The sequence below is a fragment of the Vibrio profundi genome, assembly GCF_043642225.1.
GTDB classification, from domain to species: domain Bacteria; phylum Pseudomonadota; class Gammaproteobacteria; order Enterobacterales; family Vibrionaceae; genus Vibrio; species Vibrio profundi_A.
In genome coordinates this window covers 1-46,892 of record NZ_JBHZSF010000022.1, presented here as the reverse complement: position 1 = coordinate 46,892, position 46,892 = coordinate 1, and the positions used below count along the sequence as shown (strand labels likewise).

The 46,892-nt window shown below is 44.5% G+C and carries 38 protein-coding genes and 1 pseudogene; 4 read left to right on the top strand and 35 right to left on the bottom strand.

Annotated elements, in window-relative coordinates:
• From ACHUFI_RS21405 to ACHUFI_RS21395, 3 genes are all read right to left on the bottom strand, one after another.
• Positions 1-709: FAD/NAD(P)-binding protein (locus tag ACHUFI_RS21405; protein ID WP_394252882.1), on the bottom strand; the 709-nt coding region annotated here is incomplete at its 3' end.
• A 7-nt stretch (positions 710-716) separates the two neighbouring features.
• A complete protein-coding gene (locus tag ACHUFI_RS21400; RefSeq protein WP_394252880.1) occupies positions 717-1,970 on the bottom strand; it encodes an ATP-grasp domain-containing protein in 1,254 nt (417 codons plus the stop codon).
• Entirely contained in the window at positions 1,971-2,657 is a 687-nt protein-coding gene (locus tag ACHUFI_RS21395) for a 2OG-Fe dioxygenase family protein (protein WP_394252878.1), read from the bottom strand.
• An 891-nt stretch (positions 2,658-3,548) separates the two neighbouring features.
• On the opposite strand from ACHUFI_RS21395, the gene ACHUFI_RS21390 reads away from it, so the two are divergent.
• Positions 3,549-3,908: a hypothetical protein gene (locus tag ACHUFI_RS21390; protein WP_394252890.1), complete on the top strand. Its 360-nt coding sequence runs from the start codon at positions 3,549-3,551 to the stop codon at positions 3,906-3,908.
• A 17-nt stretch (positions 3,909-3,925) separates the two neighbouring features.
• Here ACHUFI_RS21390 and traI read toward each other — a convergent pair whose 3' ends face one another.
• The 6 genes from traI to ACHUFI_RS21360 form a co-directional block, all read right to left on the bottom strand.
• Positions 3,926-9,709, bottom strand: coding sequence for a conjugative transfer relaxase/helicase TraI (gene traI / locus ACHUFI_RS21385; RefSeq protein ID WP_394252876.1), 5,784 nt, complete (start codon positions 9,707-9,709; stop codon positions 3,926-3,928).
• A gap of 317 nt (positions 9,710-10,026) precedes the next feature.
• Complete coding sequence (traD, locus tag ACHUFI_RS21380) at positions 10,027-12,108, bottom strand: type IV conjugative transfer system coupling protein TraD (protein WP_394252874.1); 2,082 nt, start codon at positions 12,106-12,108, stop codon at positions 10,027-10,029.
• A 251-nt stretch (positions 12,109-12,359) separates the two neighbouring features.
• A complete protein-coding gene (locus ACHUFI_RS21375) occupies positions 12,360-12,821 on the bottom strand; it encodes an RES family NAD+ phosphorylase (RefSeq protein WP_394252872.1) in 462 nt (153 codons plus the stop codon).
• A complete protein-coding gene (gene parS, locus ACHUFI_RS21370) occupies positions 12,818-13,261 on the bottom strand; it encodes a type II RES/Xre toxin-antitoxin system antitoxin (protein WP_394252870.1) in 444 nt (147 codons plus the stop codon). The genes ACHUFI_RS21375 and parS overlap by 4 nt, the downstream gene beginning before the upstream one ends.
• A 307-nt stretch (positions 13,262-13,568) precedes the next feature.
• Positions 13,569-14,396, bottom strand: coding sequence for an MBL fold metallo-hydrolase (locus ACHUFI_RS21365; RefSeq protein WP_394252868.1), 828 nt, complete (start codon positions 14,394-14,396; stop codon positions 13,569-13,571).
• Positions 14,397-14,924: 528 nt separating this feature from the next.
• Positions 14,925-15,584, bottom strand: coding sequence for a helix-turn-helix domain-containing protein (locus ACHUFI_RS21360; RefSeq protein ID WP_394252866.1), 660 nt, complete (start codon positions 15,582-15,584; stop codon positions 14,925-14,927).
• Positions 15,585-15,846: 262 nt separating this feature from the next.
• On the opposite strand from ACHUFI_RS21360, the gene ACHUFI_RS21355 reads away from it, so the two are divergent.
• Entirely contained in the window at positions 15,847-17,382 is a 1,536-nt protein-coding gene (locus ACHUFI_RS21355; RefSeq protein WP_337834434.1) for an ATP-binding response regulator, read from the top strand.
• A 55-nt stretch (positions 17,383-17,437) separates the two neighbouring features.
• Here the strand turns inward: ACHUFI_RS21355 and ACHUFI_RS21350 are convergent, their stop codons facing one another.
• A complete protein-coding gene (locus tag ACHUFI_RS21350; protein ID WP_274877231.1) occupies positions 17,438-17,734 on the bottom strand; it encodes a hypothetical protein in 297 nt (98 codons plus the stop codon).
• 651 nt (positions 17,735-18,385) lie between these two features.
• The gene (locus ACHUFI_RS21345; RefSeq protein ID WP_394252863.1) at positions 18,386-19,642 is read right to left on the bottom strand and encodes a hypothetical protein; all 1,257 of its coding nucleotides are present in this window, start codon (positions 19,640-19,642) and stop codon (positions 18,386-18,388) included.
• 1,228 nt (positions 19,643-20,870) lie between these two features.
• On the opposite strand from ACHUFI_RS21345, the gene ACHUFI_RS21340 reads away from it, so the two are divergent.
• Complete coding sequence (locus ACHUFI_RS21340; protein WP_394252861.1) at positions 20,871-21,584, top strand: KilA-N domain-containing protein; 714 nt, start codon at positions 20,871-20,873, stop codon at positions 21,582-21,584.
• Positions 21,585-21,653: 69 nt separating this feature from the next.
• Here the strand turns inward: ACHUFI_RS21340 and ACHUFI_RS21335 are convergent, their stop codons facing one another.
• The 23 genes from ACHUFI_RS21335 to ACHUFI_RS21225 all read right to left on the bottom strand — a co-directional run bounded on the left by ACHUFI_RS21335 (position 21,654) and on the right by ACHUFI_RS21225 (position 44,689).
• Complete coding sequence (locus ACHUFI_RS21335; protein WP_394252859.1) at positions 21,654-22,208, bottom strand: hypothetical protein; 555 nt, start codon at positions 22,206-22,208, stop codon at positions 21,654-21,656.
• Positions 22,209-22,294: 86 nt separating this feature from the next.
• A complete protein-coding gene (locus ACHUFI_RS21330) occupies positions 22,295-25,096 on the bottom strand; it encodes a conjugal transfer protein TraG N-terminal domain-containing protein (protein WP_394252857.1) in 2,802 nt (933 codons plus the stop codon).
• A 3-nt stretch (positions 25,097-25,099) separates the two neighbouring features.
• Entirely contained in the window at positions 25,100-26,509 is a 1,410-nt protein-coding gene (locus ACHUFI_RS21325) for a conjugal transfer protein TraH (protein WP_394252855.1), read from the bottom strand.
• Between the two features lie 231 nt (positions 26,510-26,740).
• Positions 26,741-27,154: a type-F conjugative transfer system pilin assembly thiol-disulfide isomerase TrbB gene (gene trbB / locus ACHUFI_RS21320; protein WP_394252853.1), complete on the bottom strand. Its 414-nt coding sequence runs from the start codon at positions 27,152-27,154 to the stop codon at positions 26,741-26,743.
• A 30-nt stretch (positions 27,155-27,184) separates the two neighbouring features.
• Positions 27,185-27,979: a type-F conjugative transfer system pilin assembly protein TraF gene (traF, locus tag ACHUFI_RS21315; RefSeq protein WP_394252851.1), complete on the bottom strand. Its 795-nt coding sequence runs from the start codon at positions 27,977-27,979 to the stop codon at positions 27,185-27,187.
• A 19-nt stretch (positions 27,980-27,998) separates the two neighbouring features.
• Complete coding sequence (traN, locus tag ACHUFI_RS21310; protein WP_394252849.1) at positions 27,999-29,744, bottom strand: type-F conjugative transfer system mating-pair stabilization protein TraN; 1,746 nt, start codon at positions 29,742-29,744, stop codon at positions 27,999-28,001.
• Positions 29,741-30,445, bottom strand: coding sequence for a type-F conjugative transfer system pilin assembly protein TrbC (gene trbC, locus ACHUFI_RS21305; RefSeq protein WP_394252847.1), 705 nt, complete (start codon positions 30,443-30,445; stop codon positions 29,741-29,743). Before trbC ends, traN begins: the two co-directional genes overlap by 4 nt.
• 524 nt (positions 30,446-30,969) lie before the next feature.
• Positions 30,970-31,110, bottom strand: a complete 141-nt coding sequence (locus tag ACHUFI_RS21300) for a hypothetical protein (protein ID WP_394252845.1) — start codon at positions 31,108-31,110, stop codon at positions 30,970-30,972.
• 13 nt (positions 31,111-31,123) lie between these two features.
• Complete coding sequence (gene traU / locus ACHUFI_RS21295; RefSeq protein WP_394252888.1) at positions 31,124-32,098, bottom strand: conjugal transfer pilus assembly protein TraU; 975 nt, start codon at positions 32,096-32,098, stop codon at positions 31,124-31,126.
• A 29-nt stretch (positions 32,099-32,127) separates the two neighbouring features.
• Positions 32,128-32,802, bottom strand: a complete 675-nt coding sequence (traW, locus tag ACHUFI_RS21290; protein WP_394252843.1) for a type-F conjugative transfer system protein TraW — start codon at positions 32,800-32,802, stop codon at positions 32,128-32,130.
• Positions 32,803-32,804: 2 nt separating this feature from the next.
• Complete coding sequence (gene trbI / locus ACHUFI_RS21285; RefSeq protein WP_394252841.1) at positions 32,805-33,149, bottom strand: type-F conjugative transfer system protein TrbI; 345 nt, start codon at positions 33,147-33,149, stop codon at positions 32,805-32,807.
• Entirely contained in the window at positions 33,146-35,734 is a 2,589-nt protein-coding gene (gene traC / locus ACHUFI_RS21280) for a type IV secretion system protein TraC (RefSeq protein WP_394252886.1), read from the bottom strand. The genes trbI and traC overlap by 4 nt, the downstream gene beginning before the upstream one ends.
• 8 nt (positions 35,735-35,742) lie before the next feature.
• Entirely contained in the window at positions 35,743-36,135 is a 393-nt protein-coding gene (traV, locus tag ACHUFI_RS21275) for a type IV conjugative transfer system lipoprotein TraV (RefSeq protein WP_394252839.1), read from the bottom strand.
• A gap of 6 nt (positions 36,136-36,141) precedes the next feature.
• A complete protein-coding gene (locus ACHUFI_RS21270) occupies positions 36,142-37,623 on the bottom strand; it encodes a TraB/TrbI/VirB10 family type IV secretion system protein (RefSeq protein ID WP_394252837.1) in 1,482 nt (493 codons plus the stop codon).
• A complete protein-coding gene (traK, locus tag ACHUFI_RS21265; protein WP_394252835.1) occupies positions 37,613-38,356 on the bottom strand; it encodes a type-F conjugative transfer system secretin TraK in 744 nt (247 codons plus the stop codon). The genes ACHUFI_RS21270 and traK overlap by 11 nt, the downstream gene beginning before the upstream one ends.
• On the bottom strand, positions 38,353-38,922 hold the full coding sequence (gene traE, locus ACHUFI_RS21260) for a type IV conjugative transfer system protein TraE (protein WP_394252833.1): 570 nt from the start codon (positions 38,920-38,922) through the stop codon (positions 38,353-38,355). Before traE ends, traK begins: the two co-directional genes overlap by 4 nt.
• A gap of 12 nt (positions 38,923-38,934) precedes the next feature.
• On the bottom strand, positions 38,935-39,237 hold the full coding sequence (gene traL / locus ACHUFI_RS21255) for a type IV conjugative transfer system protein TraL (protein ID WP_394252831.1): 303 nt from the start codon (positions 39,235-39,237) through the stop codon (positions 38,935-38,937).
• Positions 39,238-39,254: 17 nt separating this feature from the next.
• Positions 39,255-39,623, bottom strand: coding sequence for a type IV conjugative transfer system pilin TraA (traA, locus tag ACHUFI_RS21250; RefSeq protein WP_394252884.1), 369 nt, complete (start codon positions 39,621-39,623; stop codon positions 39,255-39,257).
• Between the two features lie 15 nt (positions 39,624-39,638).
• Complete coding sequence (locus ACHUFI_RS21245) at positions 39,639-40,016, bottom strand: hypothetical protein (protein WP_394252829.1); 378 nt, start codon at positions 40,014-40,016, stop codon at positions 39,639-39,641.
• 585 nt (positions 40,017-40,601) lie between these two features.
• The gene (gene hflC, locus ACHUFI_RS21240) at positions 40,602-41,591 is read right to left on the bottom strand and encodes a protease modulator HflC (protein ID WP_394252827.1); all 990 of its coding nucleotides are present in this window, start codon (positions 41,589-41,591) and stop codon (positions 40,602-40,604) included.
• The gene (gene hflK / locus ACHUFI_RS21235; RefSeq protein ID WP_394252825.1) at positions 41,588-42,646 is read right to left on the bottom strand and encodes an FtsH protease activity modulator HflK; all 1,059 of its coding nucleotides are present in this window, start codon (positions 42,644-42,646) and stop codon (positions 41,588-41,590) included. The genes hflC and hflK overlap by 4 nt, the downstream gene beginning before the upstream one ends.
• Positions 42,647-43,186: 540 nt before the next feature.
• On the bottom strand, positions 43,187-43,705 hold the full coding sequence (locus ACHUFI_RS21230) for a hypothetical protein (RefSeq protein WP_394252823.1): 519 nt from the start codon (positions 43,703-43,705) through the stop codon (positions 43,187-43,189).
• A gap of 24 nt (positions 43,706-43,729) precedes the next feature.
• Positions 43,730-44,689, bottom strand: a complete 960-nt coding sequence (locus ACHUFI_RS21225) for a phosphotransferase (RefSeq protein ID WP_394252822.1) — start codon at positions 44,687-44,689, stop codon at positions 43,730-43,732.
• A gap of 97 nt (positions 44,690-44,786) precedes the next feature.
• On the opposite strand from ACHUFI_RS21225, the pseudogene ACHUFI_RS21220 reads away from it, so the two are divergent.
• Positions 44,787-45,774, top strand: a pseudogene (locus ACHUFI_RS21220) (IS110 family RNA-guided transposase).
• 427 nt (positions 45,775-46,201) lie between these two features.
• On the opposite strand, the gene ACHUFI_RS21215 reads toward ACHUFI_RS21220, so the two are convergent.
• Positions 46,202-46,798, bottom strand: a complete 597-nt coding sequence (locus ACHUFI_RS21215; RefSeq protein WP_394252820.1) for a DJ-1/PfpI family protein — start codon at positions 46,796-46,798, stop codon at positions 46,202-46,204.
• Positions 46,799-46,892: the final 94 nt, after the last annotated feature.

Below are 46,892 nucleotides of genomic sequence, written 5' to 3'. Positions count from 1 at the left end.
GTGAGAGGTACTTAAGTTCAATGTCATGATAACGGGTTACAGGTCTAGGTCTATCTGAGACTCGTGAAAGCATTTTCGCATGGGTCACCTTAGAATAATTAAGTCCTAAAGCTACATCATAAGCAGTAAGCCTACTTCCTAAGATTCCTACTCTTCCTGTCAATGAACCCAAGCGATTAATTGGGTAAGGATTAGAGAGGTATCCTAAAGTTCCTTTAAGTTGGTAAGGGTCAGCCTCTACGCTAGTTCCTGTACAGAGAAAGACCGCATCATAAACCTTTTTGTTGTTTTTTGTGACGACGTACCAGCCGGATTCAGCCTTACGAATATCTTCAACTTGAAGAGCTATTGTTGTGATTCGGCAACCTAAAGCTCTATAGCGTTCAATATTCTCAAGCAACTTTTCTTTTAAAAAGTTACCAAATAAAGAACGTTGTAAGAAGGACTCTGGGGTTATTTCTAGACTATTTGGATACGAAGACATTGCCCAACGAAGAAAGTCATTTTTGTTATTCATGTACATGGCTTTTGCTGGTCGATTCAAAATGTTAGAGCTGATATCTTTCTGATAGGCTAGGCCTGTACCAGCTTCATTGGCTCTATCGTACATATCGATGTCAATGCACGAATGATTTGAGGTGAAAATGGTTTCGAGCATTGAGAAAAGTGAGGTCCCAGTATAACCACTTCCAATAATTGCTAGCTTCATGATAATTCTATCTCGTTGCTGGTTTTATAGAGTTGATTTTACTTTCCCATTCGGATTGCTCGTTGAACCACTGATTAAGTGATGATAGGTTTTCTTTGACCTCGTTTTCTGTTTTCCCTTTTATAATTGCACTCATAATCTCGCCATTGGTGAATGACATCGTTGTATGATTTTGGGAAACAGAACCTGAAAGTTTGTACTTAAGAACATAATCTAAATCACAGGTCTCCGGAGCTGCCAACAAGACGCCTTCTTGGGGCGGAACAAGCAGCTGGCCAACCAATTTTTTATGGGTATCGATTGTTGGGACATCTTGTTTTGGATTTCTTAGAGCTGATAGGTATGACATTCTCAAATCTAATCCCCACGCTTCCTTCAATTCTTCATTGACGAAACAACCTCCGAGACGAGCAGCAATTTCTCCAAGAATAATTTGGCCATCTTTGGTTACAAATATTTCTAGGTGAAACAAAAAAGTTTTCTCAGAAGGTAATACATCAAATATTAGCCATTCAGTATAGGCTTTGATTTTTTTTGCCAAAGATGAGTTTGGATCAACCATCTGTAATCCAAATACTGCTCCAGACAAAAAATCTAAACAAGAAACCAAGGCTTTACTGGTCGAGATAACAACGGGATTAGCATTAATGATAAGTCCATTAACCTGATAGTGTTCTCCCTGGACGAATTGCTCTACCATTAGATTGAAAAACTTCGTCGTTTTGGCCCTTAACAGATACGCTTTGAGTTGTCCCTCATTGCTTAAAATTTCAACGCCATTAGAACCGCGCCCATCACAAGGCTTTATAACAACAGGGTAACCATATTGTTCTATGAAGATAGCGAGTTCTATTGCGTTATGTACTCGCGACATGGCTGGGATCAAAGCTCCATTGTCTTGAGCAAGTGATTTCATCTTATACTTATCTCTGAAATAGATTATTCTCTGCGAACAGCCCTGCGTTACCCCAAGTTTGTCATTTAATCTAGCAGCTCTCTCAAGATCAATTTCAGCAAGTGCAGCTACTCTAGGGGTCGATAACTTTAAGGCTCTATGATAAACATCAAGTTCGACTAAAGAATTGTTACTAAAGTCTTGATATAAATGGATCTCGATTTCGTTTTGAAAATGGTTTTCTAATTCCTTCTTTTTATTAGCACAAGAATAGATAATTGCATTACGGCCAATACTTTTTATCCAAGATTTAACAGAGTGTTGCAGCAATATTTTCGGTGGGGCTAACAAGATGAGTTGCTTCATTTAATTTCCCTTACAGTTGATCGTAAAAATGAACATGTCTCTGTGTGCCTCGCCGGGAAGAAGAGGAACTATTGGAGAAACATAATGGTAAAAATGTTTATCATCAATAATCAGCAGATCACCAATGTTTAGCTGTTTGTTCACAACTATGTCACCCTCACTTAGGACTATTGAGTTACCACCTGCAATATTTCGTTTGTCGATACAAAGGGTACAGACGAAGTCGAACCCATCTTGATGAGGACCTTCAGGTGCGGGAAGGCCGTTATAGTCATCATTAGCAGTGATTCGAATTTGATGAACGCCAATATGTGCCTCATTCTTAGATAAATATTTCATCAATATTGGGACAATTGTTTTTTCACTGAAAATTTTTGCTTGACTGCTTATGCTTTTAAATTTTCTTTTTATACCTCCAGCATATGAGTTAATAAATTTAGCCTGATGAAATTCTGGAGGAGAGTCGACCCAATGGAACTGTCCATTAATAAATTTACAGGTCGAGTAACGTCGCTTTCTAAATCTCGCCACTGTCTGTAAATAGGGGTCGTCTACTAAGCACTCAAACGTTTCTTTGAGCGATAAGTAATTAGGGGAGGATTCGATAATCTTAGCTATATTACATTGATAGAACTCTTTGTTTTTGGAGTTGCTATGAGGTATTTCTATTTCTTCGAGGAACGCCATTTAAATACACCTTGTATCTAAAAATTAATCTATATTTGTACTTCTATGTTAAATTTTAATTCTATTATTTCAATATCAGGTAAGCATCAATAACCAGAACCCTTCATTTCTATGAAAAGAATATAAATCTTATTGGATTTTAAAAGAATTAAATTAATATAATTAATTTTTAGGGAGGTGCGTCCAGTACATCAAATCCAATAACAGATCAAAACTTTCGATTGCGGTCAAGATAGTGTCGTTTTTTACTGATAAATGAACGCTGGATAATACTATTTAATTATTAAATTGAGGACGGACTGACGGATATAATATCGCCTTTCTAAAGTCAGATTTCACGGTTATTTCCTTTTACGAATGGCCCTGAATTCCTAAACGGTTTTGTGATTTTTTAGTAGTGTGATCCATTTTTCACCCCAACCCCTTTTAATATGGGCGATTTTACCTAATAATATAAAGCCTTAGAGAAAGCACAAACTATGCAAGCGTTTGACGAAGTGGCCCTGTTTCTCTCAATCCAATCCCACACCCCACGGCGGATTGATTTTCAATCCGAATGGTTGTCTGTGGTAAAGATAAAGACTTTAAAAACAATGAAATAGTACGATTCAGTGCTTAATCTAGAATGATGAAAAAATTTTCAAATTCTTCACTAAAATTTGGAATGAATGTTAATTGAAAATAATATAATTGTATTGCATTGTTATTTAGCCCTTTACTGGTAAGGGCTATCGGCCAGTTAAATACAGAATTATTGTTAGTGTATTTAAAGTGTATTTAACCTTTGCCTACCAAGGCGTCAAAGATAATTCTGAACTTGTGTGTATTAAGATATTATTTGATAGTTATTGTAATATATTATCCACTTATAACAGGCAAGGAGAGTGGATGATGGCGAGAAGTCGAGTGTTACAAGCCTCCGTTAAGGGAAAATTGGAGACCGATTTTGATACCTACCTGCAAAGAGAAAATCTTACAGATGCGGAAGCGGTGCGCGATCTTTTGAGTTTTGCTTTACGGATCAAGTTGAATGATAGCGATGATGATCGTCCTTCGAACAGAGAGCTGCTGGAAGAAATGTATCGTCGTATTAGACAGACGCAAGGCACGGTCAATTTGGATTATACGCAAGGTTTCGATGGTGAAGCTTTTTATCGAAATAAGCCTGAAGCAAATGAAATGCGTAATGCAGTAACAGCGGATGTTAATAATAAAGTCGATGAGTATCTTGAAGGCCAAAAAAAAGGGTAGCCAATGGCTACCCTTGTTTATCGTTCTAACTCCCAACCCTTATCAATGTTAGGTTCTTTATTTAAATCAAGTTCTCTTTGAGGAGAGTGCTCTTTATGATCAAAGTGCTCCAGTTCTTTACTTGCTTGATCTTGATGACAAGAAGAAATAATTTCATTAGGATGATTATCCGATTTTATCGGTAACTCCTCATGGTTGCTTATATCAATGTGAGCGTTCTTTTCCTTCCCTTCAAATAACTGCACACAATCTGTTATTTGCTTGATCATATCTTCTTCTGTAACAAAGTGAATGTTAGGGGAGGAGAACTGTTCAATGATCTTCTCCATGTTATTTGAATTGATTTCTAAGTTTTGGTTCGTTAATACAATAATGATATTTTGTCTTACCTCATCAGGGGATATGTTCTGTATATCATTTTTTTGGTTAACATTGATGATGTCATATTGGCCTTGAGTATGTTCATTAATAATGAATGATTGCTCTATTCCTGTGCTGATAATAGTGGTGTTTAAATCCTGTCCTTGGTTAAAGAAGGTCATTTGCTTCGATTTAGTCCCTAATACTCTTGGGTTAACGTCCATAGCAATATCTTTATTGGCATCATGGTCAAGATAGGTAATTTCAATCGCTCGTGTTTCTCCTTTCTGGTTATGAATGTTTACGATCATAGCAGGGTGAAACGCTTTATCTTCTGACGAGTAAACCGCGGGATGGAAACGAACGTTATCGTTCTCAACGTCTTTAACGCCTAACTTATTGAGGTACTGTTCGGCTAATTTTCCTTTTAGCTCTTGGCTCTCTTGTAAATAATCTTTCGCTCGTTGTTCAAATTGAGCAACGTGTTTTGGTATTGTATTCATAAGCTTTTCGTGGTCCTTGTTAATCGCAACTTGATAGTGGTCAGGATTATTTAATAGGTGATGAGCCTCGTTCATCGCCTCTTTATAGCTGAGGTCTTGATGGCTCATCATTAGATTAATCAGCGAGCCTTTTTCTCCTGTTGTGTAATCTTTGAAATAACCGCGATAGTCCCCCGTTAAACTGACTTTAATGGCGGACTTACCCGTACCAAACGTTAAATAGTCTCGCTCAGATTTCGATTTGTTCGGTGCTCCTAATAGGTGTGTCGCTAGGCTTTCTGTGTATTTAGGTAACTCAGAGTTAATGTGTTCTCTGAATTTGTTGTGATCAAAATATCCACTCTTGTTTTGATAACGAACGTCTTCATGAGGAAGTGCGTTGTCATTAAAATACGTGGTGGATTGAGGGGCTATTTGCTTAACGGTTTCAATCGCACTGGCTTTGTTGACCTCTTTGGATAACCAGCTTTTCATCATCTGTTTTGGGTTATCGGTGTAGAGTCTGACGTGTTCGCTTGCCCTTGTTAAATCGATGTAAGCACGTCTTAGGTTGGTCAGAGCGCCTTTCCCTTTGATAGAGGTAATGACGTTTTGGTACGTGGCACCTTGCGCCATATCTGCGGTTCGGGTGTAGGCGTAATCCCAATGACCATCCTTAAGTTTGTCTGGATCGATCGTTAATGATTGTCCATTTTTGGATTGGGCAATCACGGCGTTATTGTCAGCTTGAACAATGTGGTGTACGACGTTGGCCTTAATGCCGCGAGTTTTGTCTGTAAAGCGGGTGATGATCTTATCGCCTGTCGATAGCGGTTTATGTGAGGCCGAAAACAGGGCAGTAAACCTATGATCGCGATGCCTTGGTAAAAACGCGCTTTCTTTCCCTGTCTCGTGGCTCTTTACCATGACCACACCATGTTCAGGATCGACTTTGGTGATGGTTCCGTATTGCCCTGGCTTGGTACTGAGCACCAGTCCTTTTTGGTACGGCATCATGGTTTTGAGCTCTTCGCCACTGGCGCCGGTAGAGCGAAGTCTTGGCACAATGACATTTTCTTTGCCCAACTCGCCCTGTTTCATTAAACCGTGGCGAATGTGTTCAGTGATGGCATCTCGCTCACTGTTCGTGTAAGCGATGATAAGCGTATTTTCGCGCGTTTCTTGAGTACGTAATAGGTAATCTTGCGCCACTTCATAAGGAAGCTTCTCAGTCGCGATTTGCTGCGCTTTTCGAGGGTCTTGAGGGTTATCGGTGAGTGTTGAAATGACATGTTGCGTTTTTCCTTGTCTATCAGCGCCTTGTTGACTGAGTTTGTCGAGCGCACTGTCAGGTTGTTTATCGAGCATGTTATGCACGGCACCTAACGTCGCGTTATTGCGCTGACGAATGATGTCGGTCATTTGCTCTGAGTCGATGATCTGCGCGGTATCGATGATGCCTTTTGTCATGGCTAGCTCGAACGGCTTACCTGCATTAAGAGACAGTAATTGCTCTTTATCACCTAATAACACCGCTTTAGATTGGCTTTGTAGTACCAAGTCAGTGAGCTCCTTCGCTTGCTTATTGCTGACCATCGAACTCTCATCCAGAAAGAATAAGGTGTTTTGATAGTCTTCTGGTGAGGCTCGGCCCTGGCGAAGGTCGCTGAGTAAGCTCTCCAGTGTTTGCGCTTTGACGCCTTTACTTTCCAATTCCCCCACAGCTGAGTGAGTTGGGGCAAGACCAATAATCTGATCAGGTTGGTTTTTCCCCGCTTGGGTGGCGTGCTCGATGAGTTCGATGTTGGTGTCGAGCATCGTGGACTTACCCGTACCGGCTAAACCTTGAATACCGACAAAGCTATCTGGTGTCGTTGAAATCAAATGAATGGCATTACCTTGGCCATGAGTAAGGCGAGGGTGGTTTTCAAGGTATTGATGAACGTGTTTAGAGGTGCTGAAAGGCTGATGCTGTCCTTTTCCTTTCTCGATGTTTCCGAGGATATGCTTCTCGGTTTCGATTGCCGCCTCTGTCGTCCAACGTGTACCGTCACTGTATTCGGCTGAAAGGGCGTCACTGCGTTTCGCCAATTCGGCTTCAATGTGCGCTTTGGTGATCGGACTATTGGTTTCCTCAAAGGCATAACGTACCGCTTCAATCACTAGTTCTTTTTGAGTAAATCCGGCCTCTTTTTCTGACAGGTGGTTTAGGGCGAAATTAACCGCTTTCTCTGACACGTGCGCTTGTTGCTCTTTCGCGAGTGCACCGATAGCGTGTTCAATGTCGTGTCTGAGGGTTGGGTGCGTGGCTTCAGATAGATAGCGGTCATTGATGTTCTGAGTATGCAGAACTCGCTCGATAGATGATGGCCTCATTTCGCCTTTCTCCAACGCGTGCTGCGCTTTTTCTGGATGATCGGTGAAGATATCTAAACGACGACTGTTTTCTGTTAGGTCATTGAGCAACTCTTTTGAGAGCGTAAAGGCTTTTCCCGACAGTAAGGTATGTGTTCTAGGCTCAAAGTGATTGGCTGAATGAGCGTAGTCATACGTGAGTGGCGCGTCTTTCAATTTATCTAAAGGGCGCGTACTTGATTGCCCTTGTTGATTGGTTAGCGTTATTGCGTTTTTAGAGATGGACGTGACAAGGTAATGTTGCCCAGCTTCGAGTTGAGAAGGAACGTGCTTATTTGTGGCTAGAATACGTTCACCTCGTGAGATCTCAAGGGCGTCTGGTTTGTACAATTGCATATTCATAGATTGAAACGCTTTAGACGAAGGGTCAAAAGTGCTTGCTTTGCCGTCCGTTTTGCTCAACACCTCTAGGGTGTTAGAGGCTTTATCGACACTGGCGATCACAAAATCGCGAGGTTTTCCCTTATCCCATTGTCTGAGAGTCATACCGGATTGGTAATGCTTCGCAAATGCTTGTTGTGGCTTTGAAAGGTAATGAGGTTGCTGGGTGAAAACAGTGACACTGGTGCGTGAGAGTTGGCCATCGTTTTTCAAAGCGTCACGTATCTCATTGGTTAATCGCCGTTGTTCGACGCCAGAGGTGGCTAATACTTGTGCATTGGTTTTGTCGGGCAAGTCGGCGTAAGTGAGGGCAATGTTGTGCTCCTCTCGATTATGCAGTCGCACAACACTATCTGCTTGTTTGCTGTTGACCCAGGTGTGCGTCGTGACATTCCCTTTACTGTAAAGGTCGATAGCGCTGTGCGCTTTCATGCCTTGGCGGTTTGAGACACGGTTAAGTAAGATGACTTTACTGTGGCTGTTACCGGCTTTTTCACTGAGTGAGAGCAGTTCATTTGCACTCATTTTGTTTGCGTTATCGACTAAAATAATGTCCTTGTTGGTCAGTGGGTGCTCGGCGTCAAGTAGACCTTGTAAGGTATGGCGCTGATCATCTTGAAATAAATGCTTAACCCAAGTGGCAAAGGTGTGGCTTTCTCGGGGGATGTTTTGTTGATTATGGCGGTGGTGTTGGGTGTTTTGAGAGACAAGCTGTACTCGCTTACCACTGTGGTTGCCTGCGTTAAGTAGGTTTTGCGCGATTTGCTCGGAAGAACCAAACACGTTGACCACGTGAAACTGTTTGGTTGAGCCATAAATGTCGGCCACTTTTTGGCGATTATCTTGGGCAATGTTGAGACGGTTTAGGGTCGGTTCATCGATATTGGTGCGCATGTTATGAGTCCGTCCCTTAGTGATGTCCATGAGCGCTTTTTCGTTTTTCAGCATCGCTTGGGAGGTGTAGTGTCCCTTCTCAGCCAGTGGTACAAGCTGGCCGTTTTTTATCCATTCATCGGCGACTTGCTTTAAATCAATCACGTTGGCTTGCTGTGTTCCTTTAGTAAAGTCTGAGGCCGCGACCTCAATCACTTTCTCAAGACGTAATGAGGTTGAGTACTGTCCCAAGTGCGTCATTGCATGTGAAAACGCGTCATGGGCTTGTTGCATGGCATGGCCGCCTTTTTGAGGTAATGCTTGGCTTTGTTTGACCAAAAGGGCAGGTTCAAAACCTTCACCTTTTACGGTTTGTTGCCATTTGTGGTTTAAGGTCGCATCGCTGTGGTAAGTTTTTCTTTGTCGGGTATCAAGGGCTGCGGTGTCTCGACTTGCTTGGGTGTCATGGCCAAACTCCATGACTTGCTGGTCAATTTGTTGTTTGCGTGTTGAGAACGCTTTATGTAATGACTCCGGGACACCATCGATATCAAATTGAGCGTTACCGAGTCCCTTTGTTTGAAAACCCAATTCTTCGGATCCTCTGGCAAACTCGCTTTGGTAAAGGGCAGTGTAATACTTCTGAAAGTTATAGATGCGTTCGCCACTGCCATTAATGACGCCGCCTTTCTGTTTTAAGTTAGACGCGAGTGTACGTAAGTTGCCTTCCTGATCTCGGGTCATATTGGCAGCAAGGGCATGGGAGTGAACTTGTGGATCGTTGTTGCGACTGGTTTTATGACGAACGACCGCAAAAATCATGGACTGAGTATTGTGAAACTCGCGTTCGCCAGCTTCGTTGGTGTGCGTCGCCTGAGCTACGTCCTTCTCTAACTCTGAGAGGGCAAATTTCACCGCGTTGTTGTGCGCTTCAATCAGACGTGGATCACCTCCGACCAATGCCAGTATACTGGCGTTTTTAGGGGCAGAAAAAGTGAGGTCAAATCCGCTTTTATGGTCTTCTCGCTTGCCCTTAATGGTTTCATCATTGAGTGTGCCAGAGAGGATAGTCTCTAAGGCTTTTTGTTCTACCGGTTTACCGAGCAATCCCGCTTCTTGTGCTAATTTTCCATGCCAAAAGGTGTTTTCACCTTGTTGTTTTTCCTTGAGGTAATAGTTCTCGTTGCTGTCTTTTTCGAGAGAGGTGTCCGGTAGGTTTTGGGTATTTTCTTCGTTTAAGTAGTATTGAGCTGCGTTAGAGGGCGATCTTAAAGGGCTGATGGACATCATAGTGGTGTTTCCTTTATGGGAACCACCAAGAGTAGGGGCGCTTAGAAACCAAGTTCACAAAGAGGCTACTATCAAGTTGCTTATACATGATTGAGGCCTCGCTTGAATTTATCGTTCATTCGGGGCTTTTTCATATCCATGTTTTGGCTAACGCGTCGACATGGTTATGTCTAAGCGCCCAGGAGCATTGTAACAAAATGCAGGGGATGGCTACTCTGGTGATTTTTGTAGGGGGAGAGGGTTAATCACAACGCTTGGCAAGGATAGGCTTTGAGTGTCTTTCATCGTCTTATCCTCATGGTTGGGTACGAACTTCATCAATCGCACATATCACTCACCTCAACCTCTTGAGTCATTGCGGCTTCGTCGATATTACGTTGAGCCTCCTCTTGATAGGCTTGCGCTTGTTTGAGCTTGGCCAGCTCGCTCACTGTCTCGCTTTTTATCGCCTGTTGAATCTGATCGGTTTCTGCTTTCATCTGCTCTTCGTTTTCAAAGTTCGCCTCTTGAGCGTCCGTTAGCTTACGGCGATCTTCTTCGTTCAGATACAGTCCTGGCGCCACGCATTCATGGTAAATCGCCTGCTCATATACTTTGCTCATGGCGGATGAAAGCACAATGGAGCGTTTATCAAATGATGAACAAACATCACGCATTTTGTCGAATTCCAGATCGAGCCGAGTAATGAGATCAATGCCAGGGGAACGTAAATAGCACTGTAGATCATCCAAGGCTTGGATTTCGCTAGCAGACACGACAGGGCGTGTAATGGTTTGATGGCCAAGAGAGACACCGTCACGCAAGGTATTTGCACCGTAGGAAACATTTTCTTTGGACACATCGACTTCTTGTTCACCCAAATCTTTAGCAGAGATACGCGCCATAGGCGCAGAAGGCGCTCGAAAGAAGAAGCGCGTGTTAAGTAAATCGAACATCTCTTCAGCGGCATTTTTTCCGTAGGTTTTGACGAGCTGCGCATACGACTGAATACCAATTAGATAGCATCCCCCAAACTTACGAACCTCGGCAATGATAGAGCCAAGTTCAGGTAATTTATGCAAGCTAGGCATTTCATCCATAATGACCCAGATACGGTGATCGTCGTCTTCTTTAAGCCCTAAAATTGCATTAGAGGCAATGGCTAACCACATCGATATCAGTGGTCTTAGTGAAGCATGTTGCTGAGCATTACTGGAGAGAAACAAAAAGCCTTTTTGGTTATCATCTTGTACCCAGTTTGTAATTGAGAACTTTTGTTTGAGCTTATCGGGGCGATCTGCGTTATTCAGACCATCCAAAAAGCGCAAGCTTTTGATGTAGGTGGCCAACACCGATTTGATGGAAATCGCGGTTTTCTTAATATCCTTTGAGACAAGGGAAGCGGACTCAGTACCTTCTAAGAAGTTTCCAAGAGTTTCCAGTTCAGAGGTTAAGATCAAACTCAACAATCGCTCAGTGGTACAAGGTTTGTCATCTTGACTCATGCGATAAGCGGTGGATGAGAAGATGGTGCGCGCTGAATCGACCCAGAACGGGTCGCCTTCACCGTGTTGAGGAATTAATGCGGCGGCCATGTTTTCAAAGTCAGGCGCCTCAGTGGCATCACTCCATACATCCCAGTTAGCGCAGCGTTTATCAAACGGGTTGAGGAGAACGTCGGTCGCTGGGTTGTAGAATTTTCCTGTAAAGGTACACCCCTTATCGTAGATGATGGCTTTATCGCCTCGGGTGCGTATCCAACGAACCAGCTTGCGGATCATGATGGATTTCCCCGCCCCTGTGGTGCCATCAATGAGTAAGTGCTGAACTTCGAAGTACTGCTTTAAAAGCGCATGACCATCGATTTTAAAACTCGATATTGACCCGTCCCCATAGCCTCGCTTCTTCTTGGCTTTTGCTCGTGCTTTGAGCTCTTTGGTGATGGCTTCTGGCGGGGCTAAGCGAAAGCCTCGGATATGAAAATCTTCACTCTGTTTTTCGCCTTGCTCTTTAAAAAAGCGTAGGGCGATCATGAAGATGATCATGCCTATCACTAAAGTAATCAGAAAGTAGATTTGAACGTTGTGCCAAATGGTGGCGTGAATATCGAGGAGGACAGAATTTTGCAGTTGAGAGGTGAGGGTATCGGTGTAGCGCTCACCTTCCCAAATGGTGGTGACGGTGCTATCGAGAGGTTTACCTAGCTTTGCGTAGAGAACATTACGCAAGTAATAAAACTCCCCCCAAAAGGCATTAGGTGGCGAATTTAGGTAAGTCAGTAATAAAGTGAGTGCAACGACCCCCCAACCTATGAATTTCACAAGTTTATTGTTCACTTGGAAGAACATGGTGATGGCGTGAAAGGTCACTTGTCCGCCACGGGTAAAGTGGTTGCTTTTCTTGCGGGTAGGCGTGTGCATACATGCTCCTTTTTAGTAAAAAGAGAATAAGGTGGAGTAGGCTAAATTCAGATTAATAAGATAGATCTAACAGGGTAAGGGAGCACTTTCGAGCTAGAAAGTGCAGGGGTAATTCAGTCTATGAAGGTTCTGGACAAAAAGTGCTTTAACTTATCTTCGCCGTCTAACTTGATATAGCCAAAAATAGATCAAACCATATTGGAACTGACAAGCGTTAATGTTTTCGGACGTTTACAGCGGGGATCGCTGATTTATAGAAGTCGGGTATCGAAAGAAATTGTGTGCTTTTTGGCCGTTTTGATGAGCTTTGGATACCCTGGATGTTTTGTGTTGAGCACATAGTTTTGTTCGCGAGGCACAATCACCGATGGGATCGCCAGCGCCAAGCTTGAACAGCTCGATAACCATTGATCACCGATTTCGGCTGTCTGAAGCGGGGCTGGCTCTTCATTCCAGTTTTCCGGTAAGTCGTCCTTTTCAAGGGTCAAAGCATCGGCTTCATCCAGTTCCAACGTAAATAAGACATAACTTGCAAGTACTTTGGTATTTTTGAGATGAACCAAGATTTCTAAAATGGCAAGTGACTCTGACGCCGCAACATAAACCGCAGAGCGTCCAATAGAATTCCAACGTCCTCCGTACAGTCTGGAGCCTTCGCCATCGAAAGCTGACTCTTCCCACTTTTCCTTTACGATTCGGTACAAAGTGATCAAGAAAATACCCCATGCTCTAATCGTCCAATTAGGTTTAGAACACCTTCTGATTCAGCAGTAGTGGAAACCATATCGATAGGGCGGCGGTTACCCAAACCAACCACAGGGGATTTGAGCCATTCACACGCGGCCAAAATATCACCTTCAAATAAGTTGATTGTTTGGTTGAATATCTCAGCAAAACGATACAGACGATCACTTTCGTCTTTGTTAAAACGTCCTGCTTTCGATCTGCGGTTTAGTGTGGCTGGTGGAATTGTAACAGCGGTAGCCAACTCTTTTTTTTCCAATTTAGAGTGTTTGGCTAGCTTGTCAAAAACATCAAAATCCAGACCTTTATGAACAGACTCATAAAGGGTTACCCCTCGTGATGGAATACCTACTAGCTGCCAAAAGCTAGCGGGCTGTTTAACAGGCTTGAATGCTTGCATTTGTGACATAACCACAACTCCTTATCAGGTGATAGTGTCATTATGTATCAGATGATTGGGATAGGCAAATTTACAAGTTCATAGCTTGGACAATTGGAGATTGACAAGTAAGTTTAGAGCCTTATCTGGTTTTTTTGATCAAAGAAGGAAACGCTCAATTCCAACTGTCGCGAGACAATAAAGTCTGAGCAGTTTCTAGCATGTTTTTGGACAGAAGCTTTTCAGTGGCTTTGCTAATTTAGCATTTAACGGATTATCTTGAGTATCGCTAAACTTTTAATCCAGCAGCGAAAGCTACACATTATCTGAAGAACTGTTATAACCCTTTTATTTTATTCTTAGCTAAGTTTTCTTGTTGCTTAAGGAACATGAAAAAGTTTGTCTCACTAATAAATGGGTTCCCATTTGCACCTAGTTTCTCCCTATTCTCAAATAGGTAATTTTTATGTGGGTGGTTCGAAAGGTTAACGCTCACTACAGGCGGCTGGAGTGCAATCTTCCGAATTTTATCCATACTACTCAAGAACTGTTCAATCATTTTTGGATCGTTTCCACTTACACTATGGCCACCAACGATAAAAGCACGATGTTCAGCGCCTTTATCTTTGACTGTAAAATCTAGGGAAAAATCACCTTCGGTGTGACCAGGTGTGAGATAGAACTTAAACTCATGACCACCAATAACCATAGAAGTATCGCTTTTTATCTTTATGTCTAAGGTTGGTGGAAGGAACTTATTCTCATCTTTGCTTTTGTTTGATTGTTGTATAGATAGCTCATGAGCACTTTTAGTCATTACAACTTTAGAACCATACATCTTCTGAAGTAACTGAGCGCCCCCAACATGGTCAGAATGCCCATGCGTTACTAATATGTGCGTTATTGGCTCATCTTCTAACCCTAGCTTCTTAAGATTGATCGGAATCCACTTAGAATAAGGGAAATCAAGTGTATCAATTATCACCAGTCCGTTATCTGTATCAATTGCATATGATGAAACCCATTTGTCCCCAACATAATAAACATTATCAAACATCTGAAACGGTTCTACATAACCGTTTTTATCATTCATTGTTGGAACGTCTTTGCTTGAGGAAGCAAAAACCGATGCACTGAAAAGGACACCTAATATAATTTTTTTCACAAAATCACCTGCAAACACTTACTGCTTAGTTTGAGCTCTGACTTACCAAGACACTTCTTAAGCGCTGATTCAATCCAAAAGGGAGCTACGATTTTGATAGCAATTTATTGCATAATCAAGACAAAAGGTATTCTATATACTTTATGGCCTAGCGATAGAACTACAGCATTCGGAGAGGGATACAACTCTTTTTAGAAATGAGAGTTATTGAATTGACTCCGTTGACTAAATTAATCTTATGAAATTTTGGGGCTATCTAAACAAACTTTGGGGCATTTTTGATTCAGAATGATTTGTGCAGCAGCCTGTTGCACAAATTGTGAAACAGCCTGTTTCACAAATAAATCTCATGATGGTTTCATGCGTTCTAAACACGTCTTGGGGCATTTTCGAGCTAGAAAATGCCACGGGTAAAAATTCAACCTGTGAAGGTTTTGGACAAAAGCGAGTTGGAGTAATAACTCTAACTCACTAAGCCTGGATTAGAAAAAGTATCTTGAGGTCATAAACGTTGTTGGCAGTTTTCTATCATAGTGGTAAAGGCCGAAGTTCAGCGTAATCAGTGGTAATTTTAATGCCTTTGTCGACTTTGATTATCACACCGTCACCTACTATTAATGTAGATTCGTCTAGCACTACCTTTACACTCCCTGTTACAACTGAAGCTGTATTTGTCCCCCAAAGTTCATCAGATTCGACTTCGAAAGCAACCCCTTCTGGCACAAATATTTCAACATTGCCGCTAAATAGTTGATAGTTGTTTTCATCAGAGCTTTCTATCTGGTCCGCACTAATATCCAAAGCCATAGTGGGTTGCACAAAAAACATTATAGCGCTGACAAAAATGACGATAATTGAAGAACACATTGCAGCCAGCTTCGTTTTAATATTCATCTCGAATGAATTTGTCCTAGCCTCTTCTCGGGCAAGCAGTTCATCAACATCTAATTCCAAACAAGACGCTAGTGCTTTCACTGTTTCAGGTGAGCCCGTACCTTGTTTCTCAACTCTTTGAATCGTTCTTAAACTTAAAGCACTTACATCAGCCAAATGTTGTTGACTCCATGCTCTTAATTTACGTTCATTTAATATTTTTTTAGTATTAACCTTCATCACATATCCAACGTCTAATTTTGAGACAACAGCATATAATAATTCATAATTTGATTTACGACAGTTTAACGCCAATGTTGTGCCATAAGGGCGACAAACTCAGGTTCACAAGGCATGCATAAATTAAAAGTCTAACGCATAAAGGGGTATTAACTAGCTCGAAGATGACAGAAACGTTTTAGCTTATCTACGCAACCTCACTAGCTACTCACTATATTTGAAGATCAAGCAAACTAAACCGTTTCAGACGAGATATGGAGAAGGCAAAACTGGCTATAGGGCGTTGTTGACTATACTCAGATGAAGCGATAGTGGGGAAACAGGGTTAGCGTTCAGCATGAAAAAAATAGTACTTAATACTGAAAACACCACCGAGAGATTAAAATTGGTTTTGGATAGTACTCGACTTGGTATGTGGGATTGGTCTCCTGTGACCAATCAAGTCGTGTTTGACTCCAACTGGGCTAACATGTTGGGTTTAAAAATGAGCGATCTCTCCATGACTTTGGATGACTGGTCCTCCCGCGTTCATCCAGACGATATGGATTCCTGCCTTGCCGACATCCAAGCTCATCTTGAAGGCAAAACCGAGTTCTATGAGAATATGCATCGAATGAGGCATGCTGATGGAAGCTGGGTGTATATATTGGATCGCGGCAGAGTGGTAGAGCGAGACAGTGAAGGAAACGCGCTACGTTTCACAGGCACCCACGCGGATATGACTGCGCTAAAAAGCGCCGAGTTTGATGCATTATTAGCTACCAAAGCAAAAGAGCGATTTTTCTCGACTATGTCACATGAATTACGCGCCCCTCTCCATGCAATGCTTGGGTTATTGGAAGTCGTGCAAAACGAACCTAACGCCAATGATATTCAGGACAAACTGAAGATCATCAGTGATGCTGGTTTTCACCTATTGAACATGGTGAATAACATACTCGACGCGAGCCGTTTACAACATACCTCGTTGAACATTAAGTCCAGTGAGTATGACTTGGTTACCTTATTAAACGATGCATACGATTTGTTCTCTCACAGAGCAGAACAAAAAGGACTGAAGTTTGATGTCATCAATCGATTGGATTCAACGCAATATTACCTTTTATCTGACCGCTCCCGAATGTTTCAAGTACTGATTAATCTTATTTCTAACGCCATCAAATTCACTGCTATGGGTTCGATATCAGTTGTGTTGGAAAAACACGTTCAAGGAGTACGGGTTGATGTGTGTGACTCTGGGCAAGGTATAGATGACCTCTCAGCCATCTACAAACCTTTTTTCTCAAAAGATGTCACTGAAAAGTACGATGATGCAACTTCCACCGGGCTCGGTCTGAGCATCTCAAAAGAAATCGTCGAAACATTGGGTTGTAAGCTTGAAGTCCAGTCAAGTTTTGGGGTGGGGTCCAAGTTCTCCATAGTGATCCCAACCTCCTTAGCGACAAAAACTGAGGCTAATAAACGCCATTCATCGCCGGATATACTTTGCTTAATAAACAGCTTGGCGGAGAAAACCATACTCGCTGTAGATGATACACCGATGAACCTTGTTTTACTCAAGGCAATGTTGTCTCCGACATCCGTTGAGTTAATCACCGTAAAGAGTGCGCAGCAAGCTATGGATGTATTGATACACACGAAAGTCGATGTGATTCTTACAGATTTACATATGCCTATACAAGGAGGTCTAGAGTTAACGAAGCAAGTCCGGGCTTCTTCCGTTAATCATGACCGGCCCATAATTGTCTTATCGGCCGATAACAAACACGAGGCTTGGCCCAAATGTGAAGCAGTGGGTGTGAATGCCTATTTGGAAAAACCGTTTTCATCCAAACAACTAGTGGCTGCAATCTGTGAGCTTACGGTTACGTAGTTTGATCTGTACGTTTGAGCATCTGCCCTAAACAGTTTTGGGGCATTAACGTTCTTCAAAGCTTGGCTCTGAGCTCCTTCAGTTTTGTCTCTGCATGTCGGTAGCCTTGCTGGTAATCAGCCGCTGCTTTCCGACACGCTTCTGCGAAGCTATCCCCTAAGCCTTTATTGTTATCGTACTTAGTGAACTCATCACGATAACGCTCAACGAAGAGCTCATAATCTTTTTGATGGATTGCTATTTCATTAATGATGTTTGCTCGTTTGGACTCTCTCCATGTTTTGTAGGCAAACCACGCTGAACACAATGCAATAAATACTGCTAATAACGCTATCCAATCAGAACTTTCCATCCTTGCCTCAATTATTGGGTAGATATAAATTTCAACTGCTTACACACTGTACTAGCTTGAGAAAAACTAAGTCAAATTTAGCCAATCAAAGTGAGTTGTAATCTATGTGAAACACGTTTTGGGGCATTTTTGATTCAGAATGATTTGTGAAACAGCCTGTTTCACAAATAAATCTCATGATGGTTTCATGCGTTCTAAACACGTCTTGGGGCATTTTCGAGCTAGAAAATGCCACGGGTAAAAATTCAACCTGTGAAGGTTTTGGACATTTCCGTGTTTGGTCATGTACTAATTTAGCTTCACACAGATAACTTTTCGTATTGAAAAATGACTTAGTGAGTTGTCCAGTATTGCTGGAGCAGATTACTTTATTTCGCGTACCTCTTCACTTGTCCCTCCCTCAATCGGTGGCTGCGTTGAATGTCGTGCTTGCCGAGAATGGCGAGAAGATCGTGACAAGAGAGGACTTTGAGCGGTTTTTAGGGCAGGTTGAGGGGGGGAATGAAAAAAGGCGTCATCGTGACGCCTTTCTCATGATACGTTTATGCTATTTAGCGATACTCGTTCTCATATCTTATCCTTTAGAGGAACACCTACACATTTGCTTAGATAAAGGTAAATGTGGGCTATTAACCTTCATGGTTATACTTACTAATCGAGTTCTGAGCGAGAGTAAGCTCTTTTTTGGAATAATGTATTCCGCTTATTTGTGTCAATATTGAAGTATGATATCGCTACACCGAAATTGAAACGAGAACCTAAGCTTTCAACATCAACGTACCTGTCTGAATTATAATTATAATGATTTTTGTAAACATCAAATTGCTTGCTGAGGCTTTTCGAACTTGCTGATTGGGGAGGGATAGACAACTCCAAGTCCTTGATCGTATCAGCATTTTCACCCCAATAAATAGTAAAAGACTCTATGTTAATGAAGTTGTTAGTTTTATTTGTAACTTTAAGAGTACCATCATCAATTACTGCATGAATATTTTGATCTTTTGCTTTATACACAAACGGTAACATGTCGTACACGGCTGACTGAACTTGAACATCAACTTGATATTCGTCTCCGACAGTTAGGCGAGAAGGTGAGTAATCGTACTTAATGTTTTGAACTCGTTGGTAGCTACGTGGCAATTGAATGGACACCTTAATATAAGGGTCAACAAGCTCAAGTCCTGCGCGCTTTGAGTATTTGAGCTCACCAGGAACCATAGTCAGTCGAAGCCCGCTCTTGATTTTCTCATTTAGCTGTGCTGGATAAACTGATGAAGCATGTACATTGATATTTGTGCGCTCAAGTGCAGACGTTAACTCTGCCTCCATGATTTTTTTTTGTTGGACTAATGAATTAGGCTGGGTAAGGGCTTCGTTATAAACTTTCACTGACGCTGCCAGGACCTCATCTACATATTCATTAAAACCATTATCCAAGCATAGTAAACAGTCTCTGACCCTCTCTTGCTGGCCATGCCATTCTCTACTCATAATTTCACGAACGACCTGATTAGCCTCGTTGATAGTGAAATCATATTCATAATCCATATTTGTACCCCCTCGGTAAACAATGCTGCTCCCCGAATTATGGGATGATCGCTCTCGAGGACGCTGTGGATGAGGGCTTGCCACAAATGGAGATGAATCATGAACCGTTTCGAAAATTATAGAAAACAGCTCATTTTTCTCTTCCAGATTTAAAGTTGTTTCTGCAAGTGTTATTTTTTCTATGTCTTTAAAGTCTTCTTTATTAGTACTGCCAGAATTTGATGAACAACCTAGTAGTACAGTGGACAGCAACAATAAAATTGTGATTTTTCCCATGAGAATTTTTATACTCCTATCGTTATTTTCTCGCACACGAGCATGAATCGTTTCATACCCTGTTGAATTAATCTGGAACTTCAAATTTGTAAGCTTTTCCTTCAACTGAACCAAAAAGTATGGTGACTGATTGTAAGTTGCGGTTTTGTATTGAACTGCCCAATCATGAACTTATCTTTTATCGGTAAATTAAAACAGGCCCGAATCGCCTTTCCAAAACCAATTTTTTCTTGAATTGAAAGTCGCAAGGTCGGAAAGTTTTTCTATATCATATGTCGAGATGGAATGAACATCGTGAGTTATCCGCATCGGGCTGCTGAGGTAACTGGGTTGGTTGACTCTCAAACCAAAAATTAAGCCAGCCGGTAGGCTCGCATTTAGTATATTTTCAATTTTTTTATATTGGAAATGTCCAGCGATGCAATCTTATGCTGCCGCCCTGATCATACAATTAAAGTTGTTAAAAATAGTGACATAAGGTGCAAAAAAACTATGTTTTGAGTGTGAATCATCCAAAAAACTTAGTATTTAGTTAATCGATATAGCTTTGTAGCGTAACTTGATGGAACTAAATCAAGGTATCACGAACTGAGCTGCTACGCTCACTATGATCAAGCCTAAGAAATTATAACGCTTAGTTGATAAAACCTACGTTATGGCGAGATGCTGTACAAGCTGACAGGGCTTGGTATATCTGCCTTAAACAGTACGATCAATCTGTATGGAAGATATGCGAAAGAAAAGGCTCGTAATATAGTTAGTTCGCAAAACATAACCCGTGTTTCATGAACTAGTTTAGTTGATAATGATATCTAATCCATTCGTGTAGTCCCTCCATTCGGATAACTTCTAGTAGGGCAAGTCAATATTAACAGACTGTGAATGAGCTTTAGCTCTAGCACATAATGGGGCAGAAATGATTTAGGGTGCTCCCGGCCTTGCTGCACTGCCTCCAGCAATAGCCTTGAACGAATACCAACGATATAGAACATTGACACCCATTCTAACACCCCCCATAATCCCGTTAAATCACTGGCAAAATCCAGTGTCGGGCGTAGGAACCCGTTTTGTTTTCTCTCGGCGCATAGACGCCAGCTTTTTGCTGGTTTTTTTATGTGCAGCTTTGGCACACCTAAACATGGTGGCTTTGCTTATCTATTAGGCAAAATGCAACTGAATTATGGTGGGCTGGGCAGGGCAGCTTCGGCTGGCCGTGTTCCGAGAGAGCGGTATTCCTACCCCTGTTCAGTTCACCACCCAAAGCGTAGGAACTCTGAGTGGTGACTTAATCAAATTACTCTCGGAGGCCATCATGGCTAATCTAACAATCCTTTCCAAAGACATTCGTTTACTTGATAACTTGTGCTCGTTAAATGACCTGCATAAAGCGAGTGGCGGAGCACCCAAGCACCAACCAGCTCTCTTTATGCAGAACCAACAAACAAAAGCACTCATCTACGAAATTGAAGGTGATCTAGGAATTCCTAGAACAGTATTAACGCAGCGCGGTGGAGCAAATCGAGGCACCTGGGTATGCAAAGAACTGGTCTACTCATACGCAATGTGGATTAGTCCCAAGTTCCACCTCAAGGTGATTCGTGCTTTTGAGAGCATAAGTACCAATCAAACACTGCCACTACCATCTCCAATTCCCCAATCTGACTTATCACTGAACGACCTCATCTACGAACTCGCTAAAGCCAAAAACGTCAACACGCAGAATATCCACATCCATTACAACTCGGTCTTCAACTCCAACGCTTGGGCACAAGAGCAAGGCTTCGAGCATGCGTTAGCAAAAAGAATATTAAAGCAGGACTTAGCCAACGCACTGCGCACTCAGTCACCTCAATTACAGCAAATTAAACAACAAGCCAAACAACATGGCTTATCATTGGTAGACGAGCGAGAGTACCAAGCCCTTCAAGGCCGGATGCGGATGCAACAGCAGCAGATTGATAAGCTAGTCGATGAGGTTATGGCTTTAAGCCGAAACCACAACGCTTTGATGAGTCAGGTGTTGTGAAGCGCGGAAAGAAATCACTGCGTGACACAGCAAGTGTCACGCAGTAAGCAGGGGCTGTTGGTATAATGATTAGTAAGCCCAGGTCCCAACTCGGTGCGCTAGAGGGACTTGATCGTAACAAGGGTACTTTATTTGTAAGCCATACCGGATAAGCCCTGACATCGGTTTAAACATGCCTTTCCCCTTAGGTAAGTTATTTGGGCGGCGTTGTATATCTATTTCCAATGTTTCCCAAATCAAGTTCTCAATAAATTGAGTAGGGTTGTCTGCATTACGACTGAAAGCAGGCAAGGGCCCACCTTTCGGGCAGAACCAAGGTACAACATTAGTTTGGATTTGCTGATAATTACTATCAATGTGTGTTTGTTGTACCCCCCATAAATACGCCTTAAGCAGTTTGTACTCAGGCGTATCAGGTTTATCAATGTACTGAATAAAAAAGGACAGGTTATCGACTTGAGTCATGCTTCGTTTGTCGATAGCGAATAAGTCATCAGAAGCATAGTGCTGTTTTAATTCAATAATCAGAGCGTCAAGCTCTGGGCTTTTGCTCCAAGTGCTAGTCTGTGCCCATACGGGAGCGATGAGCAACACACTTAATAGAGCCGCAAATGTCTTTTTCATAAACCGTTCTCCGTAAATATCCCTTCATTCAGTGGGTATAATAACACTGGTTGCACTCTGTATAAATAAACAGTGTCAATTATCCGCTATTTTTTAGAATTGGAATCGTATAATTGATAGCCAGTATGAGGGGGCCTGTCCGTATCCATCTTTGGTGGCGTAATAAGTTGGTCTTGGACGGTTTTGGCGACATCCGAGTTTGGGTCAGTCGTGGGCGTAACAGGCTGCTCCGCTTCGTTTTGCATGTGTCCTCCGGCCACTAACACATTGCCTTTCACGTTACGGTAAACATCATTGTCATACAGCTCGTCAATGCCTGGGTAATTGATCATATCGATTGTGACTTCGTTGATTTTATTCTTGGCATTGGCTGCGCCGCTGTTGACTTCAGTTTGTTGCTCTGGGGATAGCGTCGGTGTCTCGCTTAAGTTGTTGGGTTGATACAGCTTGCCTAAGTCCTCGATGTCACTGTTTGAGGTCGAGACCCCAAATGCATGTTGAAACGCATCACTGCGAGAATACTTATCGAATCGCTCACTCACTTCCATTAAATCCTCTGGCTTGGTGGCGTTCATGAGGCGCGTGATTTCTCTTTTATCATCAAACTCCGACTCCAGGTATGCTTGGAAACCTGTTACCGCACTGGCGCTAAAGTTGACCGAGTTGGTATCAAGGCGGGATTGAATGTTTTGTAAGTTGTCGACTTCCGCATTCGATTCACTGACGGAGGCGGCGCTGCTTTGCAGACGTTGATGGTTAAGCGCAAAGTCATGGGCGTATTGCTCCACCGCGCTGCGGTTATCTTTGGTATCCATGGTTCGACCTGCTCGCTCCATTGAGGTTGAGCCTTCACTGTATTGCTGCGTCGCTTGTTCAAGTGCTTGTTTCTGCTCAGCGCTCATGTTGCTGTACGCCTCACGTTGGTCGGTGCTCCACTGAACGCCCGCACTTGCACCGCTGCCAAGCACACTTTGACCGGGCGTTCCTATGCTAACGCCTGCATTGGCTGAAATGGCATAGGCTCTGGCTTGGTCATGTGTCCAGCCCATCGTTTGTGAGATGTTATCGATGGCCGATTCCATCGTCGTGTAAGATTGACTGATTTGACCTTCGGTAGAGGCACTATGGCTATCCCCATACGAGAGACTGCGTGACCAGTTATCATTCCAGCGGTCGCTTTGCTGCATGCTGTTTGAGTAGTTATCTGTGAAGGTGTTCATACTCTGTTTTTGCGCCGTTAGGGCACTGGTGTATTGGTCACTGACGCTGTTTTGCAACATGGTCGAGGCTTGCGCTTGCCAAATCGGTTTAGATTCAGCTTCTTGCGCGTTATAGAGTCTGCGTCCTCCATCATTGTTGAGGGTAATAATTGAGGCGCCATCTTGTTGTTGAATCGTGGCCATACCCGTTCTCACTAGTACGTTGTCATCAAGCTTATTGGCACTGGTGTTATTGAAACTGTGGTTTTGCATCTGCAAATTACCAAAGTCCATATTACCGGTTGAGCTAGCCGCGGAGACCCGGGCGTTGGTGCTGTTAATCATTCCTGCTAACTGGTAGTTCATGGCTTGCGCCGCTGCAACGCCCCCTTGCAAGATTTTTCCCGCGAGGACAGGTATGGTCATCATGAGAAAGCCTGCCATGTAGCCAAAGCGTGTATGGAGCTCATCAAGGGCATTGGCGTTCGAAAGGGAGAGGCCATTCATGGGGTCAGCGGTGGCGGTTGACGTTGATTCTAATGACCAGAGCATAAGGGCGTTCAAGATAGCAAACAGCGGAGGCCAAGTAGCCAAGTAAGCAAAGGTCTTTATGTAATTCGTGAGCACCATCTTTGTCAGAGAGGGAATGAGTGCGGCGGCGGCCACCAGAAAACTTAAGCAACTGAACAAGAAAAACAGCATAGTGTGCATCATGGGAATGAACTCACGCGCTTGCATGCCAAGTGTTGCCCACATCGAGGTCTGCTGCATTTTGTTGGAGGTATAGGCATAGTTCATAGCACTGGCATTCGGGTTGAGCATATGAATGCTGCGGCGCATCGCATTTATCGTCATATTTTGTCTAAGCACGTCCACGGCGTTATTGCTGATGCCAATAAAGTCCTGATAACTGTTTTGCAGCGCATTGCGAACGTGAGGGGCGTAGGTTGCCGCTTTTGAGCCGTGAAGATACGTACCAAGCAGGTCAAGCTCGTCTGCAGACGCGACGCCGAATTGGCTTTTTAAGTCCGGGTAAATTTCACGGCAGGTTTTAAAGTCCTGATTCATGCCGTTTATCATGACGCCGCGAAGAGGGCTCATCGATTGCCCATCTAGAAAACCAAAAATATCAGGGGCGCTCAGTAGGGCTTGCCAGGTGTATTTACGATTGATTTCGATGTCACCAATGATGCAGTTTTTGAAAAAGTCATTCCAAGTTCGACGGACTTCAATATCTCTTAAATCCGCTTGTCTGGATAACTGATACAACTCTGAGCCAAACATCATGCCTGTCCGACCGTAACGTTTATCGTCGGTGGTCATAAAGATGGTTTCAACGGCTTCCGTCACACCCACCATCATGGTGCTGAAAAACCAAGTGGGGACGGCGACAAGATAAGGCACATTGTCCACCGAATAGACGCCGCTTGGTTCGGTTTTATCGATGATTTGGACGCGCGCGGTTTGTTGCAGCAGCATTGATGGAACAAGAGTAAAGACAATCGCCCAAACAAAAATGTGTTTGATGTTGCGGGTGGTAAAGAAAAGCACCATGGTCATGATGGCCCCAATCATTAAGGCGATGGAGGTCATGGAGGCAAAACTGGCCGATTGAAAGAAGGCTGCGATGGCATTAAGGGCGCGTTGCAGCGTCGCGCCTTGGGTATAAACGTAGTATTCGAGTGTCATGGGTTATTCTCCGAAAGTTAAGTTTTGTTGGAGTTGTTCGTTGAGTTTTTGCCAGGCTTTTTGGTCATTGCTTTTATGCGCTTGGATAAGCTGCTCTTGCTCAAGCAGTTGTTTGGTGGCCTTGTCGGCCAACCCATCGGTGAAGCGTTTTGCTCTGTCGATGTCACGAGTAATAAGTGCAATGTCTTTATGGCTGACTTGCGTGTTCGCCAGCGAGCTCTGCACAACGTTCAGCATGTTCGCTAAGTAGCGGTTGAGTAATTCAATAGAAATGAGTCGCGAATAAGCCGCAAAGTTGGGATAACGGTTAGCACGTGTCGCACTGATGAAAATGGCTTGTATTGGGGTCTCGGTGTACTCAAGAAACGACTGTTGAGTGCTTGTTAACGCGCTGTCGTTAGCAATCGCCGTATAAAGCTGCTCCAAAAGGGTTCGAAGGCGCTCTTGAAGTCCTTTTGATGAGGCTAACGTTAAGGTTGCTTGCCTTGGGTTTAGACACTGTTTGCGGTCTGTGTTATCACATCGGTAATAAGACACTTCGCCACCTTCAAGCAACGCTTGAACCAAGTTATTGTTGTCGGTCAGCAAGCTTGCGTAATAACGAGGCTTACCATTGGCGTCATAGATGTACGTACCCGATAAGCTCATCAGAAATTCCGCGAGCGCGGTATCACTGGAGAGAAAGCGGTTTTTTAACGTGGCTGACCAAACGATGTTGTGATTGATCTGGGTTAAGTCTTCCAGTGCTGCGTTATTTCGCGCATTGGCCAATTGGGCATTCGCTTGACCGCCGACACCACACTCTTGCTGTGCGGCGACCCAATCCGAGAAGGCGTTGTTGTGCGTACCCATAGTCGCGCAAATGTGCTTTTTCGTTTGAGGGTTATCAAACGCGCCAGCAAGACCGCTGACCGCCGCTTGCGCGGTTTCACATGAATTGATGGATTGATTGAGCCACTTATCGGCAATGTTTTGTAGATTATCTCGGATTTGCTTGATTTGAGGCGCCCAGGTTTGCAGCGCTAAATCGACCGCAAACGGCACCGCATTCGAGACGACCGCTTGGCCAAACTGAACCAGTTGGTCTGAATTGATGTGACTGAATCCCCCCATAAAGGCATCGATACCGCCACACCCCATACTGACGGATGGGACGGTCGCAGAGACCAATTGAGCGTTTTTCATTGGGGAACGTACATACAAAGAGCCGCCATTATAGTAGTTGGCGGCTTGGCCTTTGTATGCGTTTGGGTTAGACACGTTAGTGTGATAGCCCAAATCGTTAAAAAAACTATCCAGTGAGCCACTGACGCCAGCGGCTTGGACTTGACAGGTGAGCATCAAGTACAAGAGAAGATATTTCAATCGTTTGAGTGTTTTTTCCACAGTTACTGTGGATAAATAGGCGTTCATATTTCGACTTCCTTATGGAAATGGTCGTCAAATAACCTTGTTCACGTTTCACATATGAGACTGATAAGGTAATAAATTAAGGTTCAATATTTCTGTTAGTCGTCAGGGCAAAATGGAGTGGATGAGAGAGGTCGGGACGGACATTGGGTATCGGTTTACTGTGTGCCCTTGGTTATGGCTGCTTGTTATCGCGATGATCTTACTCAGTGCTTTTTACTCGAAGTCACTGGTTCACTGCATCGCCTCCAATAGGGCTTTATCACTCAATATGCCCTTGACGCTTTGTTCTAGCTCGTCGTAAGTCACATCGCCAACAGATACTTTGACAAACTTTTGGCTGTTGACGTTGAGTAAAAACGTCGCTGGAACCGTGATGTTTCTTGGGTTCTCAAAGAACCGTTGACTGATCTCGGGTGTGGCCGGAATAGGCACGGGGTATTGTGCTATCGGTCGGTTATCGAGTGAGAAGACGTAAGTTTGTAACTGCGCTTGCTGAGTAAAGGCTTTGAACTTAGGGGCAAACTTGTGGCAGTAAGGGCAGTCACTGCGATAGAAAAAGACCATCGCATACTGATCTTGCATGACGGCATAACTTGACGAGGCAATGGTTATGAATAAAAGGAAAAAGAGTGCACGTTTGAGCATAGTTTTTCTTCCTATGTGTGTCGTTGATGGTTAAAAATCAGGGGATTGGTAATTGGTTGCGACGTTATAGAAGCGCCCCAATAAGTCGTTTTGTGAAATAAACCCGTAAGCGAGTGGCTTAAACTCTGAGGTGGTTGGGTTGACCAAGATCAGGGCAGGGGTAAATGGCACGACAACTTTGTCATTATTGAGGCGGTTTTGACGGATATTGTCGATGAACACGCCGTCGTTACTCACGCCGAGCAGTTCAATGTTGTACGTATCGGCAAATTGCTGCATTGAAGGAGCCAGACTCTGAGTGAGCGGATCGTCCCCTTCATAAACAAAGAAAAAGCCCCAACCCTCGTTTTTCATCTGCTCCACCATATCGATCTTCTTTTGGCGCTCTTGTTGGTGATAGGGACTTCTTGCGGCTTGCTCCACAGGACGATCTTTGACGTAAGAGTACTCTGGATATTTGAGTAGCAGCTTTTTAAACGTCATGCCTGTTTGGGCCGTCTTCTCACCAATGAAGTGATTGAGCTGCATCAGTTTGAGATACTTCTCTTCATCACCGGAGTGAAGGGTGGCGTCAGCCTTTACCTCCTCATAAGTCTGATGAAACCACTGCATCTGCTCACTGGCGCTCATTACGGTGGTCTTCGTATTTGAGGGCAGGGGTGTGGGCGTAGGCTTTGGTGTCACTGGGTGGGTTTTCGGTTCGTTATACCATTTCCAGCCTTTCGGGGTGGTAGGGTTGGCAGAACTTATCTGGGCAGGACTTAACGCCCAGATAAACAGTGTCAATAGCCAAGCTAATTTTGTCTTAAGTAGGTATTTCATCATCGCTTCCTTTACGTATGGACTATTGCCCATACGCATTTTGTAGGCGGTCTTGGATTTCGGTGGCGGAAGGAAGGTTCGTGTTCTCGTGCATATCCTCATAGAAATCAGAAAAGTCGATGTGTTTGAAGTTGATTTGCTGAAGCTGCTCAGGGGTGATGGGCTTGCATAACGGGTATTCGGCAGAGCCCTGACTGATGCCAAGCTGGCCTTTCACGCCTTGCTCTTGAACGATGCGAGCGAGCTTACTGTTGTAGACGCAATAACTCTTCTTTTTGCGCGTGCAAACCCCTAAGACTTTACTGGCACAATATTCCCCTAATGCAATCGTGATACCTTGCTCTTTGGCTTGTCCGAGGGCTTTCTCTTCTTCACTGCATTCAGCCAGACCAACCCCCGTTCCCCAGCCCCCATCTTTGCAGCAGTCGGCAAATCCAAAGGCTTTGTCAGTACACTGCATGCCTTTTCCGGTAAAGATTAAAGGTGGATCGCCTAATCCCTCTGCGGCTTCTGCGATAGCCGCCAGTCCCGCCGCGGATCGGTTAAAGTCCTGAGATTGAGTGGGTGTGCCGTCATAACAATCGCCATCGAGACAAAAGGTGGTGTCGAGACAGTGCAAATGGGTGGTGCTGCATTTTTTTTCAGGGCATGACTTTTGAAGCTCTTGCTCAACACACACGCCATTTTGCATCAGACTGCAACGGCTTGAGATCGTCTCACAATCGCGAGCAAGAGTTGAGCAGGTGTCCGGTCGGTCGCATTGGTGGTTAACTTGGTATTTCCAGCAATCGAGCGTGGTCGGAATGCCATTAATTATGCGAGTTTCTCGTCCTTCAATGCATTGTTGACTGGTGATCTTGCACGAGTTCATTAGGGTGCATTGTGTTCGCCAGATCATGGTGTTCTTGATGCAGTTACCACCGGAGAGGGTGAATCCATTTGAGCAGCGTAATGTGGCTTTGATGGTCTGTTGGACAGGGCCGCAAATTTCGTACCTTTTTGTCCAGTTGCTTCCTTGACACGATCCCCAGTTTGAAGCGCTTTTTAGTGCTCCCATGCGATAGCCCTGGCTAGGAAGAACGCGTTGGCCATTCCATGTATAGCTGGTTACTCGAGAAGCGCAGTTACTATTGCCGCCACTTTGAGACACCCTATTGTTACCATCGTAACGGCACTGCTCAATGGTGCGTACACAGTTGACCCCTTGTCTTGTCCAGCCCGCAGGGCAACTGTAGCTGACATTGCCAGTCACAACGGTGGCCACGGGTACTTTTGTGCAAGGGACGTTGTTGTTCGTTGGGCGATTACACTGCTTAGAAATGTGTTCGATGATGCACTGGGAGCCACTCTCGCAATCCACATAGGTATTAGAGATGCCATGGGTAATTTCAGACGCATTTTCCTGACCCAATAGTGCATACTGGTAAGTGGGGTCGGATTTTACGTTAGGTCGGCCTTTATCAAAGTTGTCTTGCATGGCGCCAGCGGTGTCGTTGGAATAGAATTTCGCGGTTTTTTGGCTATTAATGGCGCTGTCATTGAGCCCTTTTTGTGGCGGATCATTCACTTGGCTGACACACTCTGCATCATCACAATAATCCGCGATATTAAGATTGCCATTGGCTTTATTGGGAATACCTTGTTGAGCACTTTTTGCCCAACCCAAGTTGTCTTGATACTGTTTCTCTTGCTCTGTAATAGTGAGGTTGGAGGCAAAGGTATGAGCGGTGAGCAACCACGACAAACACACGACTATGACGACTTTCATTGTTTTCTCCTTTGCAGTACTTGGCGAACAACATCAGGATTTTCCCCCTTCGCAAGGTGCTCCAATGCGTCTGGAAGAGACACGTTGCCTTTGACGATGTCGTGATCACTTTCACTGCAAGGCTGCTTGGGTAAGCAGCGTCCTGGTTTTACCGCAACGAACGTGGGCACTTCTTGAATGTTGAAGGTCTGAAACCATTCTGGACTGATGGCGAACCCGCTGTTGATGGGTGTCTTTTCGTTTGTTTGCAACAGGGATTGAATGTGATTGGCGGTAGACATAAAGCCGTCAGGTAAAACCCCTCGAATAACCAAAGGCACTTGCCAAGTCTCGCTTTGCTTCAATAAGGCTTTGAGGCTGCTTTCGGGCATGGTCAGAGAGACAAACACCATCACACCCGTGGGGGCTGCATTTGGGTTTTCTGTTGGTGTGGGGATATCGACCATGCCTTGTAACGAATTGGGGTCAAGTTTCTCCTGCCATTGCCGAGCTTGTTGTCTTGCATAGTGAATAAATTGATGGCTGGCTTGTTGTGTCTCAATGGCCGGTAGGGTTTGTTGAGAGGGCTGTTGCGAAGAGGTTGGTTGTTCTAGCTTAGCGAGCGCTTTGAGCTCGTCTTGTGTATAGCCGATGTTCGCCAGAGCAACATGACTATAAAACAGGGTCAGTGATCCGATGAAACATGATCGAATGAATATCATGGGGTTTCCTTAAATTTGCGTTCCCCCTATAGGCATATCGCTTAAATAAGCAAGAACCGTTGTGTCTTCCCATTGAGGGGGGAAATTGTTGATGCACTTGCCATCAATCGTAAGGTGTCCAACCTTGGCGCGAGGGAGGGAAGCGAGCAAGTTGATGGCCGTCAGGGTGCTGAAGTTTCAGTAGGCCAAATTTATGTCGAAGGAGGGGGTTTCGGACTTGTTCGGGAACAGTATCAGTGATGTGGTCCACGCTGAACGTGGTACTCCTTTTGTCTCAACAAGCGCTTCGCTCGTTATTGCAGCCAAAAGCGAGCGTTATTCAATAAGAGATAATGGCCAGGCTAGCGTGCTTAATTGGCTATCGATGCACTGCATTTCTTGCATAAGATCATGAGCACTAATGGCTTTTCCACAGTCATAGATACGGATGGGGTGTTGAGTTCTTTAAATTCTTGGGGGTTTCCGTTGAGGCAGACGGAACCCTATTTCTCTACCAGTTCGCTTTGCTCAGGGTGTGTGAGCTTTCAGTGAGTGATTGCCGCAAAGCGAAGCTCTTTTGATGAAGTGATGTACTGTGCCGCTTGGCCAGCGGCGACCAACGCTAAAATGATCACGGTAAACACTAACGCTTTTAAGAGTGCTTTTATCGAGCTTGGTAACGTCATGAGATATTCCTTGTTATAAAAAGACACAGTTGCGTTTACGCCATTGGACATAACCAAAGTTATCGCCAGTGGTGGGGTTATCGTGTCCCATTTCCCATATTGCGGTTGTGGTGGTGTAAGGGTGGCACCATCCTGCATCAGGGAGCGGGGCGCTCATCTGATAGCGGTAACGAGATTTGGGTAAAATAGGCGTTGGGTATTGATAACAAATTGCGCCACTTTTACCACTCGTTTCCCAGACAATGCCTTGCCTGTGCAGTTTGTAATTCAACCTTTCCATGATGAGTGTGCCCGCTTGGACTGGCGTATCTCGGTAGTTGGTATTGCCCGTTAACGGATAGGCGCTGCCTTGAGAGCCTAAACACCAAAACAAAGCATCAAAAGGCAATACTGAGTTCGTAGTGGTCGCAATGGCTTCGGGGACACAGGCGAGTTGCGCGATGGGGTTGCCAAATAAAATGGCTTCAGGGTTTAAGATGAAAGAAAGTTCATCGTCATCCCAAAGGGGATCGAGCTCTGTCAGGTAGGCAACGTCAAAGGCATCGGTGGCCATGCAGGCGGTCGATTGCATTAACTGGAGCCAGTAAATGATAGGGTACTTGTACCAGTGAGCATGATAAAACCCGCCGTCACTGCTGCCAGACTCTCTCGCGGTTGTGCGTCCTCCTATTCGTTGCATGTTAGCGCCGCCTAGCTCCATCCCCATGTTGACCATGCAGTAAGGCACTCGCGTGACATCGGTGAGAGCATACGGCTCCCAATAGCCGATATTGAGGCCAATTTGCATAAAAATGGGCGGGGGTTTAGGGCAATAGGATATCGGCATGCTGGGATTACGTGTGTCGGGGTAGCTCGATGGAATGATAGGTGCTGAGCCTACGGTCATCGGAAACATGCAGCTCCAACAAATGTCACTGATGGGGTTGATAAAATGGCTAGAGCACGTGGCACTGGCCCGCGTAATAGGGCTAATGGCTAGCGTCATCATCGTTACGAATACGAGACTGATTTTGTGTATCATGGTTTGAAAACCTCGTTGCTGACGTCAAACTCCGTCACTTTCCAGTGAATACCAGATTGTTCAACTAAGCTTGGCACGGCTTTGATGTGCATCTTTGTGGATAAATCCCCTTGTTGGTCAAAGTAAATGCGACTGTTGAGGTGCTCTGAGGCTTGATTGGGGCGACCTCCTGTCAGTATCCACTTAATGGGCTTTGTTGATTCAAAGGTTTGAGCGAAGGCCAATTGTTGCGCATCTCTGGCATCAAAGAAGACCAATACTTGTGAGTATTCAAATGGGTGAGGTGGACGACTGTGCTCTGGCCAAGTGGTTGTATCGAAGGGATTAATGCGTGTCCCTGCTTGCGCAAAGACCTGACCTTTGGCATCGGTTAAGTCCTTGGCCAGCGTTAAACTGGGATCAACCAAAAACGTATCGGGGGTGGTGGTGGTGGTGAGTGAGAGCGGCGGCGGGGTCTCAACACTCTCAGCGACTTTTTCGATAAACTCTTGTTGCATATCCGCCAGTTTGCCCGATTGTTCAAACCCCTTTAAACGCTGCTCTATCCAGACCAGCATATCGATTTCTCCAATGGGAAAGGTCGCCCCAATTCGACCTAAATCTTTCGCCCCAACATCGGGCTGGAATAGGAGCGCCACGCCCCATAGGGCGAGCGCCGTCATTTTTTTCATGGTCACTCCTTGTCTTGGTAGTGTTCGACGATGGCCCTTTGGATCTGAGGGGTGACATCCACTGCGCCGCCCACGACGGCCGCGCTGACTAACGCAATGGTGTTGTGCTGCGCGTTATATGCCTCGATTTCTTCGTGCATAATGTCGGCAAACTGCGTTAACTGCTCAGTTTGCTCTTCAAGACTCATCTCTTTTTTAATGAGCGCTTGGTGATAGGCATTGAGTGTGCTTTTCACATCCACACTGACAAAGGTGGGCGAGGATTGACTGAGAAAGGTGTGAGCCGTCAGCGTCGACACAGCGCTGATACTCACCATCATCGCAATCAATAAAAATGACGGCTTCATGCGGTCTCCTTAGCTTTGAGCGCGTGTTCAAATTCGGCAATTTCCTTACCGTAAAAGTGCTCAGCGGTGGCGTTAATGGCTTCCATTAACGGCATGCCTTTATTCATCAGGTTTTCACAGAACTCAAACTCATGAGGTTCAGTACTTAAACAAGCGCGTGAAAAAGGGTCAGAGAACATGCGGTGATACGAGGTATGCCCACCGGCTTTGACGCGAACACAGCTATAACCTGCGTCACTGGCTCGCGGAAAACTTTTAATGATCCGCTCTTCCATCTCACTGAACGCTTTCGGGTTTTCGGTTAAGAATTTATCGAAGCCGTCACCTTGTCTCAGTACCATATGGATATCGCTGTTGTCGTAACTGGCCCGGGCTTCTTCATTCGCAAAGAAGTCTATAATGCCTTGTGTGACGGTGCAGAATGAGCCGCCAAACTTACGTGCCGTGCGATAACCCGTATTGATGAAGGTTCGGGTCTGAGCGTTAGCGCCACTCATTAAACTCCAGGCTTCTTCAATGATGCACATCTTAGGCGTAGAGCGAGAGCCAGATAGGTACATCTGTTGGTTGATAGAAACAATCAGAGCAAAAATGACCGGACGCAAAACGTCTTCGTTGAAACCATCCAACTCCAAGGTGGTGATGTCGATGCTTGGGTCGAGCATCGACGGTTTATTAAAGGTGTCGCCGTAAATGCCATGGCTGCAATATTTGTTAAGCTGCACGGCAATATCATGGATACGGCGATCGTCGTTGTATTCTTTTGACAGTTCAAACAAGGCGCTTTGAACATCGTCCACCAAGGTTTCGGTGTGTTTTTGCTCCCAAGCGCGAATGATGGCATCGCCAAGTACCGCCATTTGGTAACTTGCTAGCTCTTGATAAGGGGAAGCGATAGTGGCAAACAATGCGGTAATGTTACTGAGTGCTTCTTTGATAGGATCAACCGCTTCATGTTGGCCATCGTCGTTGACAAATTGCAGGGTTTCTTTGGCTTGTTTCGCGCTGTCCATCACTTTGCCAAGATGAGTGAATGGATTGAGGTAGATGTTACGGTAATCGAGGTATGAGCCACCGAGCATCAGGGTCAGCTTTTTGTAGCTGGCACCTTTATCTAAGATCCAACATTTCCCTCCATACGCGTAAACCGACTTGGCCATGCTTTGAACGAAGAAACTCTTCCCTGCGCCCGAGCCGCCTGTTAAGGCAATGTTCTTATTGTCACTGCCACAGTTGAACGGGTCAAAGAACGAAAGTTGGCCACGCATGGTAGGCAGCAATAATCCCCCAGTCATGCGTTTGACATCCAGCACAATAGGAAAGAAGTTGACGAGGTTTGAGCTTTCCATCGAGCGTACTTTGCCTGCGACACCACAATCTCGCCATAGCCCTTCACTCATGGTAAAGGGCAGAGCTGTCAGCAGACTTTGTGTTTGCAGCATAATTTGAGGCCGGATATCTAGGCCTGTTGCCGAAAAGGCTTCTTTCGCCGCTTGTACATCACGGCGTTGTTGCGTCTTGTTGGTAAACAGCGTTAAGTTCAAGACCATTGAGCTGATGGTAAACTCTTTGTCGCTGAGTCCTTTTTGCAATCCTTTTCGCTCTTCCAGTTCATCTTTGGCCGTTGGCATGATCATGGCCAGCGAGGAGCCGACCGTTTTGGTGAGATCTGAAATCTTGCGGTTATTATCATGCTCAAAGTTTCCCGTCACTTCTTGACGAAAGTTTAAGGTCAGGACGTGTGGACACGTTACATGCCGAGCGATATTGCGGATCGATGCGAAGCACTCAGGGAGCGTGTAGAGCCGAAAGTCGCTTGGGGTTCTAGCCAGTCCCATGCAGACCATGCGTGTGCGCGTGTCTACGCCTCTTTGGTTCGTATGACGAGTGGCGATATGGTTGCGACGAATAAGCAGCTCAGTATCACTCGACATCACCTGTTGATTGATGGGTTCATAACCGTTGTAGGCGCGCTCGATAGGGCGCGCTTGCATCGCATCAAAATTTAAGATGTTGCCAGTAAAGGTGATCAGCCCCTCAGGTGACAACCTTTGAGTTTCAATGCCAAGCTGGCTGAAGGCCGTTTCAATGGTCGCTCGTAAGTCGCATAGCGATTCATCGTCTTTTGTCGTAGTGGAGACAAAGAAATACGCTTCGTAATCACGGAGATCAAAATGATGGCGTTGTTTGTGGAAAAATCCTTGTGTGGCGGCAAATTGCGCGTATTGCGCCTCCTTAGCAGCGAGGGTTTCACAAATCCCCCCACGCTTACTCATGAGCGCTTGATTCGCTTCAATGTAATGCGCCACTTTGTTGTGGCCAAACAGCGACAGTTGGTAATCCCATTTATCCCCTTGAGGAAATTCGCACACCAACTTATTGAGTGAATGCATGAGCTCATCGTTAGCGCCGCCTAAGACGTTGAGCTTAAACCCAATACCATGGGACGCTCGATTGAGGAAAATATTGCTGTCATTGTCGAAGGTGCGATAGGGGAGCTCATGATGGAAGTGATTTTGATGCTTTTTGACGTCTTGATAAAACGCCCCTAACGTGCCCGTTTTAGGCTTTGAAAAAAAATTCATGAACATAATCAGTCCTTCCAAATGGCTCGCACTGGGCGACCTGTCCAACGGCTGTCATCAAGGATGATATAGATGTCTGTGGTATCAACGTAATGACCGTTTTTATCAATAAACGGAAAGACGGTGACCTTTTTCACTACATCATCCGTTCGGGTTGGCTCACCTTGTCGTGTACGCCTTGGTAAGGTCATAAAATCCATTGGAACGCGGTGAGCTTGCCCAGCGGACGTTTGGTTTTCTGAGGTGGCGTAGGGATCGATATTTCGACGGACTTCGTCCATGCTGGTGCAGCCTGGTACGCCGCCGACTTTGGTGCAGCTGTAATCTTCGCCAAGACCTGCTGCGCAGCCTGTTAAGAGCAGCGCAGCAAAGAGCATTGATGAGAGTTTTAACATACTCATATTCCTTTATTTGCGGCCAAATGGAGTTGGGGGAACGTCAATGCCTTGTGTAGACAACTCTTTCGCCAATGGATTAAGAGGGGTATTGGTGATCACATCAAGGATTTGATTCGATTGACTCGACATGCTTTGCTCTGCCAATTGCTGGCGTTCGTACTCTTCAGCCATGAGTGGATCCAGTGGGAAGCCCTCTAAGAAGACAATATTGACAACGGCGCCTGGGTTGATTTCTACGATGGGGTGGTAGAGCTCAGCAAGGCCAATGTAGTAATCGGAGAGTTTTTCTCCCACACTTGAGGTAGCATTGCCCAGCAAGTTCAACGCTGCATCTTGGCTGTTGATGCTTGAGGTTGTGCCTAATGCTGAAGTGGCGGTGGTTTGTGAGAGCGCTTGACCTGTCTCGCCGATGCCAGTCAAAATGCCGGCAATCCCCGCCATTTGGACAATCTCACCATTTTTTAGAATGGTGGTGCCACGTATGCCGTTGCGCCCGAAGTTGAACGCCGTTCCTTTGATGGCGACGTCTAAGATACGCCCTTCGTCTTGGATACAGCTCATGCGGTTAGTGCGGACAATACCTCGACTTGACGATATTTCACCATAGGATGAGCCTGTAATGGTACAGTTGTTGAGCTTGGATTTTTCACCGTTGGGTAAGACACCCTCGTGGATGGTTTGAAAGACAACGGGAGTGGTATCGCCTTGGCCAAGCACCCCGGCATTGGTGTCAGCGCCTCCTGTCACCACTGCGGTGACAAAAGTTCCCGTTGGCACATAGTTCTCAGTGGTGCGGTGATAGGTGTTTTCATCGCTTTCCCAAAAGAAATCAAAGCTATCGAACTCATTACGACTGAAAGGGATTTGCTCTGAGCGCTGATATTGCATCTGCGCGATGTCGGGGTTGTCGTTGCTTGATGCGATGGGTCTAGGCGGAAGCTTGTGCTGCCCAAACGTTTCTGAGCTATTAATCGCCCCTTGAGTCTGGATGGTGCGGTATGGCTCGGTATTGACGACCTCCGAAGTGCTTGGTTCGAGTTCATCAATACGGGCTTGAAGCTGCGCTTCTTTACTTCGAAATTCTTCACGTACTTGCTCTTCGACTAAGCGAGCGGTCTTCTCTTTTGTTTGCTCGATTTTACGTTGTGTCTCTTCTTTATGAGTGCGCATTGATTTGGTCAAATCCGCGATTTGCTTTTTTAGGCCAGACAGCGTGTTTTGTTGTAGGGAGAGCGCCGATTGGTTGTCTTTTTCGACAAAATCTTGCTCAATGATGGCACCAAATTCGACAGGCTCTTGGTGGATTTCTTCTTGTGTAGGTACAGGTGGTCTGGTGTATTGATACAATCCTAGTGCGGCAAGGAGCAGGGCAGAGACGGCGATAATGGTGACGGTGTTATTTCTTGATGCGGTGCGCTGATTAATCTCGCTACCTTGCTCAAAGTCGCCATCCGTGTCACTAAAAAGGCGTTTTCTCCAGTTATCGAGCATGATTCACTCCTCCCCCCGTCACCACATACAGGTGCGTGGTTTGATTTGGGCCGAGCTCAAATGTATCCAGCGCCGCGCTTCGAGCGGCATAACTGTAGAACTGTGCGGTTGTGAGCGTGACAGTGTCGCTGGATTTGTTCTTCACCTCGTAAATGATGCCTGAGTGATCCCTGCCAACGAACACGGTTTGCGGAGTGACGGGCAGTAAGGAGTCCTTCTTCGGCAAGGTGTTAGGGTCTACCGGGTGAAGGCTAAATCCTGAAATCGGTGTGCCATTTTTTTTCCATGTCATCATGGCTTTGGTGAAGTTGGCGATGACAGAGGGGTAATCAAAGCCGCGCTCAAATACGGAAGGCTTCGATAGGTGCCGGTCGGTTGGGGTAAACGCAGTGACGATGCCTGGCGTGGCTTTTGGGGTAATGAACAGTGCAAAAAGACGCCCTTTTTGAGTGAGAACGTGGGCGGTAAAAGGGAGCGCGACATTGAGCTTTAAGGACACCGAGCCTGTTTTATCTTTTTGGATACCGTTAGTGGTACAAAAACCGTGAGGGCAGGTGATGTTAAGGATTTTATCATCTTCGACCACCAGGCGATTGATGTTCACAGACGACAAACTCACGGGGATGGTGTCGCCGTCAGCAAAGGGGAACGTGGCTTTTGGGACATTACTTGCTAACACGAAAGGGCTAAAAGTGGCGATAAGCACGGTCATCAGCCATGATAATGGTTTCATTCTTTTTCTCCTTGTTTCTGGATGCCAATGAGCTGAATCACACCGTTGCTGTAATCCATTTGAACGGTATAGGTCACAAGCTCTGATGGCAGTGTGCGGTCGCCGACGGTCTTTGTAAGGTGGCCTGTCTGTTTGAACTGCCTATTTTCAATCGAAATTTCGGTTCGCCCAGGCAGGGCGTCAAAGCGACTGGTCGTGTTGTACTTTTTAAGATGCTCGGCATCTTGGATTAATACCGGTTGAATGGCTGACCAGTTTTCTGCTGGTACGTACTCAAGCAAGAGGCCATATTGTCTAACGACATTCGCAGGCGTCACGTTGAGCTTGAGCTTTAAAAAGAATTCCCCCATGAGCTGAAGGTAAGGCGCATCAATGGCCGTATCTGAAATCGTAAACGCTTGTGAAATCGTTGGGGGAACGAGAGTTCGACTCTTTTCTGATGAGGTTTTCGCTAGGCTCAGACCTAAAGCCACGTTCACGAGCATCGATGCCGCAAACCCAAAGACGAGGAGAAAGTTCAGTAACTTACTCAGTGCAAGTAAGTTACCTTGGTGTTGGTTATCCATGGATTGTCCCTCTTAAGAGAGCCAGTAACGCTTTTGCGCTGCGGGAGTGTGTTTGAAGACACTGTGATTGAGTGAGGTGTTCCCCCACCAGTAGAGGGTTAAGGCGATGATGTTTTCACCGTACTGAACTTTGATGTAGCGAAGTCCTACAAACCAGATGGCCGCAAGGATAAGGCCTATCAAGTATTTACCGGCTAAGAAGAAGAGCACAAAGAGAAGAAACCCTGGCAAGACTTCGTCTCGGGGTAAACCTGATATGCGCTTGCCTTTACTGAGGTGCTTGGGAATAGCAAAAAAGAGCTGACGGTTATCCATACATCACCTTCTGTGTCTTAAGCTAGGCCGACAAGCGGTTTAATGACTTCCCAGAAAATCATACCGCCAGCAAACCCCCCAATGGCGGCGAACCAGTTTCGTGTCATAAATCCGGTTGCTGCGGCGCCTAGTGCACCTGCGGTTAGTAAGGCCATTTCAGCAGCTGAATCGTCACCTGCGGTTGATTTGATGGTGGCTTTACCACCTGCAAACAAGTCAGCGGTGAATGATGGTGCAGCGAAGCAGAGCAGTAAGAAGGTGGCTAGCAATAGAAAAAGAACGTGGTGGGGATGTTTTTGATTAATAAGAGGCATAAATGGCTTCCTTATTTGAGTTGAAATAAAAAAAGACTCAACGCTGGAGGACGTAGAGCCATTTTTCGGGATTAAAAAGTGATGAGATTACGCCGCTAAATGATCGCGTACCCACTTAAGACCTCGGTTGCGACTGATGTGCAGTTTCCAATTCGAAGTACTTAAGGGCTGTCTCTTTTTGAGTTTTTTACAATAGGTTTTGCGCTGCTTGGCATCCATAACCGCCGTATTGACGAGATGGGCTTTATAAGGCTTGTGGGTGTATGTTTGTTCTTTTACAAGAATGCAGTGGGGTAGAACGACTGGAAAATGAATGGGGTCAGGGCTATCAACAAGCGCGGCAAAGGTTAATCGATTATCAATGCGTCCAATAGGTTTGGCCGCAATGAAAGTGCCTTGTTGGTCAAGCGTTTTGCCAATCAGTTTCATGGGGTCGTCCTTGTAATATCCGTAGACGATGATCATAGGCACTCCTTGTAGTAGGACATTGTTGTGTAGACTGTAAAATCCACACAACAATGGAGCCCCTTACAGAGCTCGTGCTACAAACTGGCTTGTGAGTTTGTGTAGTCAAACTCAATCCCTTTAGTTAAGGGTTTAGGTACTACTCCCAATTAGTTCCAACGAACCGAGAGATGATGCTTGCATACATACTCAGAACATTGGCATTGGTCTGCGCCTACCTAACTGGCGCCTGAATTTGGTTAGGTTATTTAAGCTGTCCTGCGCCCATCAGTGGCGCTTTCAGCAGTAAGAGCAGCCAACTCTCACGATGTTGCGATGCGCGTCTCTTTAAGATGTGGGGTACTGATCTTTGAAACATTGCTATGTCAACGCAATCAGTATCGCTGGAATGGGCTCATGCAACAATGTGCGAATACACCGTAAACGCACAATTGGACATAATCTTCTTAGGTTTTTTACTCTATTTTCTAACATTCGGACTAATAAAAATATGGCGTACACGCACTTTCATATTACGTCTTCCCTTATCAATATACCCTTTGGGTAGGCGAGTTAGATTGGTTGGTGTTATTTTTTCTCTTTTACTCATTGTTTTTTAACTGTGATATTTTTATTTCTATCAATACCATTAATAAACATGAATAAGTCACTATTAGTAGACAAAACAAGCGTTGTGTTCTCTGAAATAACGGTCGAGTAAGACTGCATCGTTCGTGTGAATTCATAAAATTGTCTTGTTTCAGGATTTTTATTGTAAGCTGATGAATAAATTTCGGCGGCTTTAGCGTCAGCTTGTCCCCGAATCTCTTCGACTTCACGATAGGCCTCGGATTGAATCTTATCCAAGTCTCTTACTCTGTCACCTCGAATCCTCGCAGCCTCCCCATTTCCTTCGGATAAAAAACGTTCTGCAATTTGACGACGTTCACTAATCATTCGCTCATAAATTTTGGGGCGAACACTTTCATTGTAATTAATACGTTTAAATCTAATGTCGAGCAACTCAATTCCAAAGATTTCTATTTTTTCTGACGCTGCAGAGAATATTTCTTGCTCTACAAATTGGCGACCTTTTTGGATAGGAACTAAGGCGCCTATTTTCAGCTCTCTTTCAGCTTCACTCAATAATGGATCTCGTAACGGTTTGCGATTTTTGTTAGTACGTATTATTTCGATCAATTCATGTTTTGCTACAGCATTTCGTGTCTCACTACCCAAGATATCGTCAAGTCGAGATTGTGCACTGCGCTCATCTTTGAGACGTAAAAAGTACTGAAGCGGGTCAATAATTCGCCATCTAGCAAACAAGTCTACAGAAATATACAGTTTATCTTTTGTTGGCATGTCGGAAGGACGACCATCCCATTCCAATACTCGTTTGTCGATTATGTTAACTTCTTGAATATATGGTACTTTTATTTTCAATCCAGCATCAACAATAGGTTTCCCTATTGGTTTTCCGAACTGAGTGATAATAACCTGTTGAACCTCACTTACTGTGTAAAGTGCATTATATACACTAAAAGATGTACCTAAAATCAATGCAGCTATGACCCCTTTTTTAATCGATTTCATCTAGGCTCTCCTTGTGTGTCGTTGAGATTGAGCAAAGGCAGAATATTGTTTGCTCGTTCATCAATGATAATTTTGGTACGAATATTAGGTAATACAGCCTGCATTGTTTCTAAATAAATTCTGCGTTTAGTTACTTCCGGGGCTTTAACATACTCGAATAATAATGCATTGAAGCGAACTGTATCCCCCTTAGCCTCATTGACGCGTTTTAAGCGATAACCATCAGCTTCTCTGATCCGTTGATCTTTTTCACCTAAAGCTAAAGGGATCACTTTGTTGTAATCTCGGCGAGCTTCATTAATGAGCTTTTCTTTCTCCTGTTGAGCTTGGTTCACTTCATTAAATGATGCCTGGACAGGTTGAGGAGGGTTAATGTTTTTCAACTGAACTTGGTCAATCCTGATCCCTAAAGCATATTTTGTAGTGAGCTCTTGCATTTTTGAGAGCGCTTCAGACTCAATTTCTTGCCGACCAATTGTGATCACTTCATCCACAGTTCTGTCACCCACCACTTCACGCATTACGGATTCAGAAACATACCGAAGGGTTTCACTAGGCTCTCGGACTTCGAACAAAAACTTGATGGGCTCGGAGATTCGATATTGCACCACCCATTCGACGAGAGCGGCATTTAAATCACCTGTAACCATTTGTGTTTCTTGACGTCGAGTGTTTATTCTCGGGCTTTGGTTGGGATTTTTTGCCCTGGGTGTTATGAACCCAAACTCCTGCTTTAGCTGTCGTTTCACAGGTAAGATTTCAGCCTTATCAATGCCAAGTGGCATCTTGAGATGAAGCCCAGATGGAACAATATGGACATATTTGCCAAAGCGCTGTATCACAGCAACAGAATCGCTCGGTACCGTGTAAAAGCACGTCCAGAATATGATTGCTAAAAGGAAAATGATAAGAGGGATAAAAAAGCTTGAATTTTTTCCGCCTGGAAGTATTTTCTTTAAGTGAAGAAGAATAGAATAAAATACCTCACCCAAATTAGGAGGATCTTGTTTTCCTCCACCCCAGGGGGTCCCTGAAGGTTGGTTATGTTGGAGCATGAGCATGCCCTCCGGCTATAGGCGAATAAATTTTCACCTACTCTTTTATTATACATTGGGGGGATACATCGAATTAACAAGGGTATATTTTGTTTAATTTTAGATGTTTATTTCAGAGTGATAGAGGTTAACTATTCTACATATCGATGGTGGTTATTAAAATCTTCCTAAAATAATGAACTAAAACAATAATTAAACTTCAAAGTAAACGAAAAAGCACTAGGAATGTGCGAGAGAAATAATCTCGATTTCTGCATCTAAGATTCTGTGAGAGCGCTTACTGTCTATTTGAGTAACAGAGATACGGCCTAATATTTTGTCTTTTACGTTAATTAATGTATTGTAAAGTCCGCTGATTACCTAGTTATTAATACTAGACGTAACTCATTTCGGGGCAATTTCGAGATAGAAGGCATCGCCTACAACGTTCTAAATACATGACACATCATAGCGAATTATTAGACTTCGAATCACTTTAGCTTCAGCTAATGAGAAGAATAGATGTAGCTTAAATTTGACTAGTCAATGAGTCTATTTTGCCTAGGATTCTTTTATAGACTCTCCAAATAGCGCTATATACTCAGACACCTCTTCATAAGTGACAATCGAATCGAAATTAGCTACTTCCTCTTGATTCCGTTCTATAAAGATTTTCGGCGAAACTAAAACCGTCGCATAATCAACATATCCCATGAATTCTGCTTTACCCTTCATAAACTCTGCTCGTTTCTTATAGTTTAAATATTGATTTGGAGTAAACTTACCATGCGGGGGCTTGTCCTCGATATGAAGTGCAATTCTTTGCTGGCTTTCTCTTTTTTCAAAAACTAAAAATATATCAGTTTCGGATTCACTGCCGTCTTCAATTTTGCACCACCAATGCCGCCACCAATTTTCAGGTTTCTTATTCGGTTTTAGGTTGGCCTGCTCCTTATCTAATAGGCGCAAACCATCTGACTCATCTGAGAACTTGGTTTTTCCTAAAATCCATTGCTGGAAAACAATGGAATTTTCAATTTCAAAAACAAAAGCTCTATCTAATTCAAGTTCAGAAATCACCGTATACCTCCTCACAGTACCGCCTCAAAACAAGGCACTTTCAATTTGGAACCATTGCTCCATAAAAGGGACAAAGTCCCTTTGGGGTATGAACTTCTGTGCTGCTGTATTGTTTTTTAAAAATACTTCCTCCAAAGCCCACACATAGTGGTCAGCGTAAACAGCCCACGCCTTTGCTCCATCGTTAAGCTCTAATCGGGATAGAGGCTTGACAGACAGATAGCCTTTTAACAAAGCTAATGACCTATGAAGCTCCAAATCGAACATATACATGCATGCTCTCGCCAACTCATAAGCAGGAGGCATGTTTTGCACTAAATCCCAGTCGATCACATCGCTTACTGTGCAATTAGAATCAAAAAAGACATTGAAATGATGAAAGTCGCCGTGGATTAATTGCCTGCTTGTTAACGGGGTATATGAGTGCGTAGCTTCTGAGCTAGCTAGATAATCACGCTGTTGTTTTACTCTTCGTAGCACCGAGCTATTCGTATCAAATTCACTATTGGCTTCAATAGTGGCGACTATTTTTTGTAGTCTATCGACCCAAGCACTTTTATCCCAAGAAAGCTCAATTGTTGGAAAGTCGTTTCCAACCTCAGAAGCGAGTTGAACATGCAGGTCAGCAAGGGCTTTTCCCAACTGAAAAGCATGAGACGCAGACAGCGCACTTTTTTCGATTAACGTTCCTTTTGCTTCAGGAAATAGAGCATAAAACTCATCACCTATTTTACAAAAGGAGTGGTGATCGCGCGTCAAAACAGGGGCAATTATAGTATTCAAATTTTGCGATAGCTTTCTCAGCAGCTCATGTTCTAACTTGATCTTAGCAACATTGCGAACACTATATTTTCTAAGATAATAAGTCTCTGAGGATTGGATACGAAAAACATGGTTCGTCGCACCAACTGATTGACGTTTTATACTAGCGCCAGCACCAATCTGACGCCAGTTTTCACCAACCTGGCGAACAAAATCACTCATAATTCCAGTTACCTCTTAGGTACATAACGAATGACATGGATTCCCCCTACCGAGGATCTGCCACACTTATGTGGTACTTAAATGCATCGGAGGCACCATGTCTGATTATTCTTATTTCTGCGGTATCGACCTAGCTAAAAACCACTTTAGCCTTCGTGCCGAAGACCAAAATGGTAAGGTCATACTTCATAAGTCGGTAACTCGCTCTAAACACCTGACTACAATAGCCAATATGCCACTCATGCGTATAGGCGTTGAAGCGTGTGGTGGTGCACATTACTGGGCAAGAACACTCAATAAACTCGGTCACGACGCCCGTATTATAGCCGTTAAATACGTAATTCCTTATCGAACTAAGGGCAAGAACGACCTTAATGATGCTGTTGCCATATGTGAAGCTGTTCAGCGTCCATCTACTCGCTTTGTACCCGTACCCCCCCGAGCAACAAGCCATCTTATCGGTACATAGAATGAGAGAGCATTGGGTTCGTGAACGCACCGCACTTATGAATCGCATGCGCGCCCTGCTTTCTGAGTTCGGGTTGACCATTCCCGTTGGTCGCTCTTCATTGATGAAACAGGTTCCCTTAATGCTCGAAGACGCAGAAAATGAACTTCCACACCTCGCTAGAACAGTAATAGCCGATGCTTATCACCACCTTGGTGAATTGAATCAACGTATCGCCGATACTGAACAAGTCTTTGATTCCTTTGCTAAGGTCAGCGCTAATGTTCAACGAGTGATGAAAGTTCGAGGCATTGGACCGCAAACCGCTACTGTGATACTCGCTTCGATAGGCAATGGGTCTCAATTTGATAAAAGTCGCGACTTCTCTGCCTGGCTAGGACTAGTACCAAAGCAATATTCCACAGGAGGTAAACCTCGATTAGGCCGAATAACCAAACACGGTGAAAAATATTTACGAACACTATTAGTTCACGGCGCAAGGACCGTGATTGCCAACCTTGGCGACAAGCAAGATAAGTTAAGTCAGTGGTGTCGAGGCGTTCTGGAACGAAGAGGTATGAACCGAGCGATAGTGGCACTTGCCGCGAAGAATGCACGAATTATATGGTCGCTTTGACACAATCAAACAGACTATGAAAACTATGCTGCTTAAGTAAAAACCTAAGCAGCATAAAGAGTTAAACCCACCGGGTCATTGCAGACGCTAATGATGGAGATAGGTTAAGACCACTTGCGGAGAGCCTATTAATGCGGCGGACACACTAGATGTCATCTAACGAATAAGGCACCGCAGTCGCGCAAGTCATCAGGGCCACGACGTATGCGAATCGTCAATAAGTAGGCCGAATGTAGAGCGGCAGTCCAAAACCCATCAACATAAGTTTAGCGGATGTTTGACAACTGGGGGAATCCATGTAGCCGCGTTAAGTGGTGAACAACGCCAACCACCAAACCTAAACTATTGTACCTTAAACACTAAATTCAATTTAAACTAAGAACGCCAAGCGTTGTGAATCCGCCTTAAACGCCTTGTATGGCAAATTTTATAGATATGCACCGACTACTGACATGCAGTGGTGAACTGTGCTTTCTTTTTCACCGACTGGCGCAACATAATGAATTGCCGATTCAGCGTCCGCCCTACCTGATAACTTGCTAATTACCCACGCAGCCAAGTACTTTGATGACAAACAACCACCCGCTGTCGCAAGATTACCTTTAGCATAAAAGGGTTGCTCTAAAACAGTAACTCCTGATTCGACAACCCAAGGTTTCGTTGTTAAATCGGTACAAGCTGGTATTTGATGCAGTAAACCAAGTACTGACATGAGCAACGTACCTGAACATTGCCCACCAATTAACTGAGTGTCAGGGTTTAGCTTTAGCCTCGAAAGTATATCTCTGTCTTGAGCGACATCACGTGTTAGCACGCCGCTGCCAAATAATACGACGTTGGCACTATTAGCAAACTCAAGAGGTTGTTGGGATTGGATTGTAACTCCGTTCATTGAAGTGACGTATTGAGATGGACTCGTTATTTGTACATTCCAACCAGCGTCTTTCATGCGGTTCAAAATACCCGCTGCTATAAATGAATCCAGTTCATTAAATCCGTCAAAAGTTAGTACAGCAATGTCCATATTTACTCCTATTTGCCTAACGAATGATATGGACTCCCTCTACCTGACACTCTGCGTGCCATACTGACTTAGTACACGCTGAAGAACTGGAGGT

Excerpts from the sequence above, each read along its gene's own strand:
- traD (WP_394252874.1), bottom strand. The coding sequence starts at position 12,108 with ATGCACACGCCTACCCGCAAGAAAAGCAACCACTTTACCCGTGGCGGA.
- ACHUFI_RS21325 (WP_394252855.1), bottom strand. The coding sequence starts at position 26,509 with ATGAACGCCTATTTATCCACAGTAACTGTGGAAAAAACACTCAAACGA.
- ACHUFI_RS21225 (WP_394252822.1), bottom strand. The coding sequence starts at position 44,689 with ATGAGTGATTTTGTTCGCCAGGTTGGTGAAAACTGGCGTCAGATTGGT.
- traF (WP_394252851.1), bottom strand. The coding sequence starts at position 27,979 with ATGATGAAATACCTACTTAAGACAAAATTAGCTTGGCTATTGACACTG.
- ACHUFI_RS21330 (WP_394252857.1), bottom strand. The coding sequence starts at position 25,096 with ATGACACTCGAATACTACGTTTATACCCAAGGCGCGACGCTGCAACGC.
- ACHUFI_RS21300 (WP_394252845.1), bottom strand. The coding sequence starts at position 31,110 with ATGACGTTACCAAGCTCGATAAAAGCACTCTTAAAAGCGTTAGTGTTT.
- trbI (WP_394252841.1), bottom strand. The coding sequence starts at position 33,149 with ATGAAGCCGTCATTTTTATTGATTGCGATGATGGTGAGTATCAGCGCT.
- hflK (WP_394252825.1), bottom strand. The coding sequence starts at position 42,646 with ATGCTCCAACATAACCAACCTTCAGGGACCCCCTGGGGTGGAGGAAAA.
- hflC (WP_394252827.1), bottom strand. The coding sequence starts at position 41,591 with ATGAAATCGATTAAAAAAGGGGTCATAGCTGCATTGATTTTAGGTACA.
- trbB (WP_394252853.1), bottom strand. The coding sequence starts at position 27,154 with ATGCTCAAACGTGCACTCTTTTTCCTTTTATTCATAACCATTGCCTCG.
- ACHUFI_RS21340 (WP_394252861.1), top strand. The coding sequence starts at position 20,871 with ATGGCTAATCTAACAATCCTTTCCAAAGACATTCGTTTACTTGATAAC.
- traU (WP_394252888.1), bottom strand. The coding sequence starts at position 32,098 with ATGATGACGCTAGCCATTAGCCCTATTACGCGGGCCAGTGCCACGTGC.
- ACHUFI_RS21270 (WP_394252837.1), bottom strand. The coding sequence starts at position 37,623 with ATGCTCGATAACTGGAGAAAACGCCTTTTTAGTGACACGGATGGCGAC.
- traW (WP_394252843.1), bottom strand. The coding sequence starts at position 32,802 with ATGAAAAAAATGACGGCGCTCGCCCTATGGGGCGTGGCGCTCCTATTC.
- ACHUFI_RS21335 (WP_394252859.1), bottom strand. The coding sequence starts at position 22,208 with ATGAAAAAGACATTTGCGGCTCTATTAAGTGTGTTGCTCATCGCTCCC.
- parS (WP_394252870.1), bottom strand. The coding sequence starts at position 13,261 with ATGTCACAAATGCAAGCATTCAAGCCTGTTAAACAGCCCGCTAGCTTT.
- ACHUFI_RS21350 (WP_274877231.1), bottom strand. The coding sequence starts at position 17,734 with ATGGAAAGTTCTGATTGGATAGCGTTATTAGCAGTATTTATTGCATTG.
- trbC (WP_394252847.1), bottom strand. The coding sequence starts at position 30,445 with ATGATATTCATTCGATCATGTTTCATCGGATCACTGACCCTGTTTTAT.
- ACHUFI_RS21355 (WP_337834434.1), top strand. The coding sequence starts at position 15,847 with ATGAAAAAAATAGTACTTAATACTGAAAACACCACCGAGAGATTAAAA.
- ACHUFI_RS21400 (WP_394252880.1), bottom strand. The coding sequence starts at position 1,970 with ATGAAGCAACTCATCTTGTTAGCCCCACCGAAAATATTGCTGCAACAC.
- traL (WP_394252831.1), bottom strand. The coding sequence starts at position 39,237 with ATGGATAACCGTCAGCTCTTTTTTGCTATTCCCAAGCACCTCAGTAAA.
- traE (WP_394252833.1), bottom strand. The coding sequence starts at position 38,922 with ATGGATAACCAACACCAAGGTAACTTACTTGCACTGAGTAAGTTACTG.
- ACHUFI_RS21395 (WP_394252878.1), bottom strand. The coding sequence starts at position 2,657 with ATGGCGTTCCTCGAAGAAATAGAAATACCTCATAGCAACTCCAAAAAC.
- traV (WP_394252839.1), bottom strand. The coding sequence starts at position 36,135 with ATGAGTATGTTAAAACTCTCATCAATGCTCTTTGCTGCGCTGCTCTTA.
- ACHUFI_RS21245 (WP_394252829.1), bottom strand. The coding sequence starts at position 40,016 with ATGATCATCGTCTACGGATATTACAAGGACGACCCCATGAAACTGATT.
- traI (WP_394252876.1), bottom strand. The coding sequence starts at position 9,709 with ATGATGTCCATCAGCCCTTTAAGATCGCCCTCTAACGCAGCTCAATAC.
- traC (WP_394252886.1), bottom strand. The coding sequence starts at position 35,734 with ATGAATTTTTTTTCAAAGCCTAAAACGGGCACGTTAGGGGCGTTTTAT.
- traN (WP_394252849.1), bottom strand. The coding sequence starts at position 29,744 with ATGAAAGTCGTCATAGTCGTGTGTTTGTCGTGGTTGCTCACCGCTCAT.
- ACHUFI_RS21390 (WP_394252890.1), top strand. The coding sequence starts at position 3,549 with ATGGCGAGAAGTCGAGTGTTACAAGCCTCCGTTAAGGGAAAATTGGAG.
- traK (WP_394252835.1), bottom strand. The coding sequence starts at position 38,356 with ATGAAACCATTATCATGGCTGATGACCGTGCTTATCGCCACTTTTAGC.
- ACHUFI_RS21215 (WP_394252820.1), bottom strand. The coding sequence starts at position 46,798 with ATGGACATTGCTGTACTAACTTTTGACGGATTTAATGAACTGGATTCA.